53 protein-coding genes and 2 tRNA genes (1 of these 55 running past the window's edge) are annotated in these 57671 nt (G+C 47.4%); 24 read left to right on the forward strand and 31 right to left on the reverse strand.

What is annotated here, in order from left to right:
* Window positions 1-99: 99 nt before the first annotated feature.
* The gene (locus V7P87_RS13790; RefSeq protein ID WP_333797948.1) at window positions 100-1065 is read right to left on the reverse strand and encodes a chemotaxis protein CheV; all 966 of its coding nucleotides are present in this window, start codon (window positions 1063-1065) and stop codon (window positions 100-102) included.
* 268 nt (window positions 1066-1333) lie between these two features.
* Between V7P87_RS13790 and V7P87_RS13795 the strand changes: the two genes are divergently transcribed.
* Window positions 1334-1885 (forward strand): glycine zipper 2TM domain-containing protein, encoded by a 552-nt coding sequence (locus tag V7P87_RS13795; protein WP_333797949.1) that lies wholly within the window; start codon window positions 1334-1336, stop codon window positions 1883-1885.
* A gap of 152 nt (window positions 1886-2037) precedes the next feature.
* Here V7P87_RS13795 and V7P87_RS13800 read toward each other — a convergent pair whose 3' ends face one another.
* The 5 genes from V7P87_RS13800 to V7P87_RS13820 form a co-directional block, all read right to left on the reverse strand.
* On the reverse strand, window positions 2038-2580 hold the full coding sequence (locus V7P87_RS13800) for a cytochrome b (protein WP_333797950.1): 543 nt from the start codon (window positions 2578-2580) through the stop codon (window positions 2038-2040).
* A gap of 173 nt (window positions 2581-2753) precedes the next feature.
* Window positions 2754-3080 carry a hypothetical protein gene (locus tag V7P87_RS13805; protein ID WP_296299836.1) on the reverse strand — a complete coding sequence of 109 codons (327 nt, stop codon included), beginning with the start codon at window positions 3078-3080 and terminating at the stop codon, window positions 2754-2756.
* 160 nt (window positions 3081-3240) lie between these two features.
* Complete coding sequence (locus V7P87_RS13810) at window positions 3241-3900, reverse strand: DUF2959 domain-containing protein (RefSeq protein ID WP_333797951.1); 660 nt, start codon at window positions 3898-3900, stop codon at window positions 3241-3243.
* A 9-nt stretch (window positions 3901-3909) separates the two neighbouring features.
* Window positions 3910-6330 carry a Lon protease family protein gene (locus tag V7P87_RS13815; protein WP_296299832.1) on the reverse strand — a complete coding sequence of 807 codons (2421 nt, stop codon included), beginning with the start codon at window positions 6328-6330 and terminating at the stop codon, window positions 3910-3912.
* A 111-nt stretch (window positions 6331-6441) separates the two neighbouring features.
* Complete coding sequence (locus tag V7P87_RS13820; protein ID WP_333797952.1) at window positions 6442-6894, reverse strand: zinc ribbon-containing protein; 453 nt, start codon at window positions 6892-6894, stop codon at window positions 6442-6444.
* 194 nt (window positions 6895-7088) lie between these two features.
* Between V7P87_RS13820 and leuS the strand changes: the two genes are divergently transcribed.
* From leuS to V7P87_RS13915, 19 genes are all read left to right on the forward strand, one after another.
* A complete protein-coding gene (gene leuS, locus V7P87_RS13825; protein WP_333797953.1) occupies window positions 7089-9698 on the forward strand; it encodes a leucine--tRNA ligase in 2610 nt (869 codons plus the stop codon).
* Window positions 9698-10180, forward strand: a complete 483-nt coding sequence (locus V7P87_RS13830; RefSeq protein WP_333797954.1) for an LPS-assembly lipoprotein LptE — start codon at window positions 9698-9700, stop codon at window positions 10178-10180. Before leuS ends, V7P87_RS13830 begins: the two co-directional genes overlap by 1 nt.
* A gap of 3 nt (window positions 10181-10183) precedes the next feature.
* Complete coding sequence (holA, locus tag V7P87_RS13835; protein WP_333797955.1) at window positions 10184-11230, forward strand: DNA polymerase III subunit delta; 1047 nt, start codon at window positions 10184-10186, stop codon at window positions 11228-11230.
* 1 nt (window position 11231) lies between these two features.
* Window positions 11232-11873, forward strand: a complete 642-nt coding sequence (nadD, locus tag V7P87_RS13840; protein WP_333797956.1) for a nicotinate-nucleotide adenylyltransferase — start codon at window positions 11232-11234, stop codon at window positions 11871-11873.
* Between the two features lie 60 nt (window positions 11874-11933).
* Window positions 11934-12254: a ribosome silencing factor gene (gene rsfS / locus V7P87_RS13845; protein WP_260657333.1), complete on the forward strand. Its 321-nt coding sequence runs from the start codon at window positions 11934-11936 to the stop codon at window positions 12252-12254.
* Between the two features lie 4 nt (window positions 12255-12258).
* Complete coding sequence (gene rlmH / locus V7P87_RS13850; RefSeq protein WP_296299821.1) at window positions 12259-12729, forward strand: 23S rRNA (pseudouridine(1915)-N(3))-methyltransferase RlmH; 471 nt, start codon at window positions 12259-12261, stop codon at window positions 12727-12729.
* Window positions 12730-12731: 2 nt separating this feature from the next.
* On the forward strand, window positions 12732-14924 hold the full coding sequence (gene mrdA / locus V7P87_RS13855) for a penicillin-binding protein 2 (RefSeq protein WP_333797957.1): 2193 nt from the start codon (window positions 12732-12734) through the stop codon (window positions 14922-14924).
* Complete coding sequence (gene rodA / locus V7P87_RS13860; protein WP_333797958.1) at window positions 14917-16023, forward strand: rod shape-determining protein RodA; 1107 nt, start codon at window positions 14917-14919, stop codon at window positions 16021-16023. Before mrdA ends, rodA begins: the two co-directional genes overlap by 8 nt.
* Window positions 16023-17072 carry a septal ring lytic transglycosylase RlpA family protein gene (locus V7P87_RS13865; protein WP_333797959.1) on the forward strand — a complete coding sequence of 350 codons (1050 nt, stop codon included), beginning with the start codon at window positions 16023-16025 and terminating at the stop codon, window positions 17070-17072. The genes rodA and V7P87_RS13865 overlap by 1 nt, the downstream gene beginning before the upstream one ends.
* Before the next feature lie 53 nt (window positions 17073-17125).
* Window positions 17126-18307, forward strand: a complete 1182-nt coding sequence (locus V7P87_RS13870) for a D-alanyl-D-alanine carboxypeptidase family protein (protein WP_333797960.1) — start codon at window positions 17126-17128, stop codon at window positions 18305-18307.
* 130 nt (window positions 18308-18437) lie between these two features.
* Window positions 18438-18719, forward strand: coding sequence for a DUF493 family protein YbeD (ybeD, locus tag V7P87_RS13875; protein WP_333797961.1), 282 nt, complete (start codon window positions 18438-18440; stop codon window positions 18717-18719).
* A gap of 72 nt (window positions 18720-18791) precedes the next feature.
* Window positions 18792-19445 carry a lipoyl(octanoyl) transferase LipB gene (lipB, locus tag V7P87_RS13880; protein WP_416354598.1) on the forward strand — a complete coding sequence of 218 codons (654 nt, stop codon included), beginning with the start codon at window positions 18792-18794 and terminating at the stop codon, window positions 19443-19445.
* Window position 19446: 1 nt separating this feature from the next.
* Window positions 19447-20427 (forward strand): lipoyl synthase, encoded by a 981-nt coding sequence (lipA, locus tag V7P87_RS13885; RefSeq protein ID WP_333798000.1) that lies wholly within the window; start codon window positions 19447-19449, stop codon window positions 20425-20427.
* A 74-nt stretch (window positions 20428-20501) separates the two neighbouring features.
* Complete coding sequence (locus tag V7P87_RS13890) at window positions 20502-22247, forward strand: hypothetical protein (RefSeq protein ID WP_333797962.1); 1746 nt, start codon at window positions 20502-20504, stop codon at window positions 22245-22247.
* 497 nt (window positions 22248-22744) lie between these two features.
* Window positions 22745-23182, forward strand: a complete 438-nt coding sequence (locus V7P87_RS13895) for a hypothetical protein (RefSeq protein WP_008608727.1) — start codon at window positions 22745-22747, stop codon at window positions 23180-23182.
* 75 nt (window positions 23183-23257) lie between these two features.
* A complete protein-coding gene (locus tag V7P87_RS13900; protein WP_333797963.1) occupies window positions 23258-24589 on the forward strand; it encodes an Eco57I restriction-modification methylase domain-containing protein in 1332 nt (443 codons plus the stop codon).
* Entirely contained in the window at window positions 24582-26855 is a 2274-nt protein-coding gene (locus V7P87_RS13905) for a sensor histidine kinase (RefSeq protein ID WP_333797964.1), read from the forward strand. Before V7P87_RS13900 ends, V7P87_RS13905 begins: the two co-directional genes overlap by 8 nt.
* Window positions 26852-28009: a hypothetical protein gene (locus tag V7P87_RS13910; protein ID WP_333797965.1), complete on the forward strand. Its 1158-nt coding sequence runs from the start codon at window positions 26852-26854 to the stop codon at window positions 28007-28009. Before V7P87_RS13905 ends, V7P87_RS13910 begins: the two co-directional genes overlap by 4 nt.
* A 17-nt stretch (window positions 28010-28026) precedes the next feature.
* Window positions 28027-28752, forward strand: a complete 726-nt coding sequence (locus V7P87_RS13915) for a hypothetical protein (protein WP_333797966.1) — start codon at window positions 28027-28029, stop codon at window positions 28750-28752.
* On the opposite strand, the gene V7P87_RS13920 is transcribed toward V7P87_RS13915, so the two are convergent.
* The 5 genes from V7P87_RS13920 to V7P87_RS13940 are packed head-to-tail and all read right to left on the reverse strand — an operon-like array spanning window position 28746 to window position 33960.
* The gene (locus V7P87_RS13920) at window positions 28746-29774 is read right to left on the reverse strand and encodes a TniQ family protein (RefSeq protein ID WP_333797967.1); all 1029 of its coding nucleotides are present in this window, start codon (window positions 29772-29774) and stop codon (window positions 28746-28748) included. The two genes, V7P87_RS13915 and V7P87_RS13920, sit on opposite strands and share 7 nt — an antisense overlap.
* Window positions 29775-29777: 3 nt before the next feature.
* On the reverse strand, window positions 29778-30671 hold the full coding sequence (locus V7P87_RS13925) for a TniB family NTP-binding protein (protein ID WP_333797968.1): 894 nt from the start codon (window positions 30669-30671) through the stop codon (window positions 29778-29780).
* Window positions 30671-32542, reverse strand: a complete 1872-nt coding sequence (locus tag V7P87_RS13930; protein ID WP_333797969.1) for a Mu transposase C-terminal domain-containing protein — start codon at window positions 32540-32542, stop codon at window positions 30671-30673. Before V7P87_RS13930 ends, V7P87_RS13925 begins: the two co-directional genes overlap by 1 nt.
* Window positions 32535-33110 (reverse strand): TnsA endonuclease N-terminal domain-containing protein, encoded by a 576-nt coding sequence (locus V7P87_RS13935; RefSeq protein ID WP_333797970.1) that lies wholly within the window; start codon window positions 33108-33110, stop codon window positions 32535-32537. The genes V7P87_RS13930 and V7P87_RS13935 overlap by 8 nt, the downstream gene beginning before the upstream one ends.
* Window positions 33111-33165: 55 nt before the next feature.
* Window positions 33166-33960, reverse strand: a complete 795-nt coding sequence (locus V7P87_RS13940; protein WP_333797971.1) for a DUF2971 domain-containing protein — start codon at window positions 33958-33960, stop codon at window positions 33166-33168.
* A 379-nt stretch (window positions 33961-34339) separates the two neighbouring features.
* Here V7P87_RS13940 and V7P87_RS13945 point away from each other — a divergent pair.
* The 3 genes from V7P87_RS13945 to V7P87_RS13955 all read left to right on the forward strand — a co-directional run bounded on the left by V7P87_RS13945 (window position 34340) and on the right by V7P87_RS13955 (window position 37085).
* Window positions 34340-35514, forward strand: a protein-coding gene (locus V7P87_RS13945) for an IS3 family transposase (RefSeq protein WP_333797972.1) whose coding sequence is annotated in 2 segments (ribosomal slippage) — window positions 34340-34607 and window positions 34607-35514 — 1176 coding nt in all. Because the reading frame shifts where the segments join, the coding sequence is not laid out codon by codon here.
* 242 nt (window positions 35515-35756) lie between these two features.
* A complete protein-coding gene (locus V7P87_RS13950) occupies window positions 35757-36230 on the forward strand; it encodes a hypothetical protein (protein ID WP_333797973.1) in 474 nt (157 codons plus the stop codon).
* A 501-nt stretch (window positions 36231-36731) separates the two neighbouring features.
* Window positions 36732-37085, forward strand: coding sequence for a PilZ domain-containing protein (locus V7P87_RS13955; protein ID WP_296299814.1), 354 nt, complete (start codon window positions 36732-36734; stop codon window positions 37083-37085).
* Window positions 37086-37247: 162 nt separating this feature from the next.
* Here the strand turns inward: V7P87_RS13955 and V7P87_RS13960 are convergent, their stop codons facing one another.
* The 17 genes from V7P87_RS13960 to rlmE all read right to left on the reverse strand — a co-directional run bounded on the left by V7P87_RS13960 (window position 37248) and on the right by rlmE (window position 55214).
* On the reverse strand, window positions 37248-38321 hold the full coding sequence (locus V7P87_RS13960; RefSeq protein ID WP_333797974.1) for a hypothetical protein: 1074 nt from the start codon (window positions 38319-38321) through the stop codon (window positions 37248-37250).
* A 115-nt stretch (window positions 38322-38436) separates the two neighbouring features.
* Window positions 38437-39396 (reverse strand): lipoprotein NlpI, encoded by a 960-nt coding sequence (gene nlpI, locus V7P87_RS13965; protein WP_333797975.1) that lies wholly within the window; start codon window positions 39394-39396, stop codon window positions 38437-38439.
* A complete protein-coding gene (gene pnp / locus V7P87_RS13970) occupies window positions 39377-41506 on the reverse strand; it encodes a polyribonucleotide nucleotidyltransferase (protein ID WP_296299811.1) in 2130 nt (709 codons plus the stop codon). The genes nlpI and pnp overlap by 20 nt, the downstream gene beginning before the upstream one ends.
* A gap of 305 nt (window positions 41507-41811) precedes the next feature.
* A complete protein-coding gene (rpsO, locus tag V7P87_RS13975) occupies window positions 41812-42081 on the reverse strand; it encodes a 30S ribosomal protein S15 (RefSeq protein ID WP_260657323.1) in 270 nt (89 codons plus the stop codon).
* Between the two features lie 108 nt (window positions 42082-42189).
* Window positions 42190-43128 (reverse strand): tRNA pseudouridine(55) synthase TruB, encoded by a 939-nt coding sequence (gene truB, locus V7P87_RS13980; protein ID WP_333797976.1) that lies wholly within the window; start codon window positions 43126-43128, stop codon window positions 42190-42192.
* A 4-nt stretch (window positions 43129-43132) separates the two neighbouring features.
* Complete coding sequence (gene rbfA / locus V7P87_RS13985) at window positions 43133-43561, reverse strand: 30S ribosome-binding factor RbfA (protein WP_296299809.1); 429 nt, start codon at window positions 43559-43561, stop codon at window positions 43133-43135.
* A gap of 81 nt (window positions 43562-43642) precedes the next feature.
* Entirely contained in the window at window positions 43643-46315 is a 2673-nt protein-coding gene (gene infB, locus V7P87_RS13990) for a translation initiation factor IF-2 (protein WP_333797977.1), read from the reverse strand.
* A gap of 24 nt (window positions 46316-46339) precedes the next feature.
* A complete protein-coding gene (gene nusA / locus V7P87_RS13995) occupies window positions 46340-47836 on the reverse strand; it encodes a transcription termination factor NusA (protein WP_333797978.1) in 1497 nt (498 codons plus the stop codon).
* A gap of 29 nt (window positions 47837-47865) precedes the next feature.
* On the reverse strand, window positions 47866-48321 hold the full coding sequence (gene rimP, locus V7P87_RS14000) for a ribosome maturation factor RimP (protein ID WP_260657318.1): 456 nt from the start codon (window positions 48319-48321) through the stop codon (window positions 47866-47868).
* Window positions 48322-48592: 271 nt separating this feature from the next.
* Window positions 48593-48669: transfer RNA gene (locus V7P87_RS14005), tRNA-Met, on the reverse strand.
* A 140-nt stretch (window positions 48670-48809) separates the two neighbouring features.
* A tRNA-Leu gene (locus V7P87_RS14010) sits at window positions 48810-48893 on the reverse strand.
* Window positions 48894-48926: 33 nt separating this feature from the next.
* On the reverse strand, window positions 48927-49265 hold the full coding sequence (secG, locus tag V7P87_RS14015) for a preprotein translocase subunit SecG (RefSeq protein ID WP_333797979.1): 339 nt from the start codon (window positions 49263-49265) through the stop codon (window positions 48927-48929).
* A gap of 2 nt (window positions 49266-49267) precedes the next feature.
* Complete coding sequence (tpiA, locus tag V7P87_RS14020) at window positions 49268-50011, reverse strand: triose-phosphate isomerase (protein ID WP_333797980.1); 744 nt, start codon at window positions 50009-50011, stop codon at window positions 49268-49270.
* A 161-nt stretch (window positions 50012-50172) separates the two neighbouring features.
* A complete protein-coding gene (gene glmM / locus V7P87_RS14025; protein WP_296299801.1) occupies window positions 50173-51507 on the reverse strand; it encodes a phosphoglucosamine mutase in 1335 nt (444 codons plus the stop codon).
* A complete protein-coding gene (gene folP / locus V7P87_RS14030; RefSeq protein WP_333797981.1) occupies window positions 51504-52343 on the reverse strand; it encodes a dihydropteroate synthase in 840 nt (279 codons plus the stop codon). The genes glmM and folP overlap by 4 nt, the downstream gene beginning before the upstream one ends.
* Window positions 52344-52610: 267 nt before the next feature.
* The gene (gene ftsH / locus V7P87_RS14035) at window positions 52611-54530 is read right to left on the reverse strand and encodes an ATP-dependent zinc metalloprotease FtsH (protein ID WP_333797982.1); all 1920 of its coding nucleotides are present in this window, start codon (window positions 54528-54530) and stop codon (window positions 52611-52613) included.
* Window positions 54531-54584: 54 nt separating this feature from the next.
* Window positions 54585-55214 carry a 23S rRNA (uridine(2552)-2'-O)-methyltransferase RlmE gene (rlmE, locus tag V7P87_RS14040; protein WP_260657312.1) on the reverse strand — a complete coding sequence of 210 codons (630 nt, stop codon included), beginning with the start codon at window positions 55212-55214 and terminating at the stop codon, window positions 54585-54587.
* An 83-nt stretch (window positions 55215-55297) separates the two neighbouring features.
* On the opposite strand from rlmE, the gene yhbY reads away from it, so the two are divergent.
* Window positions 55298-55594 (forward strand): ribosome assembly RNA-binding protein YhbY, encoded by a 297-nt coding sequence (gene yhbY, locus V7P87_RS14045; protein WP_260657311.1) that lies wholly within the window; start codon window positions 55298-55300, stop codon window positions 55592-55594.
* Here yhbY and V7P87_RS14050 read toward each other — a convergent pair.
* The 3 genes from V7P87_RS14050 to carB all read right to left on the reverse strand — a co-directional run.
* Entirely contained in the window at window positions 55591-55995 is a 405-nt protein-coding gene (locus tag V7P87_RS14050; protein WP_333797983.1) for a hypothetical protein, read from the reverse strand. The genes yhbY and V7P87_RS14050 overlap by 4 nt on opposite strands.
* Before the next feature lie 284 nt (window positions 55996-56279).
* Complete coding sequence (gene greA, locus V7P87_RS14055) at window positions 56280-56756, reverse strand: transcription elongation factor GreA (RefSeq protein WP_296299795.1); 477 nt, start codon at window positions 56754-56756, stop codon at window positions 56280-56282.
* Window positions 56753-57671 carry the 3' end of a carbamoyl-phosphate synthase large subunit gene (gene carB / locus V7P87_RS14060; protein WP_333797984.1) on the reverse strand. It continues 2303 nt past the right edge of the window, so only the last 919 of its 3222 coding nucleotides appear in the window; its start codon lies off the right edge, out of view; it ends in the stop codon at window positions 56753-56755. Before carB ends, greA begins: the two co-directional genes overlap by 4 nt.

Here is a 57671-nt window from a genome sequence, read left to right on the forward strand (position 1 = left end):
AGCCACTGGATCGGTCAACCGATCTGAAATTTTCTTATCTGATCGGCATTACAGCTTTGGCTGCTTTTTTTATTGTCTGAACTCTTGTGTCAAAGGCTGTTAATGCTGATCAGCTGGTGCGGCTACGGTATTTTGCACTGCCGCACTGTGCATCCATTGTTGTACCGCCGATACCAGCTCGTCAGGATGAAACTTCGCAATAAACTGGTCAGCCCCTACTTTGCTCACCATGGCATTGTTAAATACACCGCTTAACGATGAATGTAAAATCACATGAATGTTTTTTAAATGCTCATGGGCTTTAATTTCTGCCGTCAGGGTATAACCATCCATTTCCGGCATTTCAATGTCAGAAATCAACAAAGGCACCTGCGCCGACACATCCCCGCCTATTTCGGCTGCTTTGGCCAATAACCAGTCCAGCGCCAAGCGGCCATCATTGACCGTCTGAATTTCCACCCCTATCGCAGCTAATGCCCTTTTCACCTGATTGCGGGCTACGGCAGAGTCGTCGGCCACCAGCACCACCAGATTTTTAAAATCCAGAGTCCGGCTTTTTTCTTTGACTGATTCACTGACAGTTTCATCCACCGGAGAAATTTCAGAAAATACTTTTTCGACATCCAGAATTTGCACCAGTTTGTTGTCGACTTTGGTCACAGCTGTTACATAGTGTGCTTTGCCTGCACCTTGTGGCGCCGGCATAATTTGTTCCCAGTTACTGCTGATAATACGATCCACCCCTGCCACCAAAAAACCCTGGGTGTGGCGGTTATATTCGGTAACCAGCACATAAGCTGTGCTCAGTTCGGTAATAGGCTGGCCACCTGTTGCCATGCTTAAATCAATAACAGTCACAGGCTCACCACGTAGATGGGCAATACCCCGCACATTGGGATGGGCCCCCGGCAAGGCACTAAGCTCAGGGCACTGCAACACTTCACGTACTTTAAACACATTGATGCCAAAAGGCTGCATGCTGTTCAGCCGGAATAACAACAACTCCAGCCGGTTTTGTCCGACGATATTGGTTTTTTGGTCGATATTGGAAAGTAAGCTGCTCATAATGCCCCCGGAAAAACACGCAATACCACTTTATGGCAAACACAAAATAATCTTAGAAAGATAGGCGTAAAACTGCCGCAGTGCGCTGTCATTTTGCGAAAATTCTGAGCCTTAGCAATAAGATCCAACACACTGCCCCCCACCAACAGCAAGGTTAACATCAAGCACAACAAACATCAGCGTTTTTGTATATTCCATTCAGCTTAAATACAGCAAAGGCTTTTTATAGTCAGCGTTATAAAAAGTTGACGTATACAAGGACATCCAAATGAATAACTCAATGCTGATTGGCTCTATTGTTGGCGCTATCGCAGTGACCGCCTTAGGTTCTGTTGCCGGTTATAGCTATCTGGACAAAGGCCCGCAGTATGTTGAAGTGGTGAGCAGTAAAGCCGTGATTGAGCGTTTTAGCGAACCTGTTGAACAGTGCAAAGACGTGGTAGTGCAACAGAAAAAAGCGGTGAAAGACGACAACCAGATTGCAGGCACTGTGATTGGTGCTGTGGTTGGTGGTGTGCTGGGTAACCAGATTGGCGGTGGTTCAGGCAAAAAAGTGGCCACTGTTGCCGCTGCAGCTGCCGGTGGTTATGCCGGTAAACAGGTGCAGCAGGATATGCAAAACAAAGATGTGGAAAGTTATACCCAACGTGTTTGTAAAACTGTTGAAAAATCACAGGAAAAAGTTGTGGGTTATGACGTACGTTATTTACACAAAGGTGAATTAAAAACGGTGCGGATGGACCAGGCTCCGGGCGATAAAATCCTGATCCAGGATGGTCAGGTAGTGGCTGGTGTTGCCCCTCAGACCGCAGGCAACTAACGTCTGACGCAGTAGCTCCGAGGCACTGGTGATAGCCTCCCAGTGTGGCACAGTGGCCCTACTTACTTAAAATCAAGCCCTGTGCCTGAGTTTGCTTTTAAATAAGCAGGGCCACTGAATAAAAAGCCGGGAATTCCCGGCTTTTTCCTTTGTTATTTCAACATCATGCGTTTTATCGTGTCATCTTTTAACAGGTAATGGTGAAACAGCGCCGCAGCGACATGGATGAAGATCAGGCCATACCCTGCTTTAGCGCCAATTTCGTGCAGCTCTTCCAGCCGCTCGGCCCAGACGTCATCCCGCGCCATCAAAGCGGGTAACTGCAGACCAAAATAACTCAGCTCTTTGCCTTCGGCTGACATTAACAACCAGCCCATCAGCGGCATCATCAACATCAGCGCATAAAACGCCAGATGCACTGCTATCGCCAGCTTGTGCTGCCAATGCGGTTGTGGTGGTGTAATTGGCGGAGTGTGCTGGCTAAAACGTGCCAGTAGTCTCGGCAGTAACAACAACAGAATACTCAGGCCAAACCAATAATGGGCCGTTTTCATCAGATCACGACCCGGGGTGCCGCGCTCAAAAATATCGCGAAACTCCATACTGCAATACACACCGATAAACAGCAGCACAATCACCCAGTGCAGCAACACCGTCAGTTGACTGAAACGAACCTTATCCTGCTCTGTTGACATTATCTTCTCCTTCCAATAGCTCTGGGCCAAGACTAATAGTCCGAGCTTAAGACAAACTGAAATGACTAAACCGGATCCAGCGCAATAAAACTGCTGTAAATTGAGTGGTTGCTGCAAAATCACAGAGGTCTGACAGACATAAACAACAGCATTTGCGCTGACTCAACAGGCTCTTACCAGCGGCCAAAATATTGGTCAATCAGTAACGTCAGCTGTTCATTCAATTCAGCCTCTAGCTCGTCCGCATCGGCCTGGAACAAGGCAAAATACCTTTTGGCCTGCTCAGCCGTTAAAGTGCGACCAGAGAGTGTGCATTGCATTTCCGGCAGGCTTTTGTCAAAACGTGGCACTAAAATCCAGCGCATAAAACCTGCAGTATGGGCTGTCACCAGTGGCTGGGAAAAGGTGCAAAAATCTTCAATATAATCTTTACCTTGCGGTCCGAGACAACCGGGCTCTACCCGGTAAATCACTTCTAACACAGGCTTGTTGCTGTTCATACATAGTCCGGTTTTCGGCTTTAGCTTCAGTAAGTTACCTTAGCAGAAGCTTTGATGAACAGAAAACAGATTTATCAGCGTGGAGTTTAAAGGTTCAAAGGGCATTTAAGGAAAGGACAAGCCGCGCCCTCGCATGACCGGGCGCGGCTTATGATTACTTTTAGTTTTGATTCATAGTGGCAATAAACTGGTTAGAGTCGGCAATGGCTCTGTTCATTTCCGCCAGCAGATTGTTGACATCCTGCTGTAACACGCCAAACTCGCCCTGAATAGCGCCTACCGCTTTGGCATTTAAATTGTGTTTTAAATACAGCACGTTGTCGTTTAATACCCTAAGCACTGGTGGCATTTTACTTTCGGCACGGCGCATCACTTTGACTAAAGCGTCAAACTGGCGTTTGGTGTCCAACAGTTTCTTTTTGCTGTCGGTTTTGAGTTTTTTATTCTGATATTGCGACAGCTCAGCTTCCCACTCATCAAACAAATCAAAGGCGACCAGCTCTACTTTGTTAATACGGGCTGTTACTTCGTCGGCGGCTTTTTTACTGTCTTCATACTGCGCCTGTAAAGCTTCATATTTGTCCTGCACATTGCCACCATGGAAATTAATCAGCTGGCTGAGTTGGTCCAGTGCGTCTTTAAATTCCTGCTGACTGACAGCCTGAGCGTCACGGGCTTCCTCCACGCGGTCTATCAGAATATCGCGTTTATGCACCCCGACTTTTTCCATAGCAGCATAATAAGCTGTGCTGCAACCGCCCACCAGCAAGGCGCCAGACAGCGCAACAAACTGTAATACGTGCTTGATTTTAAATAACATCTTTTATCCTTATTCGTCGTCTGATGAGCCGTTTACCAGCTCCGCAATAGCGGCGAGGCGCGCCATAGTCAGCGCATTGAGTGACTTTTTCGGGTACTGGCCTTTAGCGGTTTTGACACCGGCTTCACAACCGGTCAAAAGTTCCAGCGCTTCATCGACGGTTTTCACCACATAAATATGGAACTGACCACTGGCAACCGCATTTACCACTTCATCATTGAGCACCAGATTGAGCTGATTGCTGGCCGGGATCACCACGCCCTGGGCACCGGTTAAACCACGGGACTGACATAAGCGGAAATAACCTTCAATCTTTTCGTTGACACCACCAATAGCCTGCACCTGACCATGCTGGTTAATAGAACCTGTCACAGCTAAATCCTGGCGGATAGGCACATTGGTAATAGCGGATATCAGCGCACAGACTTCAGCCAGTGACGCACTGTCGCCGTCCACCAAACCATAAGACTGCTCCATAGCGATATTGGCCGACAAGGTGAGCGGGAAGTTCTGCGCATATTTGGCGCCGAGGTAACCGGTTAGCAGCATCACCCCTTTAGAGTGAATGGCTTTGCCAAGCTCAACTTCACGTTCAATATCAATAACGCCGTTGGAGCCCGGATACACGGTCGCACTGATACGCGCCGGCGTACCAAAGGCGGTATCGCCAATTTCCAGCACTGTCAGGCCGTTCACTTTGCCAACGGCCACACCGTCGGTATCAATCAGAATTTGTCCTTCCTGAATATCTTCCAGGAAAGATTCGCTGATACGGCCGGTGCGGTATTGTTTGCCCTGCAACGCCTGCTGAATATGCAAAGCACTGAGTTCAGTATCACCGGCCTGATTGGCGTAATAACAGGCTTCGCGCACCAGCTCCAGCACGTCGGCAAAACGGGCCGATAACTTACGCTGATGTTCGGCCTGGCGGAAACTGAAAGTTAATAACTGTTTTAAACCACAGGATGTTAAAGGCCCGGCGTCCAGCGCCTGAATTTGGTCCTGCAGCTGCAATGACATATATTTCACTGTCAGTGGGTTAAACGGCAGGTAATGTTCAAAGTCGGCCAGTACCCGGAACAATTCGTTAAATTCATCATCCACGTCCTGCACCAGGTAATACAGGTCGCGTGAACCGAGCAGCACAATTTTCACATTCAGCGGTATCGCTTTGGGCGTAATAATGGTGGAGTTGGTTACCGCATGGTCTGACAAAGTGTCGATATTAATTTCGCCACTTTTTAGTGCCAGCTTCAGCGCATCCCACACCGCAGGTTGTGACAACAACCGGTCTGCATCCAGGATCAGATAACCGCCGTTGGCTTTATGCAAAGCACCGGCGCGGATCATCCGGTAATTGGTGTATAAAGCACCTTGGTCTGAACTGTATTCCACCCGGCCGAATAAGTTGCCGTAGCTTGGGTTGGCTTCAAATACAATAGGAGCGCCGGACATCAGTTCGTGATGGACCAATACGTTTGGCACAAAATCACCGACAAACAAACTGCGGATATCCAGCTCTTCCAGTTTGTCGCTTTCCAGCTCTTCCGGCAGCAGCTCCAGTACAGCTTTGACCAGCTCAGGACGCATTTCGCGCAAATAACGCAATACACCAAGCTCATTGGAATAGTCATGCTCCAGCGCTTTGTGCAGAGGTTTAAGTGCAACTTCGATGGTTTCGCGGCGCAAAGTACGCAAATTTTCCGACAGTTCACGTTTCCACTGCGGTAATTCCAGCAACTGCTCGTTTAAAATGGTTTCAAGTTCAGTCACTAAACCATAAAAAAACTGCCGTTTATCGTCGGGTAAATTGGCAAATTCGGCATCATCCAGCGGTTTACCGTCGATGACAGGGGAAAAACTGACAGCGCCATTGTCTTCATACAACACCACTTGCTTTTCCAGCGCTTTACGTTCCACCAGCGCAATAGCCGCTTCATATTTATTGTCAAAAGTGGCGTGAATGGCTTTTTTCTTGCGCTGATAACCCGGGTTATCAAAAGCGGCCGGGAAGGTGTCGAGCAGCTCGTCAATTAAAGCTTCAATCTTTTTCACCAGCACCCGGCCTTCGCCAGGCAGCAGCCTTAAAGTTTGTGGTACCCGCTCGTCTTCAAAATTATTGATATAACACCAGTCGTCCGGTGTTTCTTTTTCACTGGCGGCACTTTGCAGAATATCCTGCACCAGAGTGTAACGACCAAGTGCAGGTTCACCCATCACATAAAGGTTGTAGCCCGGCATATCCATGCCAATGGCAAATGAAAGCGCCGCTTTGGCGCGCTCCTGACCAATAAAAGTGCTGCTAAAACCGGCCACATCCAGTGCCTCTGCAATCAGCTTGTCGTCAAGCTGCGGGCCAAGTTGAGAAACGGGCAAAGCCATGCTTTGCAAATGAGATAGAGCGGCTTTATGTACTGCCGGATGCGTCATGCAGAAAATTCCCGGATAAAAAACGAATGCCTATAGTAACAAAAACTGCTGTGGACGAAAGTGGCTAAAGTGCACCAAAGCACGCTAAATATCAGAACCATCAGCCGAATTTCAAACCGGCAAACCACGGCGGTGAAATAAATGGCCGCCACAATCAGGGCAAACCACCAGCTCTGCCGGATGATAATAAGGCAAAGTAGCCTTGCAGGCGTCACAACAATACAAGCCCATGCCCACTTCTTCGCCGGCCCGGTAATGGCCCTGATGGGCAAAATCGCTGCTAAGCTCCTGCCATTCCAGCTGGGTTTTGTCGGTAACCTGCGACAGCTCATACCACAAAGCTTCTGGCCATAATGACGGCAACTCTTCCTCTGCCGACTGACGTTTTAAGGTTTCCAGAAAAAGTGTGGTTTCATAAGCCGTTAAATCTGAACCCGCTTTCAGATAGGCTTTGATGGTTTCGCCTAGCTCAAATAACTGAGTAACCTGTTGCTCTTTGGCACTGACGACAGCATCCGACAGCTGTTTTAACCATTGCTGATATTTATTGGTAAAGTCCTGCATATTCAGACTCCCAGAGAACCTTTGTTATTTTGAGTATAGCCAGTCCGGCACAAGGTGGACGTTTCAACGACGTCTGACATTGCTGACAGCCTGCGGCACCGCTTTGCAGTTGTTGTCGCCCCCCCGCTTGCGGTATGCTACGGGCACTTTTGCCGGATGGCCGGCCGCCTTTGATTGAACAGTTGGAATTTTCGATGTCAGACACTCAAAACCTCAACCAGACTTATGATCCAAAAGCCATTGAAACCCGGATGCAGCAGCACTGGGAACAAAGCAAAGCCTTTAAAGTGGTGGAAGATAACAGCAAAGAAAAATTCTACTGTCTGTCGATGTTTCCATACCCAAGCGGCCGTCTGCATATGGGCCATGTGCGCAACTACACCATTGGGGATGTGATCAGCCGCTTCCAGCGCATGCAGGGCAAAAACGTGATGCAGCCAATGGGTTGGGACGCTTTTGGTTTACCTGCTGAAAACGCCGCTATTGCCAACAAAACAGCACCGGCCAAATGGACCTACGCCAATATCGACTACATGAAAAACCAGCTGAAACGTTTAGGTTTTGGTTATGACTGGGACCGTGAACTGGCCACCTGTAAACCTGAATATTACAAGTGGGAACAGTGGTTTTTCACCAAGCTGTTTGAAAAAGGCCTGGTTTATAAAAAAATGGCGACAGTCAACTGGGACCCTGTTGATCAGTGTGTGCTCGCCAACGAGCAGGTCATTGACGGTCGCGGCTGGCGTTCAGGCGCCTTGGTTGAACAACGTGAACTGGCGCAGTGGTTTATTAAAATTACCGATTACGCCGAAGAGCTGCTGCAGGATTTAGATCAGCTGGACGAATGGCCTGAGCAGGTAAAAACCATGCAGCGTAACTGGATTGGCCGCTCTGAAGGGGTGGAAATTAAGTTCAGCGTGGCAGGCTCCAGTTATGATTTCAGCGTCTACACCACCAGACCAGATACTTTCTACGGTGTGACTTATGTTGCTATTGCACCGCAGCACCCGCTGGCGCAAAAAGCCGCCAAGATGGATGACAAGCTGGCGCAATTTATCGACGAATGTAAAGGTGGCAAAATCGCTGAAGCCGATATGGCGACGATGGAGAAAAAAGGCGCACCAACCGGCTTTTTTGCTGTGCATCCGTTAACAGGCCAGCAAGTGCCAATCTGGGTTGCCAACTTTGTACTGATGGATTACGGCTCAGGCGCTGTGATGGCGGTACCGGCGCACGACCAGCGCGATTATGAATTTGCCACTAAGTACGGCCTGCCGATTAAACAGGTGATCGCCCCTGTTGCCGGTGCAGAAGATAGCATCGATTTAAGCAAAGCCGCTTTTACCGACAAAGGTGTGCTGGTGAACTCAGCGGAATTTGATGGTCTGGATTTTGCCGCAGCCTTTAAAGGTATTGCCGACAAACTGTCTGCCATGGGTTTAGGCCAGGTGAAAGTGAATTACCGCCTGCGCGACTGGGGTGTGTCCCGTCAGCGTTATTGGGGTTCACCCATTCCGATGCTCACGCTGGAAGATGGCACTCAGGTACCAGTGCCGGAAGAGATGCTGCCGGTGCGTCTGCCGGAAGATGTGGTGATGGACGGTGTGACCTCCCCTATTAAAGCCGATCCAAACTGGGCAAAAACCAGTTACCAAGGCCAGACTGCTTTCCACGAAACCGACACCTTTGACACCTTTATGGAGTCCAGCTGGTATTACGCCCGTTATTGCAGCCCACAGCACGACTCGGCCATGCTTGACCCTGCCAAAGCCAACTACTGGCTGCCGGTGGATCAGTATATAGGTGGTATTGAACACGCTATTTTGCACTTATTGTATTCACGCTTTTTCCACAAACTGCTGCGTGACGTGGGTTTAGTGCAATCAGACGAGCCGTTTAAACGTTTGTTATGCCAGGGGATGGTATTGGCGGAAACTTTCTACCGTGAACACGAAGGTGGCAGCAAAACCTGGTATTCACCACAAGACGTGACGGTAGAACGTGATGACAAAGGCCGCATCAGCCGCGCTATTTTAACCAGCGATGGCCAGCCTGTGCTCTCTGCCGGTATGAGCAAAATGTCAAAATCAAAAAATAATGGCATAGACCCACAAACGGTGATTGATTTATACGGTGCCGACACTGTGCGTTTATTTATGATGTTCACAGCGCCACCAGAGCAAACGCTGGAATGGCAGGACTCTGCCGTAGAAGGCGCGAACCGCTTCCTGCGCCGCGTCTGGACTTTAGTCAACGACTTTAAACAAAAAGGTGCTGTGCCGGCACTGGATCTGAATGCCCTGAACAGCGAGCAAAAAACGCTGCGCCGTGAAATTCATAAAACCATTGCCAAGGTGACTGATGACGTGGGTCGTCGTTACACCTTTAACACCGCCGTTGCCGCCATTATGGAGCTGATGAACCGGCTGCAAAAAGCCGCCACTGACACAGCGCAGGATTTGGCTGTGCTGAACGAAGGTATTCAGGCCGTGGTGATGCTGTTAAACCCAATCACCCCCCATTTGTCACAACATCTGTGGGCTGAGCTTGGTCATACAACAGAGCTGGAACAAACACCATGGCCTTCAGTCGATCAGAGTGCGCTGGTCGAAGATGAAAAACTGGTGGTGGTACAAATTAACGGTAAAGTGCGCAGCAAAGTGACAGTGGCTATTGATGCCACTCAGGAGCAAGTGATTGCGCTGGCCACTGCCGAAGAAAACGTCAAGAAGTACCTTGAAGGTGTGGAAGTGCGTAAAGTGATTTACGTGCCTGGTAAGCTTTTAAGTCTGGTGGTGGGCTGATGCAAAGATTGTCACGCTACTGGCTCTGTCTGCTGCTTGGCGTGTTGCTACTGAGCGGCTGTGGTTTTCAGTTGCGTGGTGAGCTGCCGCTTGCCAAATATCCGGCGATTTACCTCGAAGGGGAGCGCCACTCTGAACTGTTGGCCAAACTGTCAGATCAGCTGCAGCGCAATAACGTAAAACTGCTGCCGGGCGCTGATGCTAAGCTGCCGCATATTCAGTTGCAAAACGATGGCCTGCAAAGGCGCACCCTGTCGTTGTTTCCAAACGGTCAGGTGGCAGAATATGAGCTGATTTACACTGTGGAATATCAGCTGTTGATGCCAGGCGCTGAAGCCACCAACCACAAAATTGAGTTAACCCGCGACTATCAGGACGACCCATCCAGGGCACTGGCCAAGGCGCGGGAGCTGGATTTGTTATTGGATGAGCTGCGCACCCAGGCGGTATCGCGCATCATCCGCCAGCTCGGCCGGCTCTAAATCATGCTGAAACTGTTCAGCAACCAATTACCGGCTCAGCTGAAAAAAGGTCTGGCGCCTGTGTATCTGGTGTTTGGCGAAGAACCTTTGCAAAAAATGGAAGCGCTGGATGATATTCGCAGCGCTGCCAAAACCGCAGGTTTTGACGACAGACAAAGTTTTATCAATGAAGCCCAGTTTGACTGGGCCGATTTTTTTAATGAAATGAACAGCATGTCGCTGTTTACCCCACGCCAGCTGCTGGAACTTGATTTAGGCACAGCCAAACTAAGCCCGGCAGCGCAGGATGCTCTGAAAAAAATCCCTGCCTTGCTGCACCCCGACCTGATTTTGGTGCTGCATGCCGCCAAAACCGCCACCGAATTTGCAAAACAAAGCTGGTTTAAAGCACTGGCCGAAACTGGCGTGCAGGTACAGTTTTATCCGCTGGACGATTATCAGTTTATGCGCTGGTTAAAAGAGCGTGCCGCCAGTCTTGGTGTCAAACTACAGACAGATGCTTTGCAGCTGCTGCAGCACCATGCCGCCGGTAACTTACTGGCTGCCAAACAAGAGCTGGAAAAACTGGCGCTCACCCAGCATGGCCAATGGCTGGATGCCGCATTTTTGCAGCAGTATCTGGCAGATCAATCCCATTTTAGTGTGTTTCAGCTGGTTGATTCTGTACTCTCAGGTCAGGGAGAAGAAGCGCTGCACCGGCTCGACCGGTTACTGGCGCAAGATCAGGAAGCAGTGATGATTGCCTGGCAATTACAAAAAGAAGCGCTGTTATTGTTACAGTTAAAAACAATGGAACAACAAGGTGTGATGGCGCAGGACTATTTTAAAAAATTTAGTATCTGGCCAAAACGTCAGCCGTTGTATCAACAGGCATTGTTGCGTTTGTCCGGTAACTGGCTGCAACATCTGCTGCAGGAACTGGCCTGTTTTGACCGGGCGCTTAAATCCGGTCAGCTGAGCCACCCTGAAGTGGCGTTGGCGCACCTGGTGACTTTATTTATCAACCCTGTACCCAAATTATTTTCGCTGCAACAGCAGCTGGCTGATTAACATGGCGATGCTGGGTTTTTATGGGGGCACCTTTGACCCTATTCACCAGGGGCATTTGCAGCTGGCACTGTATGTGCAGCAACATTGCCAGCTTGAACAGCTGCAGCTACTACCTTGCCACTTGCCGCCGCACAGAGCACATCCGGGGGTGAGCAGCGAACACAGAGCGGCCATGGTGGAGCTGGCCATTGCGCCATACCCGGCGCTTACACTGAACAAACTGGAGCTTGGCAAACAAAGCCCTTCTTATACCGTTGAAACGCTGGAAATCCTGCGCCGCCAATATCCCAACGACACTTTGTGTTTTGTCATCGGCATGGATTCACTCTGTGCTTTCACCCGCTGGCATCGATACCAGGACATTTTACGCCTTTGTCATTTATTGGTGTGCCAGCGTCCGGGTTATGCAGAAAATACTGAAGCAACCATGCTGCTGCAGTCCTATGGCGCACAGAACATTCAAGAGCTTCAAAGCCAACAGACCGGTAAAATTTTGCTGCTGCAAAACCCTTTGTTTGATATCTCGGCCAGTCAAATCCGTGCTGGCCTGCAACAAAACGAACCACAACAAACTCCCTCACCTGCCCTGCAAATCCCGGCAGTGATGGCTTATATCCAACAGCATGGGCTGTATCAGGTATAACTGCGCATAAAAAGCTGTTAAAATGCCGCGTTTACAGCGCACAGCTATGGGGTATACCAAGTGCAGACTCAAGAATTAATTGCTTTTGTTGTTGATAAAATCGACGACATGAAAGCCAAAGATATTGTTCAGCTCGACGTGAAAGGCAAATCAACCGAAACCGAATGTATGGTGGTGTGTTCAGGCACCTCAAACCGGCACACCCGCTCAGTGGCAGCTTACCTGATTCAGGAAGCCAAAAAAGCCGGTTTACATATTCTGGGTGTTGAAGGCGAAAAATCAGGTGACTGGGTGTTGGTTGATTTAGGCGAAGTGGTGGTTCACGTGATGCTTGATGAAAGCCGTGGTTTTTATCAACTGGAAAAACTCTGGGCCGCCTGAGTTCATGAAGTTAATGCTGATTGCCGTTGGGCAAAAAATGCCAGCCTGGGTGACAACTGCCTACGAAGAATACGCCCGGCGTTTTCCCCGGGATTTACCACTGGAACTGATTGAAATTCCTGCTGGTAAAAGGGGTAAAAACGCCGATATTAAACGTATTCTGGAGCAGGAAGGCGAAAAAATGCTGGCTGCTGTGCCCAAAGGCAGTCGTATTGTGACGCTGGAAGTGGAAGGTGCCAACTGGAGCAGTCCACAATTGGCACAGAAGCTGGAACAATGGCAAATGGATGGCCGGGATGTTTGTTTGCTGGTGGGGGGGCCCGAAGGTTTAGCACCTGCCTGTATCGCCGCCAGCGAAGCCAAATGGTCGTTATCCGCATTAACCATGCCGCACCCGCTGGTGCGGGTGGTGCTGGCTGAAAGCCTGTACCGCGCCTGGAGTATCAGTACTAACCATCCGTATCATCGCGAGTAGTTATGCGCAAACGCCGTATCGCCATTGCCGATCATGTTGCCGAAGCCTTGCTGTTTAACAGAAGGCTGCTGGTGGCTTTTGTCATGGTGTTGTTGTTATTTGGCGTTTTGTTACTGAATTTATACCAGTTACAGGTGGTGAAATACGAAGAATACTCCACCAGAGCCGACGGCAACCGTATTAAGTTAGTCCCCTTGTCGCCAAACCGCGGCATGATTTATGACCGTAATGGTGTATTGCTGGCAGAAAATCGCCCTGTGCATTCGCTGGAATTGGTGCCGGAGCAGGTCAAAGATTTAACACAAACAGTTCAGGATCTTGCCAAACTCATCGTTATTGACGAAGAACTACAACAGGCCTTTTTTAAAGAAGTTAAGCAACAACGCCGCTTTAAAAGTATCGCACTGAAAGAACACCTGACTGAACAGGAAGTTGCCATTTTAGCCGTACACCTGCACCAGTTCAGTGGTGTCACGCTCGAAGCCCGCCTGACCCGCAATTATCCTTATGGTGATTTATTTACCCATGCGCTGGGTTACATCGGTAAAATTAACGAAAAAGAATACAAACAACTGGAAGAAAGCCAGCAAAGCGCCAATTACGCCGCAACCCGCGATATTGGTAAAGTGGGCCTGGAAAAGTTTTACGAAAGCCGGCTGCACGGCACTGTGGGTTATCAGGAAGTGGAAGTGAACAGTCGCGGCAGGGTCATTCGCACTCTGCGCGAACAACCTGCAATTTCAGGGGATGATTTATACCTGTCACTGGACTTAGGGTTACAGCTTAAAGCACAACAGGCACTTGGCGAAAACCGTGGCTCAGTGGTGATGCTGGACCCAAGAGATGGTGCCGTGCTGGCGTTTTACAGCAACCCAAGTTACAACCCTAACCTTTTTGTGCATGGTATCAGCGGTAAAAACTACCGTATGTTATTAAATTCACCGGACAGACCTCTGGTCAACCGCATCACTCAGGGGTTATTCCCGCCTGCCTCCACTATTAAACCTTTGCTCGGTGTAGCAGGCCTGGAACATGGCACTGTCACTGAACAAACCCGTATTCCGGACCCAGGTTTGTACCGTTTACCTAATGTCAGCCGACCCTGGCGTGATCACTTTAAATACGGCCATGGCTATGTTGATATTTATACCGGCATTATCAAAAGTTGTGATACCTACTTTTACGATCTGGCTTATAAACTGGGCATCGACAAAATTGCCGACTTTATGACCAAAGCGGGTTTTGGCCGGCCCAGCGGTATTGATATTCACGAAGAAAATGAAGGCAATATGCCCACCCGTGAATGGAAAAAAATCAAACATAAACAAAACTGGGGGCCGGGGGATACCATTAATATCGGCATAGGCCAGGGTTACTGGCAAGCAACCCCACTGCAAATGGCACTGACCACAGCCACCTTAATTAATACCGGCGCCCGCATTACACCAAGGCTGGCACGTCATTTTCATAATCAGCAGCAGGATCAAAGCTTGCTGTTAGCGCCTGAGCAGGCCATTAGCGTGGTGAACCCAAATAACTGGGCTATTTCACGCGAAGCCATGCGCCGCACTGCCCAGCAGGAAGGCGGTACTGCACGGGGCGCCTTTTTAGGCGCTACCTATGACCCAGCCGGCAAAACCGGCACCCAGCAGGTGATTAACATTGCGGCCGGGCAAAAATATAACGCCAAAGCCATTAACGAGCGCCATCGTGATAACGCCATGTTTGTCGGTTATGCCCCGCATCACAATCCGGAAGTTGTTGTCGCTGTGGTGGTGGAAAACGCCGGTGGTGGTGGCAGTAATGCAGCCCCTGTTGCCCGCATCATGATGGATCATTATTTTACCCCGGCTGCAGAAAAACCGGCGTTGCCCACCCTGGCCGATATAGCGCTGATGCAGGAACAAAGGGCTGCCCAGATGCTGGCACGCGAACAACGTTATGCCGAAGAAAAAGCGGCCGAAGAAGCGCGTAAGCTAAAACGTCAGCAGCAAACTGAGCCTCAAGCTGGGCCTGTTGGCAACACAGAGAGCACAACTGCTACAGCTACAACGCCAGTCACCGCGACAGAACAACCGGTAGCAACCCAGGGCCAGCCGCAACCTGGCGTTAATGGCAGCACAACAGCACAACAGCCCGGCACCAACAGTGCACTCACACAGGATCAAACCGAGGATAACTCCATCGATGACTGAGCAGGAACACCAATCCCGCCTGATGCGCTGGCATATTGATGGCCCGCTGCTGGGAGCCTTATTGCTGCTGATTGTGATAGGTTTATTTACCTTATACAGCGCAGACGGCCACGATTTGGCTAAAGTGGAAGGCCAGGCCCTCAAGGTGGCCTTTGCGATGGGCATCATGACGATGCTGGCGCATATTAATCCACAAAGTTACCGGCGCTGGTCTTTGCCTATGTATGTCAGTGGGCTGTTTTTTTTGCTGATAGTGGAGTTTTTTGGTTATACCGCCAAAGGCTCAACCCGTTGGATTGATTTAGGTTTTACCAAATTTCAGCCATCCGAAATGATGAAACTGGCCGTGCCTATGGCTGTAGCCTGGTATATGGCCAAACATCCGATGCCACCTCGTACCCGTGACGTGCTGGCTGGCTTTTTAATTTGTGCTGTACCAACCTTATTGATTGCTAAACAACCCGATCTCGGCACCTCAATTCTGATTGCTATGTCCGGTGTTTTTGTATTGTTTTTCAGTGGTATGAGCTGGCGGATCATCACTTTTGTCGCGGCGCTACTGGCGGCTTTTGTGCCAATTCTGTGGCACTTTTTAATGTACGACTATCAAAAACGCCGGGTGCTGACCTTGTTTGATCCGGAGCGGGATCCTTTAGGCGCTGGTTATCAAACCATCCAGTCGATGATTGCGATTGGCTCAGGCGGTATTGAAGGCAAAGGCTGGATGCAGGGCACTCAGTCGCAGCTGGAGTTTTTGCCGGAACGTCATACCGACTTTATTTTTGCCGTCTTTGCCGAAGAGATGGGGCTGATGGGCGTCTGTGGTTTATTCCTTCTGTATCTGTTTATTATTGGTCGTGGCCTGGTGATTGCCAGCAGAGCTCAGGATAACTACAGTCGTTTTCTCGCCGGCAGCATTACTTTGACATTTTTTGTCTATGTTTTTGTTAACATCGGCATGGTATCTGGTATCCTGCCGGTGGTTGGTGTTCCGCTGCCGCTGGTCAGTTTTGGCGGAACTTCTTTCGTGACTTTACTGGCCGGTTTTGGCATTCTGATGTCGGTCAGCACTCACAAACGGATGTTAGCGAAACAATAATGAACATGTCTTCCCATGCTTTGCGGCCTCTGCGCCAGAATTTATTGTTGTGTTCTTTTTCAATTGTTGTACTGGCCGCCTGTTCCAGTGCACCATCAACTTCGTCAGGTGGCAACACCACTGCAGCCGGTTATCCCGACCCAAACGCCGGCCGTTATTCCCAATCCAAAGACAGTATTCCGCTGCGTTTCCCAACGCCCGAAGAAATGATTGACCCTGAACCTGTGATTGAACCCTTAAGTCGCGGCGGCAATAAACCTTATAATATTTATGGTGTGGATTATTTTCCAAAAACCACCATCACCGAACATAGTGAAACCGGTACTGCGTCCTGGTACGGCAGCAAGTTTCATGGCCATTTAACGTCAAATGGCGAAACCTACGATGTATTTTCGATGACTGCAGCGCATAAAACCCTGCCGTTGCCCTCATATGTACGGGTAACCAACCTCGACAATTACCGCAGCGCCATAGTGCGGGTAAACGATCGCGGCCCTTTTCACGATGGCCGGGTGATCGATTTATCTTATTCCGCCGCCTATAAACTGGGGATATTCCAAACCGGCACAGGTCGGGTAAAGGTGGAGCTGATTGCCTCCCCTGCCATGGAAAATCAAAGCAGTTTTGCCACCCCGATAGCGCAAGAACCGATGATCCCTTATGAGCCGGTCACACCGGTACAACGTTCGTCTTCGCAAAACAGCGTCAGCCAGCCGGTGCAATTTAATGAAACGAACCGTTTGGCCAGCAATAACAACAGAAGCAGCGATACAACAACCAGCCCTGTTGTCAGTGCAAGTCAGCCCGCTGGGCAAAATGGCTGTTATATTCAGCTGATTGCCAGCAGTGACCCGGCAAAAGTGCAACGACTTGGGAACGAATTACAACAACAATGGTCTGTACCCACAACCATTGAAAACGCCAACGGCATATACAAGCTGCTGGCAGGCCCGTTACAGGGGGCCGCAGTGGCCGCCGACTGGCTGGACAAACTGCGTTCCGGCAATTATCCGGACGCTTATGTCACCAATAAAAAATTATGTGGTTAACCTGTTTGTGTTGTTAACCGTGCTGTAGCAGTTCACTAATAAGAAAGAGTCTCATGAATCACCGCCTTAAAAACCAATACCGTCGCATTTTGTTCGCCACCAGTTTTAGCTGCCTGAGTTTTTTTGCGCAAAGCCAAACCGCTGCCGATATGCAGCTGACACCGCAAGCGCCTGAAGTAAACGCCAAAGGTTATATTCTGATTGATTACCACACTGGCAAGGTGTTGGCCGAAGGCAATGCCGACGAATTATTAGCCCCAGCCAGTCTGACCAAAATGATGACCAGTTATGTGGTTGGTACCGAAATTAAAAATGGCAATATCAAGCCAAGCGATCAGGTGACCATCAGCGAAAACGCCTGGGCCAAACAATACAGTGACTCTTCCAAGATGTTTATTGAAGTGGGCGCAACCATTTCAGTGGAAGAGCTGAACCGCGGTATTATTATCCAGTCGGGTAACGACGCTTGTGTGGCGCTGGCTGAGCACATTGCCGGCACCGAAAGTGCCTTTGCCGAACTAATGAACGCCCACGCCAAACGCCTTGGTATGACCAACACCACTTACGTCAACAGCCATGGCTTACCGGCTGAGCAACAACGCACCACAGCCCGCGACATGGCCAAATTGTCCGTTGCGCTGATCCGTGATGTACCTGAAGAATATAAAATTTATTCTGAAAAAGAATACGTTTTTAACGGCATCAAACAATACAACCGTAACGGCTTGCTGTGGGATAAAAGCTTAAATGTGGACGGCATTAAAACCGGCCACACTTCAGAAGCAGGTTACAGCCTGATCACTTCGGCTACCAAAGACGGTATGCGGTTAATTTCTGTGGTGATGGGCACCGAAAGCGCCAAAATCCGTGAAGCGGAAAACAAAAAATTACTGACTTATGGTTTTCGTTTTTTCGAAACTTTCTCGCCTTATAAAGCCGGTGAAGTATTTGCTGAACAGCGCGTCTGGCAAGGTGATAAAGAAAATATCAGCCTGGGTGTGATGAGCGAAACTCCTATTACCCTGCAGCGTGGTCAACGTAAACACCTCAAAGCCGACTTTAAACTGTCCCAGCAGCTGGTGGCCCCTATTACCAAAGGTCAGGTGGTGGGCACTGTTTACCTGAAATTGAATGACGAAGATATTGCTGAATTCCCGCTGGTGGCGCTGGAAGATATTGCTGAAGGTGGCATTTTCAGCCGGTTGGTTGACTACGTCAAAATGCAGTTACAATAACAGGCCGCATTACCTCTAAAAGATGTTGAAGAAGTCCCGGCACAGGCCGGGACTTTTTGTTAGAATAGCCGCCAATTTGTGCACAGGCACAACCCAGTCAACAGTATCCAATGTGGTAAGTGAGGATCCGATGGCCGTTGAAGTAAAAGACACCAGATTTGATGAGTTTCTTGAATTCCCCTGCGCTTTTAACTTTAAAGTTGTGGGCTTAGCCCATGATGATTTAGTGCCGCAGGTGATTGCCACTTTGCAGCGCCATGCACAAGCCAGCGACTATTCACCGAGCGTAAAACCGAGCAGCAAAGGCACTTATCATTCAGTCACAGTGGTGGTGACAGTGACCAGCAAAGCGCATATTGAGCTTTTGTATACTGAACTGGGTAAACTTGAACTGGTCCGTTATGTTATGTAACTGGCTGCAAAAGCTCGATTTTTCAGCCCTGCCCTTTATAATGCAGCCATTTTTTACGCAGGAGCCATCGTAGTGCCTGTCGCAGATGCTTTAGTGATCCGGGATTTAGGCCTGGTCGATTACACCGACACCTGGCAGCGGATGCAGCAATTTACCGATAACCGTGACGATAACACGCCCGATGAAATCTGGCTGTTAGAGCATCCGCCGGTATTTACCCAGGGTCAGGCTGGCAAAGCCGAGCATTTATTAATGCCGGGCGATATTCCGGTGGTGCAGGTGGACCGCGGTGGCCAGGTCACTTACCACGGCCCGGGTCAGCTGGTGGCTTATGTGCTGTTGAATATCAAAAGACGCAATATTGGCGTACGCGCACTGGTGACCCTGATTGAACAGGTCATTATTCAAACTCTGGCAGAAAATGGCGTACAGGCTTATGCCAAAAGCGACGCGCCCGGTGTTTATGTTGATGAAAAAAAAGTGGCATCTCTGGGTTTAAGAGTGCGTAAAGGCTGTACTTTTCATGGTCTGGCACTGAATGTCGATATGGATTTATCACCTTTTGGCCGCATTAACCCTTGTGGTTATGCTGGTATGCAAATGGTGCAAAGCAAAGATTTAGGTGGCCCTCTGACAATGGCAGCGGCCAAAGCACAAATCAGCCGTCAGTTTGCCAGTCAGCTGGCAGTGACAGAGCTTTCAACAAAGACAGGGTTTTATGACTAATATGCCAAAAACAGCCCGGATGGAGCCTGGTGTCAAGTTGCGTGATGCCGAAAAAATGGCACTGATCCCGGTAAAAGTTCTGCCAACAGAACCAGCTGAAATGTTGCGTAAGCCGGAATGGCTGAAGATCAAACTGCCAAAAAGCTCTGAACGCATTGACGAAATTAAAGGGGCTTTGCGCAAACACGGCCTGCATTCTGTGTGTGAAGAAGCGTCATGTCCGAACCTGACTGAATGTTTTAACCACGGCACCGCCACTTTTATGATTTTGGGTGCTATTTGTACCCGCCGCTGTCCATTCTGTGATGTGGCTCATGGCCGGCCGTTGCCACCCAGTGCTGAAGAGCCGGAAAAACTGGCGTTAACCATTAAAGACATGAAGCTGAAGTACGTGGTGATCACTTCTGTTGACCGCGACGATTTACGCGACGGTGGTGCCCAGCACTTTGCCGACTGTATCAGCGCTATCCGCCGTGAAACCCCGGCTATTAAAATTGAAGTACTGGTGCCGGATTTTCGTGGCCGCATGGACACAGCACTGAATATTCTGACGCAAACGCCGCCAGATGTGTTTAACCATAACCTGGAAACGGCCCCGCGTTTATACAAACTGGCCCGCCCTGGTGCTGACTATAAATGGTCGCTGGAATTGCTGCGTCGTTATAAAGAAGCGCATCCTGAAGTTTCCACGAAGTCGGGTCTGATGGTCGGCTTGGGTGAAACCACCGAAGAAATTATCGAAGTGATGCGCGACTTACGGGCTCACAACGTCGATATGCTGACCGTTGGCCAATATTTACAGCCAAGCAAACACCATTTACCGGTGAAACGTTATATGTCACCCAGTGAATTTGATGAGATCAAACGTATTGGTTACGAGCTTGGTTTTAAACATGTAGCGTCAGGCCCCTTTGTGCGCTCCAGTTACCATGCCGATCGTCAGGCTGCCGGCGAAGACATTGTAACTTACAACGTTAAATAGTACTCTACAATGCTATTTTGTACTGCACATCGCTATTTTGTACCGACACTTCGTAGTAATAGCGGAGTGGCTTAGTGAAGGAAATTCTAGGGATTAAGGAATTCCCCTTCGATAGTCGTTACTGGCGGGTTGATTGGTTCGGTGCCATTCAGCCCAACCCCAAGCTCCCCCGCGAACCAGTACTGCAAGTTGTTATCACCCCATTCAAAACACCTGATATTAGCGCCCTGCCCCATAATAAGCTGGCTTCTGCATCCAGCGGTTTGGTGGATTACACTGATCAGCGAACCATCAGCGTAGGCACTGGCCAGCTGCCGGCGGTGTGTGTTGGATCTATCTGGCGAAACAGTGAGTGTCAGCTGCAGCTTGCAGGGCAACTGACTGAGTTCAAAGGGTTAGAGATATCCAAGCATACCACCCAGGTATTAAATGCCAGTGCCAAAGAGCATAGCCAGTACATCATTCCTTACACTCATTACAAATTTGGCAAAGCCGGTTACCTAAGCAAAATGGTCGCTATCGAGTATAACGGCGACCCCTACGGCATTTTGATCTCAATGGCAGAGCTGGTGCGGTTTTACTATGCCGTGTCGACCGATCTAGCAGATGTCATTTTCTCCGGTGACCTAAAACACAATTTGCATGCCGTGCTGAATAAGGAACACACCTGGTCAGTACCGGAAGAACAGCGTGAAGTTATTGGGCTACGCCAGCGTTTTTCAGATCAAGACGGCTGGATACTGGCCCGAGTTCTAAATTCACCCGAAGCCTGGTCAGGTGCCACAGCAGTGCACGATGCCATGCTAAAAAGTCGTGTAAATGGCGTAGCGGCGCATATTGAAAGTAATTTTCCGTTTGCCGGTACCACGAATCTGAGCGCCCGTTGCAAAATGCTCCCTACCGCAGATCCGAATAAATGGCGTTATCTGGTATTGTCGCTGGTGCGCTGCTCTGCTGCTTTCCCCTTCCGGTATCTGACCGTATATCGTGACAACGACAACAACCGAGCCAAAGATGGCGACGACAAACCCGATGACGAGAAGAAGCCAGCCTGGGGCGGTCCCCATGTAGTTCCTGGGCAGCAAGGCAAACGCTTTCAAAGTCAGCAAGCACCGAATAGAAACGCAGCCACTGAGATATTTAACCTGCCTACAGACAGGTTTGGTGATATTGCCGGTAAAGAGCCGGATAAACCAACCAAAGAGCAATGTGAGTATAAATCCGCCACCATCGTCAGGCCGCCGGAAGACACCAATCAGCTTAGTAGTGCTCAGGGTGATAATACCGACTCTACCGTTGGTACAGGCCGCTTAAACAGCACCTACGAGCGCGCTAAAGCCCTTCCTGCGAGCTTCGATACCTTTATCAAAGCTATTGAACATCTGAATACCTATGAAGGCTTTAGCGCAAAGATACGGGAACCTGATGAGCTAACCAGATATATTCCGCTTACTAAGCCAGAGGGGTATCGGCAATGGTCTTATTTAGACTCAAAAGGTATGACGCGCAGAACTGTGTTAGTTGGCGATATTTTTTACCAAGGGCGTTGGTTCAGTTTGATCGAGTTTGAACATAGGCAAACCGATAAATGTTGCATTGGCATGGTATTTCTTGACAGTGGACAACATATGACCTCTGTCGTACTAGCAATTCTGTTCACTAAAATTGCTGACTATCGAGGAATATGGAGCAATATCCCAGCTATTGCAGCTGAGAACATACGTATTGAGTCTTATAAACATGTTTGGTCGACACCACAACACCTTTCCTCAATAATTGCTTTAAAATTAACTAATTACAGTGAAGAATTCCAAACTTAAACACCCTTGAGCAGGCCCAATTTATAAACATTGGCACTCAGTTTCAATCCTCTATGAGAATGTGGCAAGTCCGGTATATACTATTTAAAACATAGGGAACGTGGCAAATTCATGTGATAACAGAGTTATTTAGTTTTTTATTTAATACTTCTAGTGACTTTGAGCTTAATAGTGAATGGTCTCTATTGGTCTTCAGCTTAGCTTCTGGGTGCATTGGTTTAGCCGTTGTAACCTTAGATTTTCTGTTTGTGAAAGCTACCAACAAAAGCAGTATCCTAAAATTATCATATTCAGGTTACAGAACTCTGTTTGTGTTTCTAATATGGGGTTCCGGTGCAATGCTGGGAGGCTATATAGGCGGCGCAGTGGGCATTTTCGAAATTACACGAGTAGCTAGCGTATTTGTAGCTTTATCCTGGACTACAGTTTTACCAAGGCTCGTAGACTCAATTGATGATCCTAACTCTACAGAGCGAGTTGATGTTTAAGGTGGATATATGAGCTTAGTTAGAATGTTATTAGGTCGGCGAGATTTTTACCAAACCGAAGACGTTATTGAAGCAGTCAAGACTTACGAACATTTCTCTGCTGAAAATGAAAATTTAACTCAGGCTGAAGCATTGTTGGTTTTCAAAAGCGATGTCCAACAATGCTGGCTGATTTTCACCTCTGAACGGATGTATTTTGTTATAGACGATTCTGAAAAAAACTTACTCAAGGTTTTATGGGCAAGAGACAGAGATAAATCCGTTAAGGACAATCGGATTCACTTGGACCTTAAGTCAGAAGACCTTTCCAACAAAACAGGTAAAGTATTGATTGGCAATATGAATAAAGGTTTTATGTATACAAAATCGTTATTTGCTGGGGCATCCATCACAGGAAAGATTCTGAAAGCCCTCAATAAGCACTTTTTAGACGAATCACAGCTATGAATTTTTCTTGTGCACAGCGAGGAAAGCAGGTAGATTTCTATTTAGTTTTTTCAATATCCATACGGCTTAAATCAGATGCTTGACGTTATCTCTGATTCTCAATATTTTAATGCTCATTACCTCGCAAAATGCCAAGTAGACACGCCGTCGAACATTGTAGAGCAGGCATGGAGAATTGCACTTCAGCACAGAACTGACTTCCATAAAGTAGTAGATTTTGGCGCAGGTGACGGTAAGTTCGCTTTCGGAGGAAAGTATAATAATTACATAGGATATGAAATAGATAAACGTCGAACTCACGAAAGAGATCTTCCCCCAAACGCAAGCATAGTTCACAAATGCGCCTTCTCTGAAATTAGAGGAGGCTTTGACCTTTGCATTGGTAACCCACCTTATGTTAGGCACCATGAGCTTAATGACGAGTGGCAACTTAAAATTGCCAGTCAACTTAGTGACGGTTTAGGAATTCGTCTTGATAGGCGATCTAACGCATTTATTTATTTTCTCTGCCAAGCGATTCTTAAAACGAAGAATGATGCTCTTATTGTTCAGGTCATTCCCTACGAATGGGTATCAAGACCATCATGCGCATTTCTTAGGGAGTATATATCTCAACAAAGCTGGCGAGTGAAAGTTTACAGATTCAAGCAGGACGTTTTTGCACATTCAAAAGTTTTAACTACCGCAAGTATTACGGTAATAGACAAATCTGATAAGTCGGGTAAATGGGATTTCTACAGTATTGATGCAAACTTCAATTCGGTAAAGGTTGAATCAGCTACAGGTTCCAACCAAAATGTTCTTCAATATAAAAGAAGAGCCGAGAATAACTATGCCCAAAGAGGTTTAAGCCCAGGAGGGCAGAAGATTTTTTGTCTAACTGAGCAGTCTCGAAAAGAATTTAATTTAGAGATCGGCACCGATGTTGTTCCTTGCATTACCAATATTCGGCCGATCCCAGATAGCATCACAAAGCTGACTAAGCAAAATTTCAACAAATATCTTGTTGACGCGGGTGAAAAGTGTTGGTTAATAGCTACTACAACCAGCCCAAGCCCTAAATTATCTGCATATTTAGATAGTATTCCAGAAAGTGAACGCAACAATTATACCTGTCGAAATCAATCACCGTGGTGGTGCTACAGACCGCATGCAGTTCCAGATCTATTATATGGTTCAGGTTTCACAAAATTTGGCCCTAAAGTATTCATTAATAGTGTCGGAGCTGTAGCAGTTGGGGCTGTTCATGGAATCCATAAAGTTAAACGTATTACAAAAGATAAACTACGAGCGGCTATAAGGAATTTCGATTTTGAGAGCAAAATTGTGAGTCATTCCGGGGCACTGAAAAAAATCGAAGTTAATCAAATGAACTCTGTTTTAGGGACTATTCTAGAGCATGTCTGAGAAAAAAATATTCAGGTTCTCCGTTGAAAGCGCTATTTTACGTGAGCTGGGTGAGCAACTAGTTAGCAGACCAGACGTAGCGCTTACAGAACTGATAAAAAACGCTTATGACGCGGACTCACCTGAATGTTTAGTTAAGTGGGATAAAAAGAGAATTTTAATTAAAGATCTCGGCCACGGAATGACATTAGAAGAATTCAAGTCACGCTGGATGAGGATAGCAACAGGAAATAAAGGGGATAGAAAGAATTCCGCTATCTATGGCCGTACTCTTACCGGTTCAAAAGGTATAGGTCGTTTTGCAGTTAGGTTCTTAGGTCATAGATTAACTCTCATTACAATCGCTAAAAACTCCGAAAACAATGCAAACTCCAAACTAATAGCTTTTTTTAATTGGAAAAAATTGGACCAAGCTACAGACATTGAAAATTTGGAGATACGTTACAAATATTACCCAAAGGTATCTGAGCCTACTGGTACAACATTATGCATATCCGATTTGCGGTATGAACCATCTAATTCCGTCCTAAAACAGGTCCGGTCAAGCTCACTTAGAATGGTTTCTCCGGTAAAAGCGATTTTAGCAGGTGCTCCAGATCATATAAGAAATACTGCAAGCAAAGAAACTAAAGATGACGAGCCGGGATTTAATCTCAGATTTCAATCAACACTGTTTGAAGACGATGACGCCATCGTTGATGACAATGAGCTCGCATCGATAATCTTAGACCTAGCCGTTGCTAAAGTAGAATTTTACACTAAAACGAATAGAAACATTACCACAAAGGAAAATGCAACATTATATGTTAGCGTCATACATGAATTAAAAGGTAACTGTTTCATTGGAGAGTTCCCATTTGAAAATGTTATGGGCTGCGATGTATATGGAAATATAAATTACTTTCCTCACAGGGAGGGAGTTTTTTTTGCAAAATCAGTAGATGGGAATGTAGCTAGGGCTTGGGTCAAAGAAAACAGCGGAGTTTCTGTTTTTGATAAGGGATTTAGAGTTGTTCCTTATGGCCAAAGAGGAGACGATTGGTTAAACATAGATCAAGATAGTTCAAAAAGTAACAGAAGATGGCGGACTAAGCTAATGCAAGAGCTTTTTCCAATAACAAATGACGAACTGTTGATCCCAAGTCTAAACCCTATGTTAGCAATTCCTGAATCTCATCAGCTCGTTGGTGGAGTCTTCGTAGAAGCGTCGAATACTAGAGCATCAATGAACAATAATGCGTTATCTCCAACCATGGATAGACAGGGTTTCCTAGAGAATGCAGGATTTCAACAACTTTACGAGACAGTAAGATTTTCAGTAGAGTTAATAGCCAAATTTGATAGACAGCTTAGATTAGAAGCAGAAAAAGAAAAAAGAAAGAAGCAATATCAACAAGCTTGGGACGACATTGACCGAACCATTGAGGTTATTGAAAGTGTGCCATCACTCTCATCTTTTGATAAAGCTCGACTGACAAACGAATACCAAAGACTGCGAAGTGATTATGTTAGACTGAACGATCATGACCGCGAATCTAGAGAGAATTTAGTCACAATGGGGCTTCTAGGTGTAGTCGCAGGTTTTATGACTCACGAATATCAAAGCACTCTCCATGAACTAGAATTAGCACAAAAAAGATTACTGTTTCTAAGCAAACAGCATCCAGAATTAAAAGAGCATGCCGACAAAATTGCAAGTTCAATCGAGAGTTTCAATGGTTATATTGATTATACACAAGCATTTATAAGTAGCACTCACTCAAACAACAATGTGGCTTATAAGGTTCAAGCTCAAGTTCGTTCAATAAAAAACACATTCTCCAAATTTAGAGAAGAAAGAAATATTGAAGTAGACATATCAGAGATTGATTCAGAACTTATAGGGCCTAACATGCCTGTAGCTATGTATAAGGGAATAATTCATAACCTCTATTCTAATGCGATAAAAGCCCTAGCTGATCATAAAACTGATAGGAAAATCATTAAAATTTCCGCATATAATTCAGGAAACAAACACGTTATCACAGTATCAGATAATGGTCCTGGCGTTCCAGCAGGAATGAGAACTCTCATCTGGGATCCTTTATTTACTACAACTTCGAATCAAAATAATCCTTTAGGGTCAGGTATGGGGCTCGGTTTGTCATTAGTAAAAAAGCTTGTGATGCTCAAAAAAGGCGAAGTTGAACTAATTGAACCACCTCTAGGCTTTTCTACTTGCTTTCAAGTAGAGTTGCCAATGCGTAAAGAAGAGAGTTTAACATGAAAGATACAATATTAATTATTGATGATACGCCTGACAAGAGAGACATGTTACTCTCTGTTCTGCAAAAAGAATTCTCTGGAGATGAAGTACAAATCATTACAGTAACGAAAGAGAATGTATCTGAGTTTCTTCCGCAAAGAGACAGAGAAGAAAACAAAGCTATACGTTCTGGTGCTCCTGAAGACAGGTTATGTTTTTATTTCCAATCAAACCCTCATATAAAACTAGTTATCGTAGATCATGATTTATCTCTATTAGATTCGCAGTTATCCGAATCAGTAGTAGCATCAGCGTGTCAAAATGCTGGAATACCGCATTGCAGATACTCTAGAACTACAGGTTATCAGACAGCTAGACAAAAACTGTTGGAGTTAGTCGAAAAGAGTCATGTCTACTCTATAAAAATAGATATTAATGATATAGAACATAGTGAGTTTGGCGAATCACCAGTATGTCTCTCTACTATTAGAAATATCTTTGAAGGCTTTAATCAGCTGAAAGAACTCATACAAGAAATGCATAAAGATTTGTTGGACAAAGGCCCTGCAGCTATTTTAGCTACTATTCTTGGTTATCCTGGATTAGAGCCAATGTTTCACCAATATGCAACTTCTTATTCAGTTATGGCGGAAGTCCTCAAGATAAGAGAATTGACTGACAAGGAAGACCCTATTGAGTTTGAAAGAATCATTAGAAGCAGATTGTCTTATATAATTGGCTTTTGGTTATACAATGTAATACTAAAATATCCTGGAATCATGCTCAATGAAACAGCTGCAGCTTCATATGTGAATATTGAAAATGATTGTTTCAAAGAAGTTGAAGATTTATTCATAGCGGCTAAGTATTCAGGTCCTTTCTCAAATACTAATAATCATTCATATTGGTGGAGATATAAACTAGATGACATTCTGATAGATAATGACTGTGAGGATGGTATTGAATACGCCCGACAACAGGGCAAGGAAGGTATTAAGCCGAGTATTTGCTGCGTGTCTAGAGAGTCTCCAGCAGGATTCTACTGTCTGTTTAGGAAGTCTCCAATTTCTTTAGAGCATTCCGTCGGTGGTTTGAGTTGGATGCCGAATGGAGCGGATCTGAGCAGAGTGAGTATTGATTTGTACGATGAAGTCGCTCCATTCCTAGGCTTCTAATTAAGTAGGATACTTAAATGTCGTCGGTCAGAGTTTTCGAAGCAAATTTTAATCACTTTAAGAATTCGCTTAGTTCTACAATTGCAAAATTAGATAGTAAAGCTGTCGTTAGAATGCCTACAAAATGGATTATTGATGAACAGCTTAGTGATGATTCAAACAAATTAATTCGCCCATCGGAACCATTTTCTTTGACTTCAATATCTCAAAAGGGAAATGCCGGCAGCAAAAGAATTTGTGCTTACCTTGATGGATATATTAGAATATCAGGTAAAGATGAAAGAAAAATTAAAATAGATCGTTACTGCACTGAAGTGCTGTATTGCTATCCAGTAAGTTCTGTTGATTATAAGAACTTAAAAGTTTCTAGTGGATTTCATTTTGATTTTGATGTTGATGTACAACCTGCACATCCTATATTTCACATGCAACATGACAACACTGTACTAAATGAGAAGGTGATAGAAAGAGTAACATCTTTGACTCCACAACTCGGAGAGAATAGGTTGTTTCGAGTTCCCACTTCACAAATGGATATTTTGTCAGCATTAGTTATGATAGTAGCAGACCATTTTGTAGACAAGTCTTCAAAAAAAGAATGTGATACCTTTCACAAAATGCTCGATTTAATTGAGAAATACATGGTCATTGCGGATTTTTCTTTATGTAAACAGAATCTGAGAAAAACCATGAACTCGGAAAACACCCTATATTCTATTAACTGGTACTCATGCCCTCAATAATGAGAAACATTTTGTCGTTTTATATTTACAGGGATTGAAAGTATATTAGCTAGAGCTTTAATTTCATAAATCGTCAAATCTCTATAAATCTGATTGAAAGGTAACTTTCGTTTCATTATTACGGTGCGAAGCTTGCGCTCTGCATTAACATCACTGATCCAAGCTGAGAGTCCAAGCACATAATGACGCTCAGAAATATCCCGTTGTTCAAAAGCTTTCCGACTCTTAGTAAGTTCTAGCACCGGTTGTTTCACTACACTGCAGATATGGCTCTGCAAATCAGGCGCAAGGTTTACACTGACTATTAACCGGCACATCTGATGCCATAGAATGAGCCTTGCTTTGTTAAACGGGCCGCTATCTCTAAACTGACGGTCTACGATTTTCAGCAGAGCTTCCCATTGGGTGAATGGCCGTTTGTGCCATTTATCGACCGGCACTTTTGGTGCATCGCTAAGCAGTGAATTGCAGCTCCAGCAATGGTTCATATCGCCAGCATCGAGCAGGTCAGCTTTACCCAGCTCAACTCGGTGGAACGCGACCGGCTTTTGGCACTTGTGGCAACGATCATGTAGCATAATTTGATGTTTCGGGCAAAACGTATAAAACGCTAATCGCCACCCTAAGCGAAAGTATGGGATAGCATCCTCTGCCAGGCACTGCGGGCAATACTGAATACCAAAGTTACGGTAAGTTCTGTGATACATGTTTAATGGTAACCACCAGCGTAGCTGACCGCTGGGGTTCTTGGATTGAAACAGACGCCCCTCAAACAGCAGCGCCGTCATCTTTTTAACCTGTGCGAGCGGCGTACCAGTGCGTTCACTCATTGTTTGCAGTAACCAGTCTGGAGCAAACCGATCAATATCACGATTCCACAACTGCCTTTGATGGCCAAAGTTTCGCACGGCAAACGTTTGGGCTTTCATACCGTTGGCATGCGCACAACGAATAAACCAGGAAGATAATGCCTCACCAGGCAAAGGTCGGGGATGAGCTGGCCACAAATTCCCCGATAGCATGACTTAACCAGTCATAAACTGCCGCCTGCGGTCCGATGGCGGTGTCCAGTTAATCTGATCGAGGCTACTGAGCGTGATCTGCTCAGTACCGGTTAAAATGGCGCGCTCAGCAGCCAAGGTGAGTACCCCTGACAGCTCACCGATATAACCTTCGCTCATGGCATATAGGCGTGATGCTATAGTTTCCTGCGTTAATCCGGAAGGCTCCCTAAGCGGCAATACAGCCTCAAAACTGGCCAGTAACCGTTTGAAATCGGCATCCAAGCGCCAACGAGGGATCTGAATGGGACGAAACCTGTTAGCCAGCTGGGGTTCTGTTTGCAGTGCACGTAAAGCATCTTTGGTACCTACAGCCACAATAGATATCTGTAGCTCGTTACTGAGATATTTTAATACGTTTAGAAAAGCACGTTGCCGGTGGGTGCTGCCAGCCAGTATTTGATGGATTTCATCAACGACCAGGATTTTTAACTGGGCGTAACGTAAAAGCTTTAACACTTGGAACTGCTTTTTATCAACCCGCTCGCTTGGTTTGTAAGGGGCAAATAAGCTATCCAGAATAGCGTTATAAAAGCGCCCTTCATCTGGTACCGGCGGGGCCTGAATGTACATAACAGGAGCAACTACCGCATCGCCGTTCGGATTGTCTGACGCCGGATTCTGTTGGCAAAACCGTTTCACCAAAGTGCTTTTGCCATTGTTGGTGTCTCCCACCAGCACAATGTTAGGCATCCGGTTGACTCTGGGGTGCTGCAGCAAGTCATCCAGCAGCTTCATTACATCTTTAGCAAAGGGGTAACCAATCCAACGGTCTGACTTTATTCGGTAAATCCGCTCTGCATCGGTCAGCTGCAATGCCTCTTGCGCACTTACACTCAAATGACTGGAGTTACTCATCATCCCTCCAGCTCGTCAAACGGCAGATAAACCTCTTCAGCATTTGCTGTAACAGTTGGTGCTGGTACTAACTCCGGCTCGGAGCGGCTCTGTTCGATGATCTGATGCGAAAGCTGGTGGGTTTTGCGCCGTTGCTGCATACGCCGCGCAGCTTTACTCGCTTGTACTGCAGCCGTTTCGATACTGCGCATCTGGTCGCAGGCATCAAAAATTGCATTTTCATCGATGTCTTTTACACCAAGGTCTTCTGCCCTTTTGCGGGCTTCACGCAGCTCCCAGATACTAATTGGCGGATGCGATAAGTTACGATAAGGGATAGCAAAATAGGTTTCCAATTCTGGATCGAAAAACCAAATCCGGCTTAAATCTCGCGGATCACGCCGAAACCTGAACTTGCGTTTTTTCTTCGGTTCATCCAAATCAGGGGCATTAATCCAAGTGCGCAATACGTCGGAGTAATAGTGGATTTTGTCAATCTGTACGCCGTAGTCGAGCACTGCGCGAAGCTCAAACGGCATAAGATCCAAGCGTAGTTTGAACTCGTCGGCAATTTTCGCGGGTAAGCCAATACCTGGTTTATCTTTAGAACCCAAGATACCAAGGTTCCAGGCTTGCACTGGGGCCATCCCGATGCCGGTATGAAATTTTTGGTGGTAGACGTCCACCGTATAAATAGTCAGCCATTCTTCAAATTCAGAAAGCGTCAGCGCCGCCTTGCCCTCTGAATCGTATTCACCTTTCTCACGCGGGTTCGAAAAAGTGCTACCAGGTAAAGTGTGAATTTCTTTGGCAAAGGAGCCCAGTGCCCGCTCGATATGGCCACCAAAGTTTGGTCGTGCCACTGGCCGCCACTCCAAATCGATACCATATTGCTCGCAACTGCGTTGCAGCATGTTACCTCTGAACTCCTTAGCGTTATCCAGATGCACTTTGGCGGGCAATCCCCACACCGGCCACTTTTGTTGAGTACGGTATTTATTCAGCCATTGATCTTTGGTCAGTATGGAATGTGTCAGGCATAAACCAGTCGATAATGCACTCGGTGGGTCAAACGACACATAGAAGCCAACCACCATACGGCTATGCACATCAAACGCCAGCGTGATCCAAGGCCTGCCAATCGGCTGCCGGTAGTGATCATCAACCAAAATAATATCGAGTTTGGTGTGGTCGATTTGCACAACGGCCAATGGATAATCTGCACCTGGAAAACTGCCCTCATGCGGTTTGAAACTCAGATCCGCGGTTTTACGACCTAATCGGCTGGCAGCAACCAGCTCTCGTTGTAGCTGGCTGATTCGGTTGCGCACACTATTGTTGTGTGGCGCAGGCAAGTTCTGCCGAATACAGCGTTTTCTCACTTCGTCGCAGACTTTCTGTTGGGTCCTTTTTTGCTTCGTCAGATACTCGGTTTCGATGACGTCGCGAATAATTTGCTCAACTGCCGGCAGCAATCTAACAGCCCCTTTGTCACTGCGTGTTCGTGGCAGCAACTCGGACAATAAACCGCTTTGCTCATAAAGACGCAACCAACCATAGACAGTATTGGTATGTAACTCATTGAGTTCTGCCTGAGCTGTGACGTCAGCTCGGGTACGATTTGGCTTATCTAACAGAGGTTTGATCACGCTTAATCGCTGCTTAGCAACAGCCCAAGCATCATCACTAATGGCATGTAGGTCAGTCTGGGTATTATCCGGCGTCTGCACCGCAGGCTGCAGATCTTCCACTGTTGCTACAGTCACCGCTTGGTTACTGTCATCAAGCAGTTCGATTTTATCCAGCGAATCGACACGTCGGATGCGATGCACTCGTCCTTGATACGACACCAGCTTGCCTGGCTTTAACTCGACCAGCGCAATTTTAACCATCGACTACTTCCCATAGTTCACTGGCCATCGTCAGCTTCTGCATCAAGTCCGCCCTAATTTGCTTTGTTCCCACCAAATACCATAGCACGGGAAGATATTCAGCCTGAATCATCGGATCAGCATTAACCAGCTGCAGTAGTTGCTGCACAGAACAGCGCTCCAAGTGTTGTATCGCTGATAGTAATTCAGGAATTTGCGGCGATTCAGCGGAAATTTGGCGGGTAAATGGTAATAAGAACCGAGCATTTTGCAAAAGTGATGTCCGGATATGTTTTTCGTTTAGCACTTTAAAACGCCAGCCACGGGACTTGGCATAACGGTATGCGGCCCGAAATTTCGATCTCAACTCCGCCCAATGCTTACGCAGCTCGTCCTGATATTTAACCTCACACAACAGAGGTTTAAGCTCCGGCTTATGGTAATGCACCAGTAAATCCGGCGTATAGGAACGTTCCTTGCCTTTATCGTCATACCAGGTAACTCGCACCGGCTGCACTTCCAGGCTGGCCACATCAGCCGAAAACTCCAGAACCATCAGCCAGTCTCGCTCCAAGGTCGATTCATACATAGCCTTACCCTCCGCTTTAGCGTTGGCGGCTATTCCGGTTACGTTGCGATAGTTTTTAGGGATGGTGCGGATGGGCATTCAAGAGGGATTCACGGGTAATTTCACGGAACTGCAAAGCATACTCTTCAGGCTTTTTTTCTGCCTGAAAAAGCTTAACGTGACACCAATCACTGCTATTTAGAGCATCGTACAAATCACGCCTGACCGGCGATGTTGCTTTTAAACCCAGTGTGACTGATGTTATCGCTTTTGGGGATATTGCCTTACGTTGCTCCCCAAGGCTAATTAATCGAACTTCGCGCTCATACCGCCAGAATGAATATTTTGAGCACAATAATCTATCTGCAACGGCTTTAAAAATCGCCCGATGGTCATTCGGCAAATCAAGCGCTTCACGTAACTCCAGATCACTCGTTATGCCACGGATCGAATTCTTACTACCCAAAGGATGTTTGGACATATACCAAACATTTTCAATTTGGCATTCAGTCTCTCGTGCAATTCTCACCGTATCAAAGCCGATGCAAATACCAGTATGTTTCGCTGCATAATGCGCCCACATTAGCTGGTTTTTCCGTGCTCTACTGAAACAACAGACTCGGGCATTAGCGATATGAGAATCGACATTATTGGCAAAGGAATCAATATCTACGGGTACAGCAGCCAGATAGTGAGACAATGCGCTACGTAACGCCCGCCTGTACTCTAGCTGACAATCGAAAGGATCGTTGAAATCACTTGGCTGGGAAAAATATAACTCTTTGTTTTTGATTTCACTCAGAAAATATGGGCCTTCAGCCGAAAACCTAAATAGCTTGGGCCCGTAGCATTTTGCAACGTTAATCTGCATAGACTTCCAAACACTCCCCAGTTAACCCCCTTTCATTCAACAAGAAAGGCGGTCAATTACGCAAATTTCCAATTCGAGGAAAAATCTTGCCTTATACCGCCGGAAACTTGCAAGCCACAGTTTACTGAGACGAAAGGCTTCAAACAGACAGTTTCTTTCTGGCATCAGCAATTTTGGACAAAACAACTTTAATTGCTTCGAACTCCGGCATTTTCTTGAATTTGCTGGCCTCAGATCCGAGTTCCTTCAACCCGGTTGGCTTAATTCATCTGCAGGCCAGCTTTCTTCGCCTGCTGAAGAAAGTGCTGTAGTGGCACACTGAATTTGGCCACCTGATTAGAGGTGTTATGCTACACCTCGTAAGCAATTAGGTGACATGATGAACAAAAAGACAAGACCCACATTCAGCCCTGAATTTCGTCTGGAATGCGCCCAACTGGTGCTTGACCAAGGTTACTCGGTTGCTAACGCAGCGGCAGCGATGAATGTGGGTAAATCTACCATGGATAAATGGGTTCGGCAGTTGCGTGAAGAGCGCGCAGGCGTCACGCCCAAAGCCACACCGATGACGCCAGATCAGCTTAAAATCCGCGAATTAGAGAAGCGGATCAAGCAGATAGAGCTGGAAAAAGAAATCCTAAAAAAGGCTACCGCTCTCTTGATGTCGGACTCGCTGAACAATTCACGATAATTGCTCAGCTCAAGCAGAGTTATGCCGTGGCGCAGTTGTGCCGGGTGTTTGAAGTCCATCGCAGCAGCTTTAAGTATTGGAAAAAGCTCAAACCGGTTCGGCCAGAACAGGTTATCCGGCTAAGCAAAGTCCGTGAGTTGTTTGATGCCAGCAATGACTCGGCAGGCTCTCGCAGCATTGCAACGATGGCAAGCGCACAGGGCGTTAAAATGAGCCGTTACCTGGCGGCTAAGTGCATGGAAAAGCTTGGGTTTATCAGCTGTCAGCTGCCGTCGCATTCATATAAAAAGACCGGCAATGAACGGATTGATATCCCAAATTTGCTGGCTCGCCAGTTTGCCGTAACCAAGCCAAATCAGGTGTGGTGCGGCGATGTGACTTATATCTGGACAGGCAACCGCTGGGCATACTTAGCGGTAGTGATGGATTTATTTGCAAGAAAACCAATTGGTTGGGCGATGTCATTCTCGCCTGACAGTGAATTGACCGGCAAGGCACTCAGCCATGCGTTTGAATCCAGAGGTCGGCCTGAAGGAGTCATGTTCCATTCAGACCAAGGTAGTCATTACACCAGCACTAAGTTCCGGCAATTGCTGTGGCGCTGCCAAATTCGGCAAAGTATGAGCCGTCGCGGTAATTGTTGGGACAATAGCCCGATGGAGCGCTTCTTCAGAAGTTTAAAGACAGAATGGGTTCCGACTGTCGGTTACAGCTCATTTGCTCAGGCGGAACGAGAGATACTGAATTACATGCTGGGCTATTACAGCCAGCTCAGGCCACATCACTATAACGGTGGTTTGGCTCCGAATGAATCCGAGCGCAGATACTGGCTTAGCTACAACGATGTGGCCAAAATTAGTTGACCACTACACTTTGCCGATTTGTTCTTCGGTATAGCGTTTCTTAGTTTGAGATGTCAATTGGTTCCAGACACATCGTAAGTGTTATCAGTACTGATGTCTTACACTTGGTCACCAAAGGTATGCGTACACCAAATAACTAAGAGAATTTTTTTACCTCTTGACATGAATAAAAAAAAGAAACTAAACTACAAATGTAGGAATAAACTACATTGCCATTATTAATACTCCATTGAAGGTGAGCTATGAACGATCAGAGGCGCTTACAAATTAGACAAATTCGAAGGATGTTAGGTCTGTCTGCTGCCGAAACAGGACAGCTCGTTGGAGTCACTGAAAAGGCTTGGCAGCACTGGGAATCTGGAATCCGAAACATGCCGGAAACGAAATACCAATTGTTCCTGTCAAAAGTAGGAAACCAAATTAAAGATACGAACAATAACTATGACTTAATCACAGTAAGTCGTTACGACGAACGAGGCTTTCCATCAGCTCTCGGAGTTCTGAGCAATCTAAACTATTTAGGTCACGTGTATTCAGAGGATGGCCAAATTATGTGTGTCGATAGTCTAATTCTAGATTTAAATACCAATTTGCGCAGAAGGAATAGAATCTGCTTTAACATCAACGATAACGATCACGCCAAACGGGCAGTCGAGCGTTGGGCTAACAGGGTGAAGGACGACGTTGACTTCAATGTGGGAGAAAGTTGGTTATGACAGAAGAAATCAGGAATTTTGTCAATGCGACAAAAAGTTGGACTAATGTAGCACGTTATATTGCAGCAGCATGGGGCCAACCATACCTAGTCATAATAGAATCGATTCAGCGACTCGCTTATACAAAGTACGATAACAACGAATACGCAGCAGCGGTAGCGCTTTTACGCAAATTTGAGAACTTGCAAAGTAACCGCTGAGAATAAACCTTCTTATTCGGGTATCTGCCACGAAGATACCCTCGTTTTACACCTGCTGCTATAGCCTAAAACAGACAGTCCAGGCGAAGCCAATTTCAATACAACACAACGATGTAAAATCTGAAAAACGAAGTATCCAGTCGTGAATAGCAATGTAGGACAACGGCAAAATAGCTATTTATAGTACAAATTAGTTTTGTAATTCACAGACATCAGCTAAAAACGGCAAATCAGGCTGCAATTGCAGCCTGTTTTTTTAGTAAAAAAACGCTATGCTGTAATCACTTACGCAGGAGTCGATATGGATCACAGACGTTTTAGCCGCATTCTGTTTAACAGCAACGCAAAGTTAATTTGCGCCGGCAGAGAATTTGCCACAGAGGTGCTGGATTTATCCTTACGCGGTGCTTTGGTAAAAAAACCACAAGACTGGGATCTGAAAGACGGCACTGAACTGATGTTGCAGTTTCAGCTCAATGACTCCGAACTGGTACTGGAAATGGAAACCAGAGTGGCACACAGTCATCAAGATACTTTAGGTTTGTATTGTGAACGGATTGATATTGAAAGCGCTGGCCACCTGCGCCGTTTGCTGGAACTGAATATTGGTGACGCCGACTTATTAAGCCGAGAACTGAGCGAACTCTCCAACTAAATACCATCTCCTATTTCCCCTAAAACGGCTTATAAAAGCCGTTTTTTATTTCTACAACAGCATCAAGGGTTGCCGGTCATTCATCACTGACATCGGAAACACAGAAAATTGCCTCTGATTCATGTCAGCTTAAAACCTTTAGAGCAGACGAAACAGTAGAGCCTAAAGCGCGGCTGCCTGCTGTTGACTGGCATTTTGTGTCACTAATGCCTGCTGCGCTGGCCTGTAACCAAACTTTGCAGCCTGTTGCATCCAGCGCTGCCAGGCCGGCCAGTCCTGCTGTTGTCTGGCAAGATAAGCAAAATAATAAGCAGCCGGCATCAACAGCTCAGGCCTTGCCAACTGCTTGTGCATTAACTTCAGATAAAGTGCCGGCATCGCCAGTTCATGGTGTTGCATATGGGTATCGGCCACCACCGGCCGGTACGCCTGCAGCCCGGCATGATGGCAACTGGCCACCGGCGTTAATTCCAGCTCATCGGCATGAAGCTGCCAGTGCTGCTGATAAGCCGCCAGATCCGCTTTATCAAACAGCAGATTCGGTGTCAGCCGTCCGGGTCTGCATTCATCTTGAGCAACTTTTGGCAACAAAGTATATTCATCAAGAAAACCAAAAGCATGGCTGAGTTCATGGCGCAATAAGGCCAAGCCACTTTGTTCCGGCAGCTGCAGCAACCCATTGTTATAACTGGCGCCGCCCCGCCCTGCCAGTACCAACAGCTGATGAAATTCTGCACCAGTGAGCTGTTGTTGCAACGCCGCTAAATCACACTGAATTCTTTGTGTAGCCTGCTCAGAACATGCCAGCAACTTGCTGTCGATAAAAAGCGGCGTTAACCAGCATATGGGCAAGGAGCTCAGCTGGATATCCTGCTTTAAGTTTGTCAGCAACAACTGCCATTGCCGGGCACCGACTAAACTGGTCAGCACCGGCTGCACCGACACTCCACAAGAACGGGGGGTAAAACGCAAGCCGGCATAAGGTTGCTGAAAGTCCTGCTGCTGGAGCGGTGTTAATCGTTGCCAATAACCCAGTTCGGCCCAAAAAGGTGCAAGCGCTGCAGGCTCCGCTTGCAGTTCGGAGAGCCACTGACCAAGCTCTGCAGTTGTGCCTTGTTGTAACCTGAATACCGCCGCTACCGCTGGCGTATAACCCAGAACAACCGCCTGCTGATATAACGGCAAGGCCAGACTGCTTAAACCTTGTTGTTCGGCCTTTTCGGCCTGCTGCAGCACCCTTATTGCTGCATGCTGTCGTGCCCTGTACTCAGACTCCGCCGGGCTGCAGGCAGTTAACAGCAAGCATAAAAAAAAGCCAGCAAGCCGGCTTCTTTTCATATTGAGGATGCTGTTAATGCACATGCTCTTCATCTTCGACAGCTGCACCTTCGGCTACAACCTGATGGCGTAATCTGGCCATTTCCAGTCGGGCGTAACGGTGCTCAACAAACTCATACACATTGGTTGCCAAAGTTTTTTTGTAGTATTCAATGGCTTGTGTTGGGTTTTTCTGAAGGGTGTGCCACTTTGCCAGATAAAAATATACCTCACAGAGTTGCTCAGCTAGTTGCTTGGGCTCCAGCGCATTACTGCTGGCAATATTCAGCAATTGTTGTTCGCTGATATCCCCCAGATAAAAAGCGGCTATCTGACTGGCCCACTGTTTTTGATCCAACTTTGCAAATTGGGCCCTGAGTTCAGCCTGCGCTGTTGGCTCTGACTGCTGCACCTGCGCCAGATATAACCACAAAGCGCGGTATGGATCTTCAGGCTGAATGCTCTGGAACTGTTTAAAGTCCCGCAGCGCCAGTTCCAGCTTGTCGTCATACTGCAGCGCAATGGCCCGGTTCAGATAAACGTACTGATAATCCGGATCCAGCTCCAGTGCTGAGTCAAAAGCTTCATAAGCAGAGTCGTAATCGCCGTTTAAGGTATGGTGAATCCCAATAAAATTATAGGCATCTGCCATATCAGGTTTGAGCCTGAGCGCACGCATAAAATCAAAACGGGCTAAAGCCGCCAAACCTACGCTGTCATACATCACACCGCGGTCATAGTGTAAACGGGCACGTTGTGGCTCGGTCAGTTCGGCAGATTGCAGGATTTCATTCAGACGGGCTATGGCAATTTCAGTGCGGTAAGGCACAGCCAAAGGCTCGGGGGTTAAGGGTTGTTCCACCAACACACCAGCAGGTGCTGGCGCAGTGGCGGCACAACCGGCAATGCCACTGCCAAGCAGCAGTGACAGCAGACCGGCGAGCGCCAGCCTGCTTTGCCTGAAGGTGTTAACCTTAGTTTGTTGCTTCAGCATGAGCAGCTTCAGCAGATGATTTTTCACCCGCTTCTTTGATGCTCAGACGGACACGGCCTTGCTTGTCGACTTCCAGTACTTTTACCTGTACTTTCTGGCCAACAGCTAAGTGATCAGCAACATTGCTGACGCGCTCGTCAGAGATTTGTGAAATATGCACCAGGCCATCTTTACCTGGTAACACGTTTACAAAGGCACCAAAATCAACAATACGCACGACTTCACCTGAATACACTGCACCCACTTCGATTTCAGCGGTAATGGCTTCAATCTTCGCGATAGCAATGCCGGCAGCCTGAGCGTTGGTCGCGGCAATTTTTACAGTACCGTCATCTTCGATCTCAATGGTTGTGCCTGATTCTTCAGTGATTTGACGAATCACAGCACCACCTTTACCAATCACGTCACGGATTTTCTCCGGGTTGATTTTTAAGGTGTAAATGCGTGGCGCGTGCTCAGACAGCTCTGAACGATGCGTGCTGATGGCCTGATCCATCACATTCAGAATGTGAATACGGGCAGCTTTGGCTTGTTTCAGCGCGATCTGCATGATTTCTTTGGTGATACCTTCAATCTTGATATCCATCTGCAGTGCAGTGATACCGGCTGTGGTACCCGCCACTTTAAAGTCCATATCACCTAAGTGATCTTCGTCACCCAGGATGTCTGACAGCACCACAAAGTCGTCGCCTTCTTTCACCAGACCCATAGCGATACCAGCAACAGAAGCTTTGATAGGTACACCAGCGTCCATCAGGGCTAATGAAGAACCACAAACTGAAGCCATTGAGCTTGAACCGTTTGATTCAGTGATTTCAGATACCATCCGCACTGTGTACGGGAAAGTTTCAAAGTCAGGCATTACTGCAGCAACACCACGTTTTGCTAAACGGCCATGACCAATTTCGCGACGTTTTGGTGAACCTACCATACCTGTCTCACCCACTGAGAACGGTGGGAAGTTGTAGTGGAAAAGGAAATGATCCGTTTTGTCTGACAGCAGGTCATCCACAGTTTGTGCATCACGGGCTGTACCTAAAGTACAAGTCACCAGCGCCTGAGTTTCACCACGGGTGAATAAAGCAGAACCGTGGGTACGTGGCAGTAGGCCAGTCATCACTGACAGAGCGCGGATCATTTCGTTGTCACGACCATCAATACGCGGTTCACCTTTGATGATACGGCTACGAACGATTTTTGATTCCAGGTTATGGAAAATTTCGCCGGCTTCAGTTTCGTTAAAGCTTTCGCCTTCGGCCAGTTCAGCTTTAATTTGGGCAAATACTTCAGCTTTGATAGCACCGATACGCTCATAACGTTTAGCTTTTTCAGTGATACGGTAAGCTTCGCCTAAAGCTGCGGTAGATAAAGTTTCAATTTTAGCGATCAGTGGCTCGTTTTTGGCAGGAGCAACCCATTCCCAGGCCGGTTTGCCACCTTCAGCGGCAAATTCAGCAATGGCTTTAATCGCCGTTTGCATCTGGTCATGGCCATAAACCACAGCACCTAACATCACTTCTTCTGACAATACACCAGCTTCTGATTCCACCATCAGTACCGCATTGGCAGTACCGGCAACCACTAAATCTAACTTACTGGTTTTTAATTCAGTTTCTGACGGGTTTAATACATATTGACCGTCGATATAACCCACACGGGCTGCGCCTAACGGACCGCTAAACGGAATACCGGAAATGGCTAATGCGGCAGAAGTACCCAGAATTGCAACGATATCCGGCTGAATTTCAGGTTGTACTGACACTACAGTGGCAATTACCTGAACTTCGTTGGTGAAACCTTCCGGGAATAATGGGCGGATTGGACGGTCGATCAGACGGGAGATTAATGTTTCGCCTTCGGTCGGACGGCCTTCACGTTTAAAAAAACCACCAGGGATACGGCCGGCAGCATACATTTTTTCCTGATAGTTCACTGTTAACGGGAAAAAGTCCTGACCTGGTTTTGGCGCTCTTTTACCAACAACTGTCACTAAAACTGAAGTGTCGCCCATGCTGGCCAACACGGCACCGTCTGCCTGACGGGCAATAACGCCGGTTTCTAAAGTAACAGTGTGTTGACCAAACTGGAATGATTTTACAATGGGATTCACGTGGTAATTTCCTTTCTGATGTGCGCGTGGACCGGGGCTCTGCTGAGCCTTAAACGCGCTATATTTGGGGTCGATTTTTCGCGAGACAGTATAGCTTGTAAGCACTGACAAAAGATAGCCACCAAAGCATGGCCCTTAAGAAAAATCAGCACTTTGCTATCGCCTTTTGCCATTGCGCGCACAATGGGATTGCTCAACGGAATTTCAGCCAAGAATCCTCAGTCGCCAACGATGTTTCCGGCAATTTTGGCCAACAAAAAAGGAGCCGAAGCTCCTTTTTTGTTCTTACCGGATTTAGCGGTCGATTAACGACGCAGACCTAAACGCTCGATCAGAGTAGCGTAACGAGCCTGGTCTTTACGCTTTAAATAGTCCAGCAGCTTACGACGCTGAGAAACCATACGCAGCAGACCACGACGTGAGTGGAAGTCGTGCTTGTGGTCAGCGAAGTGTGGTTGCAGTTTGTTGATAGAAGCAGTTAACAGAGCTACCTGTACTTCTGGTGAGCCAGTGTCGTTAGCAACAACGCCGAAATCGGCCAGAATTTTTGCTTTTTCAGCAGTAGTTAGTGACATAAAATCCTCCAGGATTATTGAGTATTGCTGCAGCCAGGCACTAATCCAGCATACAGCCAAAAAACAGCGCGCATTCTAGCATGCCCGCTACTGATTACAACCTATATTTCAGTTAAGCTGAAACTGGCTGGTGTTCAGCAGCCGGCGTACAGATAACACCTGCTCTGCCACAGCGCCGATACCAATAAACTGACCGGTTTGGGTGTAAAGTTTCACTGCATCCAGTGAAGCGGCAGCTTGCAGGTCATCATATTCCGCATCGCTCAGCACAACTGTCTGACCATGCACCAGGCGCTGATGCTGCGCTGGTGTTACACTAAGCTCCGGCAGGCCAAGCAGCGCCTGATCCATCGGCAATAACAAAGCGTCAAGCCCTGCCCAGTCCTGACGTTCATTCAGCGGCACTAAATCCGCTTCAGTACGCATCTGGCTGGCGTTAAAAGGGCCAACATGAATACGGCGCAATGCCGTGACATAAGCACCAGAGCCTAAAGTTTCGCCTAAATCGTCAATCAGAGTGCGGATATAAGTGCCTTTACTGCAATGCACGACAAAACGGGCGTCCTGACCATCAAAAGACAATAAATCAAACTTAAAAATCTCTATTGGTCTGGCTTCACGCGGCACTGTAATGCCCTGACGGGCGTATTTATACAGCGGCTGGCCCTGATATTTCAGCGCCGAATACATGGTGGGCACCTGAAGTTGTGGTCCACGCGCCTTTACTACAGCCGCCTCGAGTTCGCTCTGGCTGAATGTGATTGGCTTTTGGCTGATGACTTCGCCGGCCGCATCGCTGGTGTCGGTACGAATGCCAAACCTGGCTGTCACTTCATAGGTTTTGTCGGTATCCAATAAAAACTGACAAAACTTGGTGGCCTCACCAAAACAAATCGGCAATAAACCTGAAGCCAGCGGATCCAGCGCGCCGGTGTGGCCGGCTTTTTCCGCCTGATACAACCAGCGGATGCGCTGCAAAATACCGTTACTGGACACTTCTAATGGCTTATCCAGTAACAAAATGCCATTCACGGGACGACGTGCCATTGGCTTATTCTTCTTCGTCTGCGTGTTTGGCCGCTGGCGTGTCTAATTCCTGACCTGCAGCCAGACGTTTTTTCTCGTCCGACTTACGCACAGTTTCTACCAGATTTGCCATGCGGATACCTTCATCCAGCGACTTATCAAAATAAAAACGAATGGTTGGCACAATACGGGCCTGAATGCGCTTGGCAATTAGACTACGGATAAAACCCGAAGCGTCATTTAAGATATTCAGGTTCTCCTGCACTTTTTCCGGCGCCAGGCCTAAAAAAGTCACATGAATTTTGCAGTGAGATAAATCGCGGGATACGTCCACCGCTGACACTGTGATCATGCTGTGCAGGCGCGGATCTTTAATTTCGCGCTGCAGTATCACGGCAATTTCCTGCTGCATCTGTTGGGATAACCGGTCAACCCGGCTGAACTCTTTAGCCATAAAATGTCCTGCTTCAATAGAAACAAACAGGGGCACCCGGCCCCTGCTTTAATATTTACAGTGTTTAATCAGGTACTTGCGTTACAGTGTACGCACAACCTGAATCACTTCAAACACCTCAATCTGGTCGCCTTCACGAACGTCGTTGTAGTTCTTCACGCCGATACCACATTCGAAACCGTTACGGACTTCAGAGACGTCGTCTTTAAAGCGACGCAGTGATTCCAGTTCACCTTCGTAGATCACCACGTTGTCACGCAGAACGCGGATAGGCGCGTTACGTTTCACCACACCTTCGGTCACCATACAGCCGGCAACAGCGCCAAACTTCGGTGAGCGGAACACATCACGCACCTGAGCCAGACCGATGATCTGCTGTTTAAACTCTGGTGCCAGCATACCTGTCATCGCCGCTTTGACTTCGTCAATCAGCTCATAAATGATGCTGTAATAACGTAAGTCCAGACCTTCTTCTTCCACCAGTTTACGGGCAGAAGCGTCGGCACGAACGTTAAAACCGATCACGATAGCTGATGAAGCTGCAGCCAGTGTTACGTCGGTTTCGGTAATACCACCAACACCACTGCCCACAATCTTCACTTTCACTTCGTCGGTCGACAGTTTCTGCAATGACTCGCTGATAGCTTCCACTGAACCCTGTACGTCTGCTTTCAGTACAATGTTCAGCTCAGACACATCACCGTCTGTCATGTTGGCAAACATGTTTTCCAGGTTGGCTTTTTGCTGACGGGCCAGTTTCACATCACGGAACTTGCCTTGACGATACAGGGCAACTTCACGGGCTTTACGCTCGTCTTTCACCACTGTGACTTCATCACCAGCTTGTGGCACACCGGATAAACCTAAAATCTCAACCGGAATAGAAGGACCTGCGGTTTTTACTTCTTTACCGTTTTCATCGCGCATTGCACGAACACGGCCATATTCAAAACCACAAAGTACAATGTCACCCTGATGCAGCGTACCTTCCTGAACCAGGATAGAAGCAACAGGACCACGGCCTTTATCCAGGCGGGATTCAATCACCACACCACGGGCCAGGCCCTGGGTCACGGCTTTTAATTCCAGAAGTTCAGCCTGGTTCAGAATGGCTTCGAGTAAATCGTCGATGCCCATACCGGTTTTGGCAGAGATTGGCACAAATTGAGTGTCACCACCCCATTCTTCCGAAATAACATCGTACTGGGATAATTCGTTACGAACACGATCCGGATCTGCATCCGGTTTATCCATTTTGTTCACTGCAACCACTAAAGGCACACCAGCCGCTTTAGCGTGCTGAATCGCTTCTTTGGTTTGTGGCATCACGCCATCGTCGGCAGCAACCACCAGCACCACGATATCTGTGGCTTTGGCACCACGAGCACGCATTGAGGTAAAGGCGGCGTGACCTGGGGTGTCGAGGAAAGTCACCATACCGCGTTCAGTTTCAACGTGGTAAGCACCGATATGCTGAGTAATACCACCAGCTTCGCCGGCCGCAACTTTGGCTTTACGAATGTAGTCCAGCGTTGACGTTTTACCATGGTCAACGTGGCCCATCACGGTTACAACAGGTGCACGCGGCTCCAGTTCGCCCTGGCCTTCACGGTCAGACATCACCGCTTCTTCCAGCTCGTTTTCTTTGGTCAGGGTAAATTTGTGGCCCATTTCTTCACAGACAATGGCCGCAGTTTCCTGATCAATCACCTGGTTGATAGTCGCCATAGCGCCCATCTTCATCATCACTTTAATCACTTCAGAAGCTTTTACTGCCATTTTGGCGGCAAGTTCAGCCACAGTGATGGTTTCACCAATTTTTACTTCACGCTCAACAGGCTGGGCTGGTTTATTAAAACCGTGCTGCATGCTGGTTGGTGTTTTCTTTTTCTTATGGCGATTGGCGCGGTTAAATGCATCTTTATCGTCATCATCTTTTTTCTTGGCTTTGCCAACAGGGGCTTTTTTGCCATGACGACGGCCGCCACGCTCATCGCGTGCGTCAACTTCGTCTTCTGCCTGTTTGGCATACACGTTAGAGGTCAGATGGTAATCACCAATTTCAACCGGTGATTTTTCTTCTTTGGCCCAACGTTCAGCGTTTTCTTCCGCCAGTTTACGGGCTTCTTCTGCCTGACGTTGTGCTTCTAATTCCAGCTTACGCAGGCGCTCAGCATCTTGCTGGGCAATAATGCGGTCTGCTTCACGTTTGGCGTCTTCTTTTGCCTGACGACGGGCCGCTTCTTCCGGATCATCTTTGAGCAATTGAGCGCGGGCTTCTGCCTGCTTTTTCGCTTCTAACGCTTTACGTTCAGCTTCAGCTTTTTTCTCAGCTTCTTCTTTAGCTTTGCGCTCAGCAGCCGCTTTTTCCGCCGCCTGACGTGCTTCTTCAGCCTTTAACGCTTCTTCAGCTAAACGGGCTTCTTCAGCAGCCTGCGCCGCAGCTTCGTCGACCAACGGGCGTTTAACGTAAGTTTTTTGCTTTAATACCTGCACCTGAATTTCGCGGTTACGGCCTGCGCCACCGCTGACACTCAGGGTTGTGGTTTCTTTGCGTTTTAAGGTTAAACGCGATGGTTCAGTGCTGGCACCACCATGTTGTTTGCTCAGATGCTCCAGTAAAGACTTTTTCTCGTCTTCTGAAACCACCTGACCGGCTTTTTTCGAGATGCCTGCATCAGCAAATTGTTGGACTAACCGATCAACAGTCGTTCCCACATCACTGGCTAGTTTTTCAATCGTTACTTCTGCCATGTCAATGTTACCTCCGTTGACCTATCAGTTTTCTTCACTAAACCAAACAATATTGCGTGCAGCCATAATCAGCGCGGCAGCTTTTTCTTCGTTCATTTTTTCAATTTCGAGCAAATCATCGACACCTAATTCAGCCAGATCGTCGAGCGTCACCACACCTTTGCTTGCCAGCACGTAGGCGGTGTGCGTTTCTAAACCAGGCAGGTTCAACAGCGCTTCACTCGGTGTTGCACCTTCCAGTGATTCTTCACTGGCCAGTGCACGAGTGGTCAATACAGCCTTGGCACGTTTACGCAGCTCTTCCACTGTGTCTTCGTCCAGACCGTCAATCGCCAGTAATTCACTGACAGGTACATAAGCAATTTCTTCCAGCGACGAGAAACCTTCGTCGACCAGAATACCTGCAAAGTCTTCATCGATTTCCAGTGCGGACATAAAGAGGTCAAGCACTTTGGAATTTTCTTCCTGGTGCTTTTTCTTCATATCAGACACTGACATCACGTTCAGCTCCCACGCCGTTAACTGGCTGGCTAAACGCACGTTCTGACCGGCGCGGCCAATCGCCATTGGCAGGTTGGCATCTTCAACGGCGATATCCATTGCATGACGTTCTTCATCCACGATGATAGAAGCCACTTCTGCCGGGGCCATCGCATTAATCACAAACTGGGCCGGGTTGTCGTCGTACAGCACAATGTCTACACGCTCACCACCTAATTCACCGGAAACAGCCTGTACCCGTGAACCGCGCATACCCACACAGGCACCCACAGGGTCAATACGACGGTCGTTGGTCTTCACGGCAATCTTGGCACGTGAGCCTGGGTCGCGGGCGGCACCACGGATCTCAATCATTTCTTCGCCGATTTCCGGTACTTCAATACGGAACAGTTCAATCAGCATCTCAGGGCGGGTGCGGCTTAAAAACAGCTGTGCACCACGTGCTTCCGGATTCACTGCATACAATAAAGCGCGGATACGGTCACCCGGGCGGAAAGTTTCGCGTGGGATCATCTCTTCACGCGCCAGCATGGCTTCAGCATTGTTGCCTAAGTCCACAATAACGCTGTCGCGGTTTACTTTTTTCACCACACCGGTTACCAGCTCACCGACCTGGTCGATGTAAGCTTCAACCACTTGTGAACGTTCAGCTTCCCGTACTTTCTGCACAATAACCTGCTTGGCCATCTGGGTTGTGATACGGTCAAACACCACAGATTCAATTTGCTCTTCAACATAATCGCCGATTTGCAGGCCTGGCTCGTCATATTGTGCAGCCGATAATGTCATTTCACGGGTTGGATGCTCCATTACATGGTCATCAGCAACCACCAGCCAGCGCCGGAAAGTCTCATAAGCGCCGGTTTTACGGTCAATAGAAACACGAACTTCGATGTCGCTTTCATTTTTCTTTTTGGTAGCGGCGGCCAGTGCATATTCTAATGCCTGGAAAATCTTTTCACGCGGTACTGACTTTTCGTTCGAGACCGCATCAACTACTAATAAAATTTCTTTTGCCATGTTTTCTGCCTCACTAAGAGCCGGTTAACTTAAAAAACCGGAACTACGTTTGCTTTATCTACGTTATCCATAAGCAAACGATAAGGTTTGCCATCCACTTCAATTACCAGCATGTCATCGACAATTTCCAGCAGCTGTCCTTTAAAACGACGGCGGCCGTCCTGCGGGATCGCCAGTTTTACTTCCACTTTCTGACCAACAACTTTGGCAAAATGAGCAGGTGTAAATAACGGACGGTCCAGACCAGGAGAAGAAACTTCGAGGTTGTATTCGTTAGGGATTGGGTCTTCAACATCAAGGATGGCGCCCACTTCACGACTGACCAGCGCACAGTGATCAACTGTCACTCCGTCCGGATGATCAATAAAAAGCCGCAGAGTGGAATGACGCCCAGCAGGCACGAACTCGCAGCCCAACAACTCAAAGCCGGCAGCTTCTACTGTTGGACCTAACAGCTCGGTTAAGCGCTGTTCTTGTTTAGTCAAAGAGACCTCCAGAAATAAAAAAAGGGCATATAGCCCAGAATTTTAGTACATCAATACTTCAGATATAAAAACGCCCCGAAGAACGGGGCGAAGTTAAATCCGAAAAAACAAGATATCGCCAATCTTGTTTATAAATCTGGTCTGTTTATCGAAGTTACGCCACAAGTTGCAGTCATCCGATAAACATCTTGCACTAACTTCTCGTCGGTGCAGCAAACTGTTTTGTCATTATTGTGCGTCTGAAGCACTTCAAAACAAGATTTGCAAAAGTTGGTTGCGGGAGCCGGATTTGAACCGACGACCTTCGGGTTATGAGCCCGACGAGCTACCAGGCTGCTCCATCCCGCGTCCGTAACTGGCGTGCATTATATAGTGCCGGGCACTGTATCGCAAGATTTGTTTTAACTGTCACTGACTTAGTTTGCTTTTTGCAGCAGAGTTTTAAATCGCTGCAATCGGACAAATTACAATAGGAACAGTTGAAAGAATGGTGCCGAGAGCGGGACTCGAACCCGCATGCCTAGGGCACTACCACCTCAAGGTAGCGTGTATACCAATTTCACCATCTCGGCTAAAAATTTTACTGCGTGGCAGTGGTTGTTAACTTAGTTACCAACCGGAATATCTTTAGTTGTGTCTTTCTTTTCTTCAGCGGCAGGTGCTTTTTCTACAACCGGGGCTGTTAGATTTTCAAATTCAGAGTTTTTCTCGATGTGGCTGGTATTGTAATTACCTAACACCAGGCTTAACGCAAAAAACACTACAGCCAGGATTGACGTTGATTTTGTCAAAAAGTTACCTGTGCCTGAAGAACCAAAAATAGTGGCAGAAGCACCGGCACCAAAAGAAGCGCCCATATCTGCACCTTTACCGTGCTGGATCAATACCAGACCGATAATTGCCAGCGAAACTATTACGTATAATACAATTACAATTTCGTACATGGTTAATCCTGTGCACTTAGGCAAATTGCAGCAAATTCTGCAGGTTTTAAACTTGCACCGCCAACCAGACCACCGTCTATGTCGGCTTGTGCGAACAGTGCAGCGCAATTTTCAGCGTTAACGCTACCACCGTAAATAATTCTTACTTGTTGTGCAGCTTCTTTATCATATTGACTCAGATGAGAGCGGATAAAAGCATGCACTTGCTGCGCCTGTTCCGGCGTCGCAGTTTCACCTGTTCCTATGGCCCAGACCGGCTCATAAGCGATGACTGAATGCCTCAGCAATTCAGGGTGCGCAGCATACACTGCATCCAAATGCTGTGCAAGAACCTGCATAGTTTTTTCTTGCTGTCTTTCGATTAAAGTTTCGCCAAAACAAACAATTGGCGTTAATTTCGCCGAAATTGCCTGCTTGGTTTTTGCTAAAACGACAGTGTCAGTTTCAGCAAAAAGTGCACGACGCTCTGAGTGACCAACAATCACATACTCAGCACCAACGGCGCGCAGCATATCAGCACTTATTTCACCTGTGAAGGCACCGCTGCGCTCACTGCTGACATTTTGAGCACCCAGTTTATATCTGTCGCTTTTTGGAAACTGACTTAGAAATATTACAGGCGGACAGATCAGAATTTCAGCGGCTGAAGCAGCCAAACTATTGAGGCTTGCACTGGCTTGTTCCACCAGTTCAACACTGCCATTCATCTTCCAATTGGCGGCAATTAATGGTCTGCGTTGTGTCATGAGAGCTCCGGTGTTTTAGCGCGCGAGATATTAACGAACATGGCTCTGAGGCACAAGCCATGCGTTATAAAAAAAGCGCCGTTGGCGCTTTTTTTATCTGTTGTTTTGTCAGGCTGAAACTGCACAATCAGCCGCAGTACCAGCTTCGCAAAAGCCTTTATCTAGCTTGCAATTTTCACAGCAGCAGCAATTTTTTCGGCATATTCCCGTACCTGCTGTTGTTCTCTTCCTTCAACCATTACACGGATCAGCGGCTCTGTGCCCGATTTACGGATAAGTACACGCCCCTGCCCTGCTAACTCCTGTTCAACCTGTGCAATCACTTCTTTGACATGTAAATTCTCTAAAGGCGCAGTGCCTTTTTCAAATTTCACATTCACCAGCACCTGCGGCAATTTGGTCATACCATGACTCAGATCTGCCAGTGATAATTTGGTGTCAATCATAGAAGCCAGCACTTGCAAAGAGGCAATAATGCCATCGCCTGTGCCTGCGTGATCCAGATTCAACACATGGCCCGAATTCTCGCCACCGATACGCCAGCCTTTTTCCTGCAGTAACTCCATCACATAACGGTCACCGACTTTGCTACGTGCAAACGGAATATCCAATTCTGCCAGCGCCAGTTCAAGGCCCATATTGCTCATTAAAGTACCAACAACCCCACCTTGCAACCGGCCACGCTCTTTGGCAGAACGGGCAATCATATAAATAATTTCATCCCCATCGATCTGCCGCCCTGTGTGATCGACCATCATCACACGGTCACCATCACCGTCATAAGCAATACCCAGGTCAGCTTTTAATTCAACCACGGCCTGTTGCAGCGCTTCGGTATGGGTAGCACCACATTTTTCATTGATATTTAAACCATTGGGGCTACAGGCGATAGTATGAACTTCAGCACCCAGTTCTTTAAACACGTTTGGCGCTATGTGGTACGTGGCACCATTGGCGCAGTCCAGCACTATAGTAAAACCGCTTAACGACATATGTTTAGGCAAGTGGCTTTTACAAAATTCAATATAACGACCTGAGGCATCGTCAATACGTTGTGCTTTACCGAGTTTTTCTGATGGTTCACATACCATCGGCTGCTCGAGCTCAGCTTCGATTGCCAGTTCAATGTCATCGTCTAACTTCGAACCATCGGCCGAGAAAAATTTAATGCCGTTATCGTAATAAGGATTGTGTGAAGCACTAATGACAATACCCGCTTCAGCGCGGAAAGTATGGGTCAGATAAGACACTGCAGGCGTTGGCATAGGGCCCAGTAAACGTACATCGATACCGGCAGCAATAAGACCTGCCTCCAGCGCGGTTTCCAGTAAATAACCGGAAATACGGGTATCTTTACCAATCAACACCTTACGGGTCCCACGTTGTGACAACACCCGGCCAGCGGCCCAGCCTAACTTCATGGCAAATTCAGGGGTAATAGGAAACTCACCCACCCGGCCACGCACCCCATCGGTGCCAAAATACTTCCTGCTCATTCTAATTCTCCAGACATTGTCGCTTCAGCCACAGCTATTGCATCGGCTGTTTCTCTGACGTCATGCGCGCGGATAATGCGGGCGCCATGCATAACGGCTATTGTGGCACAGGCAATACTGCCTGCCAAACGTTCTGATACCGGCCTGTTCAGTAATTGGCCAATCATCGATTTACGGGACATGCCGGCCAAAACGGCATAACCAGACTGCTGAAATTGACCAAGTTCAGCCAGCAGCCGGTAATTGTGGGCAAGCGTTTTCGCAAATCCAAAACCAGGATCCAGAATGATCTGACCTGGTGCTATGCCGGCTTTAATACAAACATTTGCTCTTTCTAATAAAAAACTCAGCACTTCAGCTGTCACTTGCTGGTAATAGGCCAGCTGTTGCATCGAACCCGGCATACCGCGCATATGCATCAGACAAACCGGCACCTGAGTTTTTACTGCAACCTCAATAGCACCTTCATCCTGCAATGCTCTGACATCATTAATGATATCGGCGCCAGCTTCAATGGCAGCTTTCATCACTGCAGCTTTATATGTATCAATAGAAATCACAGTATCAAACTCACGACGGATAAGTTCAATCACAGGAATGACTCTATTCAGCTCTTCGGTGATGGATACTTCTGCGGCACCAGGACGGGTGGACTCACCGCCAATATCTATGATGTCAGCACCATCTTTAAGCATTTGTTCAACCTGACGCAAAGCGGCGTCATGGCCAACAAATTTGCCGCCATCAGAAAATGAATCCGGCGTGACATTTAATATGGCCATCAGTTTGCATTTATCTAACGACAACTGACGGTTACGGGGCAATCTCAATAACATCAAACACCTCGTTGATATACTTGCGCGATAAAATACTGATTATTCTGTTCTGGCGCTTAATTCCAAAAGCATTTGCAATAAAAACCAGTTGCAGCGCCTGTATCAATCAAACGCTTTATGGTGAAACAAGCGACCAGGTTAAACTCAGGCGCTGTTGGCGTTATCGCTTCATTTTATCCTGCTGAAAAATACAAACCCCGAACAAGTCGGGGTTTTTATTCGATTTATCGTGTCACAGGAACCAACATCAGGCCCATCAGTCACGACTTAGTGCAGTGGGTTTTCTGCTGGTTTATCGTCAACTTTAACTTCTGCCGCCACGGCACTACCGCCATCAGAGCTCTGATCAGGCTTTTTGTCCTTTGGCTCCCAATGCTCTGGTGGTCGCACTTCACGGCGCGCCATCAGATCATCAATTTGTCTTGCGTCGATAGTTTCGTATTGCATCAAGCAATCTTTCATCGCGTGCAGAATATCCATATTTTCTTCAATCAACTTTTTCGAACGCGCATAGTTACGGTCAATAAAATCGCGGATCTCAGCATCAATCAGCTTCACAGTGTCTTCAGACATACTCTTGTTCTTGGTTACAGTACGGCCTAAAAACACTTCACCCTCTTCTTCGGCATACAGCAACGGGCCCAGTTTGTCTGAGAAACCCCATTGGGTGACCATTTTACGCGCCAGGTTAGTGGCACGTTCGATGTCGTTGGAAGCACCGGTACTGACAGCTTCGTCACCATAAATGATTTGCTCGGCAATACGGCCACCAAACAAGGAGCTGATCATACTTTCCAGGTAACGTTTTGAATGACTGACTCTGTCACGCTCTGGTAAATACATAGTCACACCCAGGGCACGGCCACGTGGAATGATACTGACTTTGTAAACCGGGTCGTGTTCAGGCACCAGACGACCCACAATAGCGTGACCCGCTTCGTGGTAAGCCGTCATTTCTTTTTCTTTTTCCGTCATTACCATAGAACGACGTTCTGTACCCATCAGAATTTTGTCTTTGGCTTTTTCAAACTCATCCATCGACACCACGCGACGGTTATTACGGGCAGCAAAAAGTGCGGCTTCGTTCACCAGGTTGGCTAAATCAGCGCCTGAAAAACCTGGGGTACCACGGGCAATTAATGATGCATCCACACCATCACCTAATGGCACTTTACGCATATGCACTTTCAGGATTTGTTCGCGGCCACGCACATCCGGTAAACCAACGGTGACCTGACGGTCAAAACGGCCCGGACGTAATAAAGCTGGGTCTAACACGTCTGGTCTGTTGGTTGCGGCAATCACAATAATGCCTTCATTACCGTCAAAACCGTCCATCTCCACCAGCATTTGGTTTAAGGTTTGCTCACGTTCATCATGACCACCACCTAATCCAGCACCACGCTGACGGCCTACCGCATCAATTTCGTCGATAAAAATAATACAAGGTGCGGCTTTTTTTGCTTGCTCGAACATGTCGCGCACACGGGAAGCACCCACACCTACAAACATCTCCACGAAGTCAGAACCTGAGATAGTGAAAAATGGCACTTTGGCTTCACCGGCAATGGCCTTGGCCAGCAAAGTTTTACCTGTACCTGGTGGGCCAACCATTAATACGCCTTTTGGAATACGGCCACCCAGTTTCTGGAAGCGTGATGGGTCTTTTAAATAATCGACCAGCTCAGACACTTCTTCTTTGGCTTCGTCACAGCCTGCCACATCGGCAAAAGTGGTTTTAATTTGATCTTCGCCCATTAAACGGGCACGGCTCTTGCCAAAAGACATGGCGCCTTTGCCACCGCCGCCCTGCATCTGGCGCATAAAGAAAATCCAGACGCCAATCAGCAGCAACATCGGGAACCAGGAAATAAAAATCTGCCCCAGCAGACTACCTTCTTCCGGTTGCACACCTGTGCCATCGACACCGTTTTCAATCAGATCTTTGAGCAGACCGTCATCGTAACCACCCGGGATCACAGTTTCAAAACGCTGACCATCACGTTTGACACCTGTGACCACACCAGTGCGGTCTACTTTGACTTCACGAACCTGGCCTTGTTTCACGTCGTTAATAAACTGGGTGTAACTGGTTTGCCGCTCGCTACGGTCGGTTGGACTGAAACTGTTGAACATCGTCATTAAAATGACGGCGATCACCAGCCATACCATTAAATTCTTTGCCATATCGCTCAAGGTTATAACCTCTTGTTACCAGAAAATGCTTCTGTTGCTACTTTACTAGAGTTTGAAGCCTGTCGCCACGATATAAGTCTCGCTCGAACGTGAACGCGACGAATCGGGCTTTCGGATCCGTACAGTGCCAAATACATTACGGATGTTCTGCACATATTGTTCAAAACCATCCCCATGAAATACTTTGACCACAAAACTGCCGTTCTGTTTCAGTACTTTGCTGCACATATCCAGTGCCAGTTCCACCAGGTACATACTGCGGCTCTGATCAACTGTGGCGTTTCCACTCATATTGGGTGCCATATCCGACAACACCACATCAACATTACGGCCACCAATACGGTCAAGCAGCGCATTGAGCACTGCATCTTCACGAAAATCGCCCTGCAAAAAGGCAACGCCAGCTAAGGGATCCATCGGCAAAATATCACAGGCAATCACGCAACCTGAAGGCCCCACCAGCTCAGCCGCTAATTGCGACCAGCTGCCCGGAGCTGAACCTAAATCCACCACAGTGTTGCCTGGTTTAATTAGTTTGTCTTTTTGCTGAATTTCTTCGAGCTTAAATGAAGCCCGCGAACGTAAGCCTAATTTTTGCGCTTTATGCACAAAAGGGTCTGATACATGTTCCTGCAGCCATCTGGATGAGCTGGCAGAACGCTTTTTCTTGGTCATGGAACTACTCTTAATTGGTCTTCCCTGCAAGATGGCGGTACAATAGCGTAATTTCAAGCTTTCCCAATGGAAAAAGTCTACTTATGAGTTTATCAAACAAACAAAAACAGTTTTTAAAAGCCAAAGCCCACGAATTAAAACCAATTATTTTACTGGGTGGCAACGGCCTGACCGAAGGGGTGATGGCCGAAATTGATTTAGCACTGGAACACCACGAGCTAATCAAAGTAAAAGTGCCAAGCATCGACCGTGACGAAAAAGTTGCCGTGATGGATGCGATAGTGCGCGAATCCAAAGCTGAAAAAGTGCAGGTCATTGGTCACATTCTGGTTTTATACCGCGCTGCCAAAGAGAAAAAATTAGTACTGCCACGCGGTTAAGTTTTTTCTGTCAGATAACCGGCCGCCTGTAAATGCAGGCGGGCAGTTTCTTCATCGTCGACAAAATTACGCACTACATCTGCAGGTTGCTGTACATCAGTCGCTTTTAAATATTGCCAGAGCAGCAAGGGATCGGCGGGTTTAATCACTTCCACCTGCTTTAAGCCATTGGCATAACTCCAGCTCACTACAGCTTTAAATAAATCAAATACTTGCTGTGGGCTCACCTGCCACAACCTCATATCAACCACTACAGCCCAATCACCGCCTAATAACACTTTTGCGGCGGCTTTAAAGTCTTTTTGATAGTCCGCTGCCACCAACAAAGTGGAGACTCCGTTGGCGCGCACCCACAAGGTTCGTTGTTGCACCTGTAACTGATAAGCTTTTGTTTGTTTCATCAGAACTCCAACCGCCCCACTCACATTAGGGGCCTTGCCAACCAGCCTGCCACACTGAGCTTCCGCTATCTTCGCGCGGAAACTGTTTGGCATCACCATGTTACACCAGGCATTAAAGTGATTGTCAATGCAACCTTGGTCGCAGTCAGAGCGGTAAAACCGCATTACACCGCAACTGAGAAAAAAATCTTTAAAAAACGCCAACAGCGAACAAGAAGGGAAACAAGAGATGTTGACAGCTAACAAAAAAGCGGCCGAAGCCGCTTTTTTACTTTATTGACATATCAGCGATATTCAACGTTGGTGATTTCAAACTCAACCATGCCACTTGGTGTGTTGATATTCACCACATCATCCAGCTCTTTACCAATCAAGCCACGTGCTATTGGTGAATTGACTGAAATGCGGTTGTTTTTGATATCCGCTTCGTCGTCACCCACAATGCGGTACGTCACTTCTTCGTCAGTTTCCAGATTCAGGATAGTGACTGTGGTGCCAAAAATAACCTTGCCGGTGTTGGGCAATTTAGTGACGTCGATGATCTGGGCATTAGACAACTTGGCCTCAATGTCCTGAATACGACCTTCACAAAAACCCTGGGCTTCACGCGCAGCGTGGTACTCAGCGTTTTCTTTCAGATCGCCGTGCTCACGCGCTTCGGCTATCGCTTCGATAATAGCCGGGCGCTTCACACTTTTTAACTCATGCAGTTCGTCGCGCAGAGCCTGCGCGCCTTCCACTGTCATCGGGATTTGACTCATCCGTTTACTCTCTTGTGTAACTCCTGCACTGAATTGACTGTGGCAAAAGCATTGGCTGCATTTGCTTTACAGGTTGCAAAAGCTGCGTTCAGTGTCGTGGTGTAATTTGCTTTGTGCTGCAGTGCGCCACGGCGTAACACTTTGGAATCTTCAATGGCCTGACGGCCTTCGGTGGTGTTGACAATGTAGCTATACTCACCGTTTTTGATCCGATCCAGAATGTGCGGGCGACCTTCAAACACTTTGTTTACGGCGCGGCAAGGAATACCTGCAGCAACCAGGGCGGCATGGGTACCACCTGTGGCGTCCAGTTCAAAACCGAGTCCAACCATAGTTCTTGCCAGCTCAACCACGCGCACTTTATCGCTATCACGCACCGAAAGTAAAGCACGGCCCCCTGTTGGGATCAGCGTACCTGCCCCTAATTCGCCTTTGGCAAAAGCTTCGGCAAAGGTTTCACCTACGCCCATCACTTCACCTGTTGAGCGCATTTCAGGGCCTAACAGCGGGTCAACACCAGGGAACTTGTTAAAAGGGATCACCACTTCTTTCACTGAGAAATATGGCGGGATAATTTCTTTAGTCACACCCTGCTCTTTCAGTGAGCGGCCAGCCATACAACGCGCACCTACTTTGGCAACAGCAACACCAGTTGCTTTAGACACAAAAGGCACAGTACGGGCAGCACGCGGGTTTACTTCAATCAGGTACACTTCGTTGTCTTTTACCGCAAACTGAGTGTTCATTAAACCAACCACACCCAGCTCCAGTGCCAGCTTTTTCACCTGCTCGCGCATCACATCCTGAATATCCTGGCTCAGGCTGTGGGGTGGCAATGAACAGGCGGAGTCACCTGAGTGCACACCTGCTTGTTCGATGTGCTCCATAATACCGCCGATAATCACATCAGTACCG

Origin of the sequence: Rheinheimera sp., assembly GCF_036782235.1 — a bacterium.
Lineage (GTDB): Bacteria > Pseudomonadota > Gammaproteobacteria > Enterobacterales > Alteromonadaceae > Pararheinheimera.

Bases quoted from the DNA above. Each gene is read 5' to 3' on its own strand.
- V7P87_RS13830 (WP_333797954.1), top strand. From the start codon at position 9,698: ATGCAAAGATTGTCACGCTACTGGCTCTGTCTGCTGCTTGGCGTGTTG.
- tpiA (WP_333797980.1), bottom strand. From the start codon at position 50,011: ATGACACAACGCAGACCATTAATTGCCGCCAATTGGAAGATGAATGGC.
- V7P87_RS13950 (WP_333797973.1), top strand. From the start codon at position 35,757: ATGAACGATCAGAGGCGCTTACAAATTAGACAAATTCGAAGGATGTTA.
- V7P87_RS13920 (WP_333797967.1), bottom strand. From the start codon at position 29,774: ATGCTATCGGGGAATTTGTGGCCAGCTCATCCCCGACCTTTGCCTGGT.
- lipA (WP_333798000.1), top strand. From the start codon at position 19,447: ATGCCAAAAACAGCCCGGATGGAGCCTGGTGTCAAGTTGCGTGATGCC.
- V7P87_RS13815 (WP_296299832.1), bottom strand. From the start codon at position 6,330: ATGACGCATCCGGCAGTACATAAAGCCGCTCTATCTCATTTGCAAAGC.
- V7P87_RS14050 (WP_333797983.1), bottom strand. From the start codon at position 55,995: ATGAAACAAACAAAAGCTTATCAGTTACAGGTGCAACAACGAACCTTG.
- V7P87_RS13800 (WP_333797950.1), bottom strand. From the start codon at position 2,580: ATGTCAACAGAGCAGGATAAGGTTCGTTTCAGTCAACTGACGGTGTTG.
- secG (WP_333797979.1), bottom strand. From the start codon at position 49,265: ATGTACGAAATTGTAATTGTATTATACGTAATAGTTTCGCTGGCAATT.
- glmM (WP_296299801.1), bottom strand. From the start codon at position 51,507: ATGAGCAGGAAGTATTTTGGCACCGATGGGGTGCGTGGCCGGGTGGGT.
- ftsH (WP_333797982.1), bottom strand. From the start codon at position 54,530: ATGGCAAAGAATTTAATGGTATGGCTGGTGATCGCCGTCATTTTAATG.
- V7P87_RS13810 (WP_333797951.1), bottom strand. From the start codon at position 3,900: ATGTTATTTAAAATCAAGCACGTATTACAGTTTGTTGCGCTGTCTGGC.
- rodA (WP_333797958.1), top strand. From the start codon at position 14,917: ATGACTGAGCAGGAACACCAATCCCGCCTGATGCGCTGGCATATTGAT.
- truB (WP_333797976.1), bottom strand. From the start codon at position 43,128: ATGGCACGTCGTCCCGTGAATGGCATTTTGTTACTGGATAAGCCATTA.
- holA (WP_333797955.1), top strand. From the start codon at position 10,184: ATGCTGAAACTGTTCAGCAACCAATTACCGGCTCAGCTGAAAAAAGGT.
- rlmE (WP_260657312.1), bottom strand. From the start codon at position 55,214: ATGACCAAGAAAAAGCGTTCTGCCAGCTCATCCAGATGGCTGCAGGAA.
- V7P87_RS13795 (WP_333797949.1), top strand. From the start codon at position 1,334: ATGAATAACTCAATGCTGATTGGCTCTATTGTTGGCGCTATCGCAGTG.
- V7P87_RS13935 (WP_333797970.1), bottom strand. From the start codon at position 33,110: ATGTATGAATCGACCTTGGAGCGAGACTGGCTGATGGTTCTGGAGTTT.
- nlpI (WP_333797975.1), bottom strand. From the start codon at position 39,396: ATGCTGAAGCAACAAACTAAGGTTAACACCTTCAGGCAAAGCAGGCTG.
- nadD (WP_333797956.1), top strand. From the start codon at position 11,232: ATGGCGATGCTGGGTTTTTATGGGGGCACCTTTGACCCTATTCACCAG.
- V7P87_RS13930 (WP_333797969.1), bottom strand. From the start codon at position 32,542: ATGGTTAAAATTGCGCTGGTCGAGTTAAAGCCAGGCAAGCTGGTGTCG.
- infB (WP_333797977.1), bottom strand. From the start codon at position 46,315: ATGGCAGAAGTAACGATTGAAAAACTAGCCAGTGATGTGGGAACGACT.
- V7P87_RS13870 (WP_333797960.1), top strand. From the start codon at position 17,126: ATGAATCACCGCCTTAAAAACCAATACCGTCGCATTTTGTTCGCCACC.
- V7P87_RS13955 (WP_296299814.1), top strand. From the start codon at position 36,732: ATGGATCACAGACGTTTTAGCCGCATTCTGTTTAACAGCAACGCAAAG.
- V7P87_RS13865 (WP_333797959.1), top strand. From the start codon at position 16,023: ATGAACATGTCTTCCCATGCTTTGCGGCCTCTGCGCCAGAATTTATTG.
- V7P87_RS13915 (WP_333797966.1), top strand. From the start codon at position 28,027: ATGTCGTCGGTCAGAGTTTTCGAAGCAAATTTTAATCACTTTAAGAAT.
- yhbY (WP_260657311.1), top strand. From the start codon at position 55,298: ATGAGTTTATCAAACAAACAAAAACAGTTTTTAAAAGCCAAAGCCCAC.
- ybeD (WP_333797961.1), top strand. From the start codon at position 18,438: ATGGCCGTTGAAGTAAAAGACACCAGATTTGATGAGTTTCTTGAATTC.
- V7P87_RS13820 (WP_333797952.1), bottom strand. From the start codon at position 6,894: ATGCAGGACTTTACCAATAAATATCAGCAATGGTTAAAACAGCTGTCG.
- rlmH (WP_296299821.1), top strand. From the start codon at position 12,259: ATGAAGTTAATGCTGATTGCCGTTGGGCAAAAAATGCCAGCCTGGGTG.
- V7P87_RS13900 (WP_333797963.1), top strand. From the start codon at position 23,258: ATGCTTGACGTTATCTCTGATTCTCAATATTTTAATGCTCATTACCTC.
- rpsO (WP_260657323.1), bottom strand. From the start codon at position 42,081: ATGTCACTAACTACTGCTGAAAAAGCAAAAATTCTGGCCGATTTCGGC.
- V7P87_RS13895 (WP_008608727.1), top strand. From the start codon at position 22,745: ATGAGCTTAGTTAGAATGTTATTAGGTCGGCGAGATTTTTACCAAACC.
- V7P87_RS13925 (WP_333797968.1), bottom strand. From the start codon at position 30,671: ATGAGTAACTCCAGTCATTTGAGTGTAAGTGCGCAAGAGGCATTGCAG.
- leuS (WP_333797953.1), top strand. From the start codon at position 7,089: ATGTCAGACACTCAAAACCTCAACCAGACTTATGATCCAAAAGCCATT.
- nusA (WP_333797978.1), bottom strand. From the start codon at position 47,836: ATGGCAAAAGAAATTTTATTAGTAGTTGATGCGGTCTCGAACGAAAAG.
- V7P87_RS13940 (WP_333797971.1), bottom strand. From the start codon at position 33,960: ATGCAGATTAACGTTGCAAAATGCTACGGGCCCAAGCTATTTAGGTTT.
- V7P87_RS13905 (WP_333797964.1), top strand. From the start codon at position 24,582: ATGTCTGAGAAAAAAATATTCAGGTTCTCCGTTGAAAGCGCTATTTTA.
- V7P87_RS13910 (WP_333797965.1), top strand. From the start codon at position 26,852: ATGAAAGATACAATATTAATTATTGATGATACGCCTGACAAGAGAGAC.
- mrdA (WP_333797957.1), top strand. From the start codon at position 12,732: ATGCGCAAACGCCGTATCGCCATTGCCGATCATGTTGCCGAAGCCTTG.
- rbfA (WP_296299809.1), bottom strand. From the start codon at position 43,561: ATGGCTAAAGAGTTCAGCCGGGTTGACCGGTTATCCCAACAGATGCAG.
- V7P87_RS13790 (WP_333797948.1), bottom strand. From the start codon at position 1,065: ATGAGCAGCTTACTTTCCAATATCGACCAAAAAACCAATATCGTCGGA.
- V7P87_RS13805 (WP_296299836.1), bottom strand. From the start codon at position 3,080: ATGAACAGCAACAAGCCTGTGTTAGAAGTGATTTACCGGGTAGAGCCC.
- folP (WP_333797981.1), bottom strand. From the start codon at position 52,343: ATGTTATTGAGATTGCCCCGTAACCGTCAGTTGTCGTTAGATAAATGC.
- greA (WP_296299795.1), bottom strand. From the start codon at position 56,756: ATGAGTCAAATCCCGATGACAGTGGAAGGCGCGCAGGCTCTGCGCGAC.